Origin of the sequence: Streptomyces sp. NPDC005791, assembly GCF_042871485.1 — a bacterium.
In the GTDB taxonomy this organism is placed as follows: Bacteria; Actinomycetota; Actinomycetes; order Streptomycetales; family Streptomycetaceae; genus Streptomyces.
This window is the reverse complement of record NZ_JBIAIP010000011.1, coordinates 125,190-182,860: the sequence shown is the minus strand read 5'-3', so window position 1 is coordinate 182,860 and position 57,671 is coordinate 125,190. Positions and strand designations below refer to the sequence as shown.

Annotated in this window: 41 protein-coding genes and 2 tRNA genes (1 of these 43 only partly in view); 10 read left to right on the top strand and 33 right to left on the bottom strand. The window is 69.4% G+C overall.

Translation table 11 applies throughout. The features are described from left to right. The 10 genes from leuS to ACFYSH_RS22430 all read right to left on the bottom strand — a co-directional run. On the bottom strand, positions 1 to 2,716 hold the 5' portion of the coding sequence (gene leuS / locus ACFYSH_RS22475; protein WP_359472222.1) for a leucine--tRNA ligase. Its footprint begins 158 nt before the window's first position; only the first 2,716 of its 2,874 coding nucleotides appear in the window; it begins with the start codon at positions 2,714 to 2,716; its stop codon lies off the left edge, out of view. A gap of 357 nt (positions 2,717 to 3,073) precedes the next feature. Further along, positions 3,074 to 3,146: transfer RNA gene (locus ACFYSH_RS22470), tRNA-Ala, on the bottom strand. Positions 3,147 to 3,305: 159 nt separating this feature from the next. Then, on the bottom strand, positions 3,306 to 3,539 hold the full coding sequence (locus ACFYSH_RS22465; RefSeq protein ID WP_033305681.1) for a hypothetical protein: 234 nt from the start codon (positions 3,537 to 3,539) through the stop codon (positions 3,306 to 3,308). A 405-nt stretch (positions 3,540 to 3,944) separates the two neighbouring features. Next, positions 3,945 to 4,017: transfer RNA gene (locus ACFYSH_RS22460), tRNA-Ala, on the bottom strand. Between the two features lie 116 nt (positions 4,018 to 4,133). Next, positions 4,134 to 4,787: a histidine phosphatase family protein gene (locus ACFYSH_RS22455; protein WP_359472237.1), complete on the bottom strand. Its 654-nt coding sequence runs from the start codon at positions 4,785 to 4,787 to the stop codon at positions 4,134 to 4,136. Further along, on the bottom strand, positions 4,784 to 5,215 hold the full coding sequence (gene rsfS / locus ACFYSH_RS22450) for a ribosome silencing factor (protein ID WP_359472220.1): 432 nt from the start codon (positions 5,213 to 5,215) through the stop codon (positions 4,784 to 4,786). Before rsfS ends, ACFYSH_RS22455 begins: the two co-directional genes overlap by 4 nt. A gap of 66 nt (positions 5,216 to 5,281) precedes the next feature. Continuing rightward, the gene (locus ACFYSH_RS22445; RefSeq protein WP_359472217.1) at positions 5,282 to 7,024 is read right to left on the bottom strand and encodes an LCP family protein; all 1,743 of its coding nucleotides are present in this window, start codon (positions 7,022 to 7,024) and stop codon (positions 5,282 to 5,284) included. A 19-nt stretch (positions 7,025 to 7,043) separates the two neighbouring features. Further along, positions 7,044 to 7,661 (bottom strand): nicotinate-nucleotide adenylyltransferase, encoded by a 618-nt coding sequence (nadD, locus tag ACFYSH_RS22440; RefSeq protein ID WP_351276953.1) that lies wholly within the window; start codon positions 7,659 to 7,661, stop codon positions 7,044 to 7,046. 64 nt (positions 7,662 to 7,725) lie between these two features. Beyond that, positions 7,726 to 7,887, bottom strand: a complete 162-nt coding sequence (locus ACFYSH_RS22435) for a hypothetical protein (protein WP_359472215.1) — start codon at positions 7,885 to 7,887, stop codon at positions 7,726 to 7,728. 84 nt (positions 7,888 to 7,971) lie between these two features. Beyond that, positions 7,972 to 8,124, bottom strand: a complete 153-nt coding sequence (locus ACFYSH_RS22430; protein WP_203186199.1) for a hypothetical protein — start codon at positions 8,122 to 8,124, stop codon at positions 7,972 to 7,974. Positions 8,125 to 8,235: 111 nt separating this feature from the next. Between ACFYSH_RS22430 and ACFYSH_RS22425 the strand changes: the two genes are divergently transcribed. Further along, positions 8,236 to 9,393 carry a M48 family metallopeptidase gene (locus ACFYSH_RS22425; protein ID WP_388754685.1) on the top strand — a complete coding sequence of 386 codons (1,158 nt, stop codon included), beginning with the start codon at positions 8,236 to 8,238 and terminating at the stop codon, positions 9,391 to 9,393. On the opposite strand, the gene ACFYSH_RS22420 is transcribed toward ACFYSH_RS22425, so the two are convergent. The 5 genes from ACFYSH_RS22420 to proB all read right to left on the bottom strand — a co-directional run bounded on the left by ACFYSH_RS22420 (position 9,326) and on the right by proB (position 14,617). Then, positions 9,326 to 10,447 (bottom strand): hypothetical protein, encoded by a 1,122-nt coding sequence (locus tag ACFYSH_RS22420; RefSeq protein ID WP_388754683.1) that lies wholly within the window; start codon positions 10,445 to 10,447, stop codon positions 9,326 to 9,328. The genes ACFYSH_RS22425 and ACFYSH_RS22420 overlap by 68 nt on opposite strands. A 298-nt stretch (positions 10,448 to 10,745) precedes the next feature. Next, positions 10,746 to 11,345 (bottom strand): hypothetical protein, encoded by a 600-nt coding sequence (locus ACFYSH_RS22415; protein WP_359472208.1) that lies wholly within the window; start codon positions 11,343 to 11,345, stop codon positions 10,746 to 10,748. 135 nt (positions 11,346 to 11,480) lie between these two features. Beyond that, entirely contained in the window at positions 11,481 to 12,764 is a 1,284-nt protein-coding gene (locus ACFYSH_RS22410) for a glutamate-5-semialdehyde dehydrogenase (RefSeq protein ID WP_359472206.1), read from the bottom strand. A gap of 119 nt (positions 12,765 to 12,883) precedes the next feature. Continuing rightward, positions 12,884 to 13,369, bottom strand: coding sequence for a hypothetical protein (locus ACFYSH_RS22405; RefSeq protein WP_359472204.1), 486 nt, complete (start codon positions 13,367 to 13,369; stop codon positions 12,884 to 12,886). Positions 13,370 to 13,498: 129 nt separating this feature from the next. Continuing rightward, positions 13,499 to 14,617 carry a glutamate 5-kinase gene (gene proB / locus ACFYSH_RS22400; protein WP_388754679.1) on the bottom strand — a complete coding sequence of 373 codons (1,119 nt, stop codon included), beginning with the start codon at positions 14,615 to 14,617 and terminating at the stop codon, positions 13,499 to 13,501. 302 nt (positions 14,618 to 14,919) lie between these two features. On the opposite strand from proB, the gene ACFYSH_RS22395 reads away from it, so the two are divergent. Beyond that, a complete protein-coding gene (locus tag ACFYSH_RS22395; RefSeq protein WP_359472200.1) occupies positions 14,920 to 16,341 on the top strand; it encodes a polysaccharide pyruvyl transferase family protein in 1,422 nt (473 codons plus the stop codon). Between the two features lie 31 nt (positions 16,342 to 16,372). Here ACFYSH_RS22395 and ACFYSH_RS22390 read toward each other — a convergent pair whose 3' ends face one another. From ACFYSH_RS22390 to ACFYSH_RS22350, 9 genes are all read right to left on the bottom strand, one after another. Further along, positions 16,373 to 17,602 (bottom strand): glycosyltransferase family 2 protein, encoded by a 1,230-nt coding sequence (locus ACFYSH_RS22390; RefSeq protein WP_359472198.1) that lies wholly within the window; start codon positions 17,600 to 17,602, stop codon positions 16,373 to 16,375. Positions 17,603 to 17,885: 283 nt separating this feature from the next. Beyond that, positions 17,886 to 20,069, bottom strand: coding sequence for a hypothetical protein (locus ACFYSH_RS22385; protein ID WP_388754676.1), 2,184 nt, complete (start codon positions 20,067 to 20,069; stop codon positions 17,886 to 17,888). A 136-nt stretch (positions 20,070 to 20,205) separates the two neighbouring features. Continuing rightward, positions 20,206 to 21,705 (bottom strand): bifunctional cytidylyltransferase/SDR family oxidoreductase, encoded by a 1,500-nt coding sequence (locus tag ACFYSH_RS22380; protein WP_359472194.1) that lies wholly within the window; start codon positions 21,703 to 21,705, stop codon positions 20,206 to 20,208. A gap of 332 nt (positions 21,706 to 22,037) precedes the next feature. After that, positions 22,038 to 23,474 carry a GTPase ObgE gene (obgE, locus tag ACFYSH_RS22375; protein ID WP_388754673.1) on the bottom strand — a complete coding sequence of 479 codons (1,437 nt, stop codon included), beginning with the start codon at positions 23,472 to 23,474 and terminating at the stop codon, positions 22,038 to 22,040. A gap of 140 nt (positions 23,475 to 23,614) precedes the next feature. After that, positions 23,615 to 23,872 (bottom strand): 50S ribosomal protein L27, encoded by a 258-nt coding sequence (gene rpmA, locus ACFYSH_RS22370; protein WP_014045902.1) that lies wholly within the window; start codon positions 23,870 to 23,872, stop codon positions 23,615 to 23,617. 14 nt (positions 23,873 to 23,886) lie between these two features. Beyond that, the gene (rplU, locus tag ACFYSH_RS22365; protein ID WP_015577124.1) at positions 23,887 to 24,207 is read right to left on the bottom strand and encodes a 50S ribosomal protein L21; all 321 of its coding nucleotides are present in this window, start codon (positions 24,205 to 24,207) and stop codon (positions 23,887 to 23,889) included. 329 nt (positions 24,208 to 24,536) lie between these two features. Next, positions 24,537 to 25,178, bottom strand: a complete 642-nt coding sequence (locus tag ACFYSH_RS22360) for a DUF6461 domain-containing protein (RefSeq protein WP_359472190.1) — start codon at positions 25,176 to 25,178, stop codon at positions 24,537 to 24,539. A 150-nt stretch (positions 25,179 to 25,328) separates the two neighbouring features. Next, positions 25,329 to 26,714: a hypothetical protein gene (locus ACFYSH_RS22355; RefSeq protein WP_388754669.1), complete on the bottom strand. Its 1,386-nt coding sequence runs from the start codon at positions 26,712 to 26,714 to the stop codon at positions 25,329 to 25,331. A 145-nt stretch (positions 26,715 to 26,859) separates the two neighbouring features. Beyond that, positions 26,860 to 30,228 (bottom strand): ALF repeat-containing protein, encoded by a 3,369-nt coding sequence (locus ACFYSH_RS22350; RefSeq protein WP_359472186.1) that lies wholly within the window; start codon positions 30,226 to 30,228, stop codon positions 26,860 to 26,862. Positions 30,229 to 30,742: 514 nt separating this feature from the next. On the opposite strand from ACFYSH_RS22350, the gene ACFYSH_RS22345 reads away from it, so the two are divergent. From ACFYSH_RS22345 to ACFYSH_RS22315, 7 genes are all read left to right on the top strand, one after another. Next, on the top strand, positions 30,743 to 31,291 hold the full coding sequence (locus ACFYSH_RS22345) for a hypothetical protein (protein WP_359472184.1): 549 nt from the start codon (positions 30,743 to 30,745) through the stop codon (positions 31,289 to 31,291). A gap of 536 nt (positions 31,292 to 31,827) precedes the next feature. Continuing rightward, on the top strand, positions 31,828 to 33,675 hold the full coding sequence (locus ACFYSH_RS22340; protein ID WP_388754666.1) for an FG-GAP-like repeat-containing protein: 1,848 nt from the start codon (positions 31,828 to 31,830) through the stop codon (positions 33,673 to 33,675). A gap of 111 nt (positions 33,676 to 33,786) precedes the next feature. Then, positions 33,787 to 35,448 (top strand): trypsin-like serine protease, encoded by a 1,662-nt coding sequence (locus tag ACFYSH_RS22335; protein WP_388754663.1) that lies wholly within the window; start codon positions 33,787 to 33,789, stop codon positions 35,446 to 35,448. 55 nt (positions 35,449 to 35,503) lie between these two features. Then, positions 35,504 to 37,636 (top strand): FG-GAP-like repeat-containing protein, encoded by a 2,133-nt coding sequence (locus ACFYSH_RS22330; RefSeq protein ID WP_388754660.1) that lies wholly within the window; start codon positions 35,504 to 35,506, stop codon positions 37,634 to 37,636. A 372-nt stretch (positions 37,637 to 38,008) separates the two neighbouring features. Next, positions 38,009 to 39,196 (top strand): acyltransferase, encoded by a 1,188-nt coding sequence (locus ACFYSH_RS22325; RefSeq protein WP_359472175.1) that lies wholly within the window; start codon positions 38,009 to 38,011, stop codon positions 39,194 to 39,196. Between the two features lie 152 nt (positions 39,197 to 39,348). Next, positions 39,349 to 39,951, top strand: coding sequence for an acyltransferase (locus ACFYSH_RS22320; protein ID WP_359472173.1), 603 nt, complete (start codon positions 39,349 to 39,351; stop codon positions 39,949 to 39,951). A 359-nt stretch (positions 39,952 to 40,310) separates the two neighbouring features. Further along, positions 40,311 to 42,590 carry a glycosyltransferase family 4 protein gene (locus ACFYSH_RS22315; protein ID WP_388754656.1) on the top strand — a complete coding sequence of 760 codons (2,280 nt, stop codon included), beginning with the start codon at positions 40,311 to 40,313 and terminating at the stop codon, positions 42,588 to 42,590. Positions 42,591 to 42,728: 138 nt separating this feature from the next. Here ACFYSH_RS22315 and ACFYSH_RS22310 read toward each other — a convergent pair whose 3' ends face one another. The 3 genes from ACFYSH_RS22310 to ACFYSH_RS22300 are packed head-to-tail and all read right to left on the bottom strand — an operon-like array spanning position 42,729 to position 45,936. Continuing rightward, the gene (locus tag ACFYSH_RS22310) at positions 42,729 to 44,111 is read right to left on the bottom strand and encodes a glycosyltransferase (protein ID WP_359472169.1); all 1,383 of its coding nucleotides are present in this window, start codon (positions 44,109 to 44,111) and stop codon (positions 42,729 to 42,731) included. Then, positions 44,098 to 44,682 (bottom strand): hypothetical protein, encoded by a 585-nt coding sequence (locus ACFYSH_RS22305; RefSeq protein ID WP_359472167.1) that lies wholly within the window; start codon positions 44,680 to 44,682, stop codon positions 44,098 to 44,100. The genes ACFYSH_RS22310 and ACFYSH_RS22305 overlap by 14 nt, the downstream gene beginning before the upstream one ends. A gap of 9 nt (positions 44,683 to 44,691) precedes the next feature. After that, complete coding sequence (locus ACFYSH_RS22300) at positions 44,692 to 45,936, bottom strand: glycosyltransferase family 4 protein (protein WP_359472165.1); 1,245 nt, start codon at positions 45,934 to 45,936, stop codon at positions 44,692 to 44,694. Positions 45,937 to 46,088: 152 nt separating this feature from the next. Here ACFYSH_RS22300 and wecB point away from each other — a divergent pair, with 152 nt between their 5' ends. Next, entirely contained in the window at positions 46,089 to 47,177 is a 1,089-nt protein-coding gene (gene wecB / locus ACFYSH_RS22295) for a non-hydrolyzing UDP-N-acetylglucosamine 2-epimerase (protein ID WP_359472163.1), read from the top strand. Positions 47,178 to 47,254: 77 nt separating this feature from the next. On the opposite strand, the gene galU is transcribed toward wecB, so the two are convergent. The 6 genes from galU to ACFYSH_RS22265 all read right to left on the bottom strand — a co-directional run. Then, positions 47,255 to 48,148 (bottom strand): UTP--glucose-1-phosphate uridylyltransferase GalU, encoded by an 894-nt coding sequence (gene galU / locus ACFYSH_RS22290; RefSeq protein WP_388754651.1) that lies wholly within the window; start codon positions 48,146 to 48,148, stop codon positions 47,255 to 47,257. Between the two features lie 81 nt (positions 48,149 to 48,229). Next, positions 48,230 to 49,513, bottom strand: coding sequence for a nucleotide sugar dehydrogenase (locus ACFYSH_RS22285; RefSeq protein WP_359472159.1), 1,284 nt, complete (start codon positions 49,511 to 49,513; stop codon positions 48,230 to 48,232). After that, positions 49,510 to 51,138 (bottom strand): glycosyltransferase family 2 protein, encoded by a 1,629-nt coding sequence (locus ACFYSH_RS22280; RefSeq protein ID WP_388754648.1) that lies wholly within the window; start codon positions 51,136 to 51,138, stop codon positions 49,510 to 49,512. Before ACFYSH_RS22280 ends, ACFYSH_RS22285 begins: the two co-directional genes overlap by 4 nt. Continuing rightward, entirely contained in the window at positions 51,135 to 52,157 is a 1,023-nt protein-coding gene (locus ACFYSH_RS22275; RefSeq protein ID WP_359472155.1) for a Gfo/Idh/MocA family oxidoreductase, read from the bottom strand. Before ACFYSH_RS22275 ends, ACFYSH_RS22280 begins: the two co-directional genes overlap by 4 nt. After that, a complete protein-coding gene (locus ACFYSH_RS22270) occupies positions 52,154 to 53,272 on the bottom strand; it encodes a DegT/DnrJ/EryC1/StrS family aminotransferase (protein ID WP_388754645.1) in 1,119 nt (372 codons plus the stop codon). Before ACFYSH_RS22270 ends, ACFYSH_RS22275 begins: the two co-directional genes overlap by 4 nt. 330 nt (positions 53,273 to 53,602) lie before the next feature. Further along, positions 53,603 to 57,671 (bottom strand): Rne/Rng family ribonuclease (locus ACFYSH_RS22265; protein WP_388754642.1); only part of this gene is annotated, 4,069 nt, incomplete at its 5' end.

The following is a 57,671-nucleotide window of genomic DNA, read 5'->3' as shown; positions in this document are numbered from 1 at the left end:
TGCCCTTGATCTGCACCACGCAGGTCACGGTCTCGTCCACGACGTACGCCGGGTCGGCGACCGGGAAGTCCTGGTGCACGACCGACTCGGTGTGGCCCAGTCGGCGCCACAGCTCCTCCGCCACGTGCGGCGCCAGCGGTGCGACCAGCAGCACCAGTCGCTCGGCGACCGACCGCGACAGCGGGCCGCCCGCCTTCGTCAGGTGGTTGTTCAGCTCGGTGACCTTGGCGATGGCGGTGTTGAACCGCATTCCGGCCATGTCCTGGCCGATCCCGTCGATGGCCTTGTGCAGCGCCCGCAGCGTGTCCTCACCGGGCTCCGTGTCCACGACGGTGACCTCCCCGGTCTCCTCGTCGACGATGTTGCGCCACAGTCGCTGCAGCAGCCGGTACTGGCCGACCACGGCCCGGGTGTCCCACGGACGCGAGACGTCCAGCGGGCCCATGGCCATCTCGTACAGCCGCAGGGTGTCGGCCCCGTACTCGCCGCAGATCTCGTCGGGCGTGACGGCGTTCTTCAGGGACTTGCCCATCTTGCCCAGGACGCGGCTGACCTTTTCGCCGGCGTGGTAGAACGCCCCGTCGCGCTCCTCGACCTCGGCGGCCGGGACCGCGATGCCGCGGCTGTCCCGGTAGACGAAGGCCTGGATCATGCCCTGGTTGTACAGCTTGTGGAACGGCTCGGCGGACGAGATGTGCCCGAGGTCGTACAGCACCTTCGACCAGAAGCGGGCGTACAGCAGGTGCAGCACCGCGTGCTCGGCCCCGCCGACGTACAGGTCGACGCCGCCGGTCGGCTGCCCCTCACGCGGCCCCATCCAGTACTGCTCGATCGCCGGGTCGACCAGCCGCTGATCGTTGTGCGGATCCAGGTAGCGCAGCTCGTACCAGCAGGAACCCGCCCAGTTGGGCATGGTGTTGGTCTCGCGTCGGTAACTGCGCGGACCAGCGCCGTCGCCGAGGTCCAGGGTGACGTGGACCCAGTCGGCGTTCCGGGACAGCGGCGTCTCGGGCTGCGTGTCGGCGTCCTCCGGGTCGAAGGTGCGCGGGGAGTAGTCCTCGACCTCGGGGAGTTCCAGCGGCAGCATCGACTCCGGCAGCGCGTGGGCGATGCCCTCCTCGTCGTACACGATCGGGAAGGGCTCACCCCAGTAGCGCTGGCGGCTGAACAGCCAGTCCCTGAGACGGAAGTTGACGGTGCCCTCACCGACGCCCCGAGCCTGCATCCATGCGGTGATCCTCGCCTTGGCCTCGACGACACCCAGGCCGTCCAGCGAGATCTCCTCGTTGGCAGAATTGACCAGCTTCGCCTCGTACGAGCCGAACGCGTCCTCCCACGTCGACGGGTCCAGGCCGCGGCCGTCCGACGGCTCGACGACGCAGCGCATCGGCAGCTCGAAGGCGCGCGCGAAAGCGAAGTCGCGCGTGTCGTGCGCCGGTACGGCCATGATCGCGCCGGTCCCGTAGCCCATCAGGACGTAGTCGGCGATGAAGACGGGGACCTTCTCGCCGCTGACCGGGTTGGTCGCGTAGGCACCCGTGAAGACGCCGGTCTTGTCCTTGGCCTCCGCCTGCCGTTCCACGTCGGACTTGGCGGCGGCCTGCTTGCGGTACGCGGTGACGGCCTCGGCCGGGCTTGTGTGGCCGCCGGTCCACACCGGGTGGGTGCCCTCGGGCCAGGCGGCGGGGATGATCCGCTCGACCAGCTCGTGTTCCGGTGCCAGCACCATGTAGGTGGCACCGAACAGGGTGTCCTGGCGGGTGGTGAAGACGGTGATGTCACCTGCGCCGTCGACCGGGAAGTCGACGCGCGCGCCCTCGGAACGGCCGATCCAGTTGCGCTGCTGCAGCTTGATGGCCTCCGGCCAGTCCAGCCCGTCCAGGTCGTTCAGCAGCCGGTCCGCGTAGGCCGTGATGCGCATGTTCCACTGGCGGAGCTTGGCCTTGAAGACCGGGAAGTTACCGCGCTCGGAACGACCGTCGGCCGTCACCTCTTCGTTGGCCAGTACGGTGCCCAGTCCGGGCGCCCAGTTCACGGGCGCGTCCGAGGCGTACGCCAGGCGGTACTGCCCCAGGAGGTCTGCGCGGTCGGCGGCGCTCAGCGCATCCCACTCGCGGCCGTCGGGGACCGGGCGCTCACCGTTCTCGAACTGGGCGACCAGTTCGGCGATGGGCCGGGCCCGGTCGGCCTCGGAGTCGTACCAGGAGTTGAAGATCTGCAGGAAGATCCACTGGGTCCACTTGTAGTAGTCCGCGTCGATCGTCGCGAAGGAGCGGCGCTTGTCGTGGCCCAGGCCCAGCCGGCGCAGCTGGACCTTCATGTTCTCCATGTTGGCCTCGGTGGACACCCGCGGGTGCGTGCCCGTCTGCACGGCGTACTGCTCGGCAGGCAGGCCGAAGGCGTCGAAGCCCAGGGTGTGCAGGACGTTGTGCCCGGTCATCCGCTGGTGCCGGGCGTAGACGTCGGTGGCGATGTAGCCCAGCGGGTGCCCGACGTGCAGACCGGACCCCGAGGGGTACGGGAACATGTCCATGATGAACTTCTTGGGCTTGGCGGCCCTCTCCGCGTCACCCGCCAGATCACCGGTCGGGTTCGGTGCCTCGTACGTCCCCTCGGCGTCCCAGAAGTCCTGCCAGCGTGCCTCGATGTCGGCGGCCATCGCTGCCGTATAGCGGTGCGGCGCGGCCACCTCGGCCGCGGTGTTCGTCTCGCTCATGATCCTCAAAGCTCCATCGATCGTCATCTGCCGGCGCCCACGTCTACGGACACACGTCTACGGAAACGAAAAATCCCCTCGCACAGGAGGGGACGCCGCGCCGAGTCCGACCAGGCATTCTCACCGGTCGGGAATGATCAGCGCGGCTCGCTAAGCAGAAGGCGTACGGCACGCATGGCGTCAGGGTACCGCACGGACCCGGCGCCCGGCCCGGAAGATGTCCGGCCGCGAAGCGGCACGCCCCCCGTCACCGACGAGCCGCCGGCACGCCGCCGCCAAGGCGGCGGACACGACTGCCCCGGGTGGCGGACACAAAAGAAGCGGGCCATCCGATCCGGATGACCCGCTTCTTCACTGTGGAGCTAAGGAGAATTGAACTCCTGACCTCCTGCATGCCATGCAGGCGCTCTACCAACTGAGCTATAGCCCCGTGTTGTTTGCCGCCCGGTTTCCCTGGCGACATCGAGAACATTACACGGTCCCCCCTGCCCATCAAAAATCGTTTGCGGTCCGTCCCGGTATGACCGGTGCGCAACGCCCTGACCAGCGGCTGGTCCGATCATGAGCAGGCCGGGTGGGAGGCACCGCTTCAGGCGGTGGCGAACGAGTAGAACCGCTTGAGGGTGCAGTGCTCCTCCAGGAGCCGGCCGTAGATCGGCTCTCCCTCGAGCTCTCGGTACGTCTCGATGGGGTCGCCTTTTATGATCAGCGCCCGCGCGCACTCCTCGCACCAGTACTGGAACTCCGCATTGACGGGGTCCATGTCCCTGACGATGGGTGTACCACTGCCACACCAGTCACACTTCCGCCTGTGCGCACCCATCCGCTCAGCTCCGGGGGCGGCCGCAGGCCGTGCGCGCGAAGGAACCCTCTTGCGAGGAACAGGGAGAGCGGGACGCCGTGGGGGTAAGGAGCGGGCCCGGGGCCCGTACGCGGCTCGCAGGCATCGCGCTCCCTCCCGATCGGTCCGTCGCCCCCTCCGGCGGTCCGATTCTGCCATGGCGCCGCACGGAGGTCAGCCCGAAGACCGCCCCGCTGCCCGCCTTTGCCGTCGGGGGAGGGCACCGGTCCGGTCGGCTCACCTGCGAGGATGACACCGGAACACCCCGTCGCCCCTTGTCCCGCACGGGCCGGGGCAGTTGAGGCCCTGAGAGCGAGGACCACCGCGCCGGGCCCACACCACCGGCAAAAAAGATCCCGCCCCCTGCCGGGGACGGGATCTTGACTGTGGAGCTAAGGAGAATTGAACTCCTGACCTCCTGCATGCCATGCAGGCGCTCTACCAACTGAGCTATAGCCCCGCTGTTCGCTGTGTTTCCCTGCGTTTCCGCGCTGCGAACAAGAAGAACTTTAGCCTGCGACGGGCCGGAAAGTGAAATCCGGCCCCCGCTGCCCGGAGGGGCCCTCCGGGCGCCCTCTAATCGTCGTCCCCGAGCACCGGTTCGGGAAGCGTCCCGGCGTTGTGCTCGAGCAGACGCCAGCCGCGCGCGCCTTCGCCGAGCACGGACCAGCAGCAGTTGGAAAGCCCTCCGAGCCCTTCCCAGTGGTGGGCTTCGAGCCCGAGCAGACGGCCGATGGTCGTCCGGATCGTGCCGCCATGACTCACGACCACGAGCGTCCCCGCGTCGGGCAGCTTGTCGGCATGCTCCAGGACGACGGGGGCGGCGCGGTCGGCCACCTCGGTCTCCAGCTCGCCACCGCCCCTGCGGATCGGCTCACCGCGCTTCCACGCGGCGTACTGCTCGCCGTACTGCCCGACGATCTCCTCATGCGTGAGGCCCTGCCAGGCACCCGCATACGTCTCGCGCAGCGCGGAGTCGTGTGCGACGGCCAGGCCGGTGACCGAGACGAGCTCGGCGGCCGTGGCCGCCGCCCGCCGCAGGTCGGACGCCACGATCGCGTCCGGCCGCAGCGAGGCGAGCAGCCGGGCGGCGCGGCGCGCCTGGCCCACGCCGGTCTCGGTCAGCTCGATGTCCGTGGTGCCCTGGAAACGGCGTTCCAGATTCCACGCCGTCTGGCCGTGCCGCCAGAGAACGATCTTGCGGCCCCTGCCGCTCCTGCTGCCGTTCAGCTCTCGTCACCTTCCGTGCCGCCGTTGAGCTGGGCGTGCTCCTCGGCCTTGCCCCGGGTCTTGAGCGCGTCCTCGGGGAGGGCGATCTCGGGGCAGTCCTTCCACAGGCGTTCGAGCGCGTAGAACACACGCTCCTCGCTGTGCTGGACGTGGATCACGATGTCGACGTAGTCGAGAAGGATCCAGCGGGCGTCGCGGTCGCCCTCGCGGCGCACCGGCTTGGCGCCGAGTTCCTTCTGCAGCCGCTCCTCGATCTCGTCGACGATCGACTTGACCTGGCGGTCGTTGGGGGCCGAGGCCAGCAGGAAGGCGTCGGTGATCGACAGCACGTCGCTGACGTCGTAGGCGATGATGTCGTGCGCGAGCCGGTCGGCCGCGGCCTGGGCGGCGGCGGTGATGAGCTCGATGGAGCGGTCCGTGGCGGTCACATGCAGGCTTTCGTCGGCGGTCAGATCAACCTCTAGGGTCTCACGGACCGCCGACAGCCCTTACTGCTACTGCTCAGGGATCTTGTAGTCCTGCCCGATGGTGACGGACACGTCGGCGTTCGCGGCGGGCCGGCCCTTCTGCACCGAGGTCTCCGGCAGGCCCAGGGTCTTGGCGACCTCGACCGCCTTCGCCTTGTCCTCCGCGGCCCCGTAGACCACCTGGGACGACGCCGCGGTGTCCGCCCCCCCACCGTCGACGAAGGCGTAGCCGCCGTTGACGAGCTGGATCCTGGCGTGCTCCGTACCGTTGGTGTCCCCCGTGGCGTTCCTGATGCCGACGCGTACAGCCGCGCCCTGCTCCGGGGCCTTCACCTTGCCGCCCAGGACGTCCTTGACCACGCTCTCGGTGGCTTTCTCCGTGAGGGTCCCGTCGCTCTGGACGGGGAGCAGTTCGGTCTTGTAGTCGCCCACCTTGGCGTGCCCGGCGAGCTTCGCCAGCGAGGCGCCCAGGTCCTGCTCCGGCAGGGACGGGTCCAGGATCTGCGCGAGGGTCTCGATGGTGACCGTCGCCGCCTTGGGGTCCTCGGACAGCTTGCGCAGCACGCTGCGCATCACCTGCCCGAAGCGCATCAGCTGCTTTGCCTCCTGCTCACCCTCGCCCAGGTAGGTGGCGTAGGCGACGGCCATCGGGCCGCTCAGCGTCTGCGCCTCTCCCTTGTTGACGAGCGGCGAGGCGCCCTTCTTGGAATCGGGCACGTCCGTGTCGGTGTCGACCTCGATGTTGCCCACGAGTTCCACGAGGTTCTCGAGGTAGGGGGTGTCGAGCCGCCAGGTGCCACTGATGCTGGTCCCGAGCAGGGTGTCGATCGACTCACGGGTGCCGGTGGACCCGTCGTCGTCCACGGACTTGCCGAGCGTGGTGGTGGACCCGTCGTCCGCGGCCACCGCCAACGAGTTGGGGAGCAGGACGGTGGTGCCCTGCTCGGTGGTGACGTTGTCGACGAGCAGCGCCGTGGAGGTGCCGCCCTTCTTGGTGTTGTGCAGATGGACGACGATGACGTCACGCTTCTGCGGGCCCGTGGCCGTGGCGTTCTGCTCGTCCGTGCCGGCGACTCCTGGGATCTTTCCCGCGAACCAGAGGTAACCCGCGCCGCCGACGACCACGAGAGCCACGACGACTATGAGCGCGACCATCCGGTTGTGCCCCCGCCGGCGCGCTTCCTCACGCCGCTCGCTCCGGCTCTCGGTGAATTTCAGCCAGTCGATGACATCTTCGGAGTCCTCGTCGGGCTCCTCGATGAAGGAGAACTGCTCGGTGCCGTAGTCGCGGTCGGCACGGCGCTGTCCGGGAACCGCGGCCTCGGTTTCCGGTTCGGGCTCGTGCCGCTGCTCGGGAATCTGCGGTGGCGGTGCGGTCGCCGGTGCGGCGGGGGCATGGGGTGCTTGCCACTGCTCGGTGGACTGGCGGGGGGAGTCGTCCACCGCGGGATGCCGGCCCGTGTCGTAGCCGTACGCGTCGTAGCCGCCGTCGTTGTAGCCGCCCTCGCCGTAGCCGTACGCCTGATCCGTCGGCTGGGCCTGCTGCTGGGTGTGCTGGGCCGCGTACGGGTCGTACTGCTGCTGTGACTGCTGGGCATACGGGTCGTAGCCGTAGCCCTGCTGCTGTCCGTCCTGCTGCTGCGGCTGCTGGGCGTACGAGTCGTACTGCTGCTGCCCCTGCTGCTGATAGACCGGCTGCCCGTACGCGTCGTAGCCGATGATCTGCGGCTGCTCCTGGTACGGGTCGTACGGGTTCTGTCGGTCGTTCACAGGTGCCCCTCTGCGTGGCTCATTCGCCGCGGTACAGCTGGCGCTTGTCGATGTAGCGGACGACACCGTCCGGCACCAGATACCACACCGGCTCCCCCTGCGCGACCCTGGCACGGCAGTCCGTGGACGAGATCGCCAGTGCGGGCACCTCCACCAGCGAGACGCCGCCCTCGGGCAGCCCGTCGTCCGTCAGCACGTGACCCGGCCGGGTCACACCGATGAAGTGGGAGAGCGAGAACAGTTCCTCGGCGTCCCGCCACGTCAGGATCTGCGACAGGGCGTCGGCACCGGTGATGAAGAAGAGGTCGGCGTCGCCATGGACCGTGCGCAGGTCCCGCAGCGTATCGATCGTGTACGTCGGCCCGCCGCGGTCGATGTCGCTGCGGCTGACCGAGAACTGCGGGTTGGACGCCGTCGCGATGACCGTCATCAGATAGCGGTCCTCGGCCGGGGAGACCTGCTTGTGGCTCTTCTGCCACGGCTGCCCGGTCGGGACGAAGATGACCTCGTCGAGGTGGAAGTGGGCGGCCACTTCACTGGCCGCCACCAGATGTCCGTGGTGGATCGGGTCAAAAGTTCCGCCCATCACGCCGAGTCGGCGCTTGCCGCGGCCGGTAGGCACTTCCTGCTCTCCCATGCGTGCAGACCCTACTGGTACGGCTGTTCGCCTCTGTCTCAGCGGTCGCGGTCGAAACGAGTACTCAGCGGTCGCGGTTGAAACGAGTGGTGATCCACAGCAGGAGCATCAGGGCGACGAACGCGCCGATGCCGGTGAGGTACGGGCTGAGGCTTTCGTGGTTGCCACCCTGCTCTCCTTCGGAGGCGAGGGTGACCAACTGGTGCGCGGTGCTCGAGAGGCTCATCTTCTGCGGGACCTATCCATCGGGAATCAGGAGGGAGACGTCGCGCACATCGTATGCGGGAGCCGCGGGCACGCTCACGCCGACTCAGTCGTTGTTGTCGTCGTTGCGGTATCCGCGCAGCAGGAACCAGGCGAGCAGGGCGGCTCCGACGAGCGCCACGAGCAGCACGACGCGGAGCGTGTCGCCCGGCCCCTGGTCCTCGGACACGGCGGCGAGCATGACGGCGGTGTGTGGCATTCCGGGCGCTCCTCAAAGTTATCCACAGCCCCCCGCACACCGTAGCTCCAGCACATACGCTGGCTTTTGCCAGGGGGACGAGCAACGTCTCGTACGAACAGGGGGCCACCCATGACCGACACCAGTCACGAAAGCGTGCCGAGCAGGCAGCGCAAGCGATTCCCGGACATCTCCTCGCGGGCCTACGAACACCCGGCGGACCGCTCGGCCCTCGTGGCCCTGCGCAAGCTGAGCGGCTTCGACACCGTGTTCAAGGCGCTGAGCGGCCTGCTGCCCGAGCGCAGTCTGCGGCTGCTCTTCCTTTCGGACTCCGTCCGGGTGAGCGATGCCCAGTTCACCCACCTCAACGACATGCTGCGGGACGCCTGTTACATCCTGGACCTGAAGAAGGTCCCACCGATGTACGTGAACCAGGACCCGCAGCCCAACGCCATGTGTATCGGCCTCGACGAGCCGATCATCGTGGTGACGACCGGGCTGGTGGAGCTGCTGGACGAGGAGGAGATGCGGGCCGTCGTCGGCCACGAGGTGGGCCATGCCCTCTCCGGTCACGCGGTGTACCGCACGATATTGCTCTTCCTCACCAATCTCGCGCTCAAGGTGGCGTGGATCCCGCTCGGCAACGTCGCGATCATGGCGATAGTGACCGCGCTGCGTGAGTGGTTCCGCAAGTCGGAGCTGTCCGCCGACCGGGCCGGGCTGCTGGTGGGGCAGGATCTGCGCGCATCGATGCGCGGGCTGATGAAGATCGCCGGAGGTAATCACCTCCACGAGATGAATGTCGACGCCTTCCTCGCCCAGGCCGACGAGTACGAGAAGGGTGGCGACCTCCGCGACTCCGTGCTCAAGATCCTGAATGTGCTGCCCCGGACGCATCCGTTCACCACGGTCCGGGCGGCCGAGCTGAAGAAGTGGTCGGAGACCCGGGACTTCCAGCGCATCATGGACGGCCACTACCCCAAGCGTGGCGAGGACAAGGACACGTCGGTGACGGACTCCTTCCGTGAGTCCGCCGCGCACTACGCGGACACGGTGCGCACCAGCAAGGACCCGCTGATGAAGCTCGTCGGTGACATCGCGGGTGGGGCCGGCGACCTGGGAGGCAAGCTCCGGGACAAATTCACCGGCGGGAGCGGCGGGAGCGGCGGGAGCGCCGGTGGTGGTGGCGCCGCGGGCAAGGGCGGCGCACCGGCCTCGGACGCTACGGACGGGCCGGAAGGGACCTGGCGGCGTCCTGGCCCTGAGGAGGGCCCTGAGTCGGCGAGCTGACGCCCAGCGTGCCGCAGAGGGCAGCGGAGGGCACACCCGTGGCATACGGGTCGGTGCCTGCGGGCCCCCGGTCGTCCGCCTGCTCACCTGCGAGCAGCGGGCGCAGAGCCGCCGTCGTCCCGGCCGCGCACGACTGCGGACCGGCCTGGACGTACGCACTGCGGACCTCCAGCCGGTGCAGCCGGATGTCTTCCCGGTCGAGCAGGAAATGCAGGACGCGGCGCACGGTGAACAGTGAGGCTCCGTCGACCCGGTGGGGGCCGGACACGGCGGGCCGCAGCGCGTAGGTGAACGTGTGGTCGGACACCACCTCCAAGGTGTCCGCCCCCGCGTCCGTGTAGGAGAGGGTGCCGTGGACCCTGATGTCGGGATCGGCGATTGCCACCTCGGCCGGGTCGAAGCGCACCAGCCACCCGGTCGCACTGTGCTCACCGTCCCCGGCCGGCGCGTCCATGCTCCGGTCGAACTGCGCCGTCTGGTCCGGGTCGAGCAGCCGCCCTACCGGCCGGACGACCCCGCCGGTGAGCACGTCGGGATCGAGGGAGGAGCCCACCAGATAGTCCTTGACCGTGGTCAGGGCGATGGTCACCTGGCTGTCCGAGAAGTTCTTCGTCCGCCGGACCGATGGCAGGTTGATGCCCGACGCGCCGGTGCGGTGCTCCGCGGCCGGGCCGTCGGCGAGGAGCGAGTCGGCGGTCCCTCCGGGTACGCGGCCTTGAGGGGCGAGCGGGACCACCGTGGTCCGGAGCGGTTCGGCACGCCGGCCGACCGGGGCGGGGTAGGGGTTGCGGAAGCCGATGTACACGGCGGTGGCGAATGCCAGAGCGATCAGCAGGACGAGGGCGATACCGGCCCTGGAGCGGTGCCGACGGACGCCGCGGCCGGGGAGGGAGCGTACGGCGCGCGCGTGTGCACCCATGCGCTCCTGGGCGGAGAACTCCTGCAGCCGGGCAGCACGGACGAACGATTCGTCGAAGACGAGTGAGCGGTACTCGTCCTCCCCGCCCGAGGGGTTGTCGGGCGGCCCTTCCGGCGGTTTACCACGGCCTGTCATGACCTCTCCCGATCCTCCGCGCCACCGGCGGGGGCTGGCACTGGGATCCGTCTCAGCCCCTTGGCTGCAGGCGGACCGGTCCGTCACGGGTTCGACGTACTCCACACATTCGGCGCATGTACAAGTGGCCGGCCCTCTCCCCGGGGACGGGGGCGGCGACGGGCGGGGTCACAGGGTCATACCTTCAGATTGGGTCGATCGTCATCAAGGTAAACGCGCCGCAGGTGGAACCGCAGGCGGAGCGCGGCCGGGCGGGCGGCGCGGGAAGCCGGGAGCCCGCCTCGTCCCGGCGGCGGGCTCAAGGGGTGCGGGGAACGGCGGACACCGCAGGGCGGGAGTAGTCCGCCGAGGCGGAGGGCGCCGCGCCCGGCTTGTCGACTCCGCTGGTCACCGGTGGCGGTACCTGGTCCTGTCGGTTGCTCGCACCACCGCGGTACACGGCGCTGAAGGCGAGGGCCACCATGCCGATGCCCATCAGCAGGGCAAGGAGCCAGGCGACCGGCCGGTGCCAGCGAGCTGCCCCCCGGTACGGGCGCAGGGAGCCGCCATGCCGCCCGTAGGGGCCGTCGTCGCCCTCGTGGAGGCCGTCGGCGCCGTCAGGGTCGTACAGGTCGCCGAAGGCCCTCTCGCGGCCGTACACGCCGCCCGGGCCGTAGCCGTCGTCGTAGAGGTCGTCGTCCAGGGCGCCGCCACCCGAACGCGCCCTGCTCGCCTCGGCTTCGGCGCGGGCCTGTGCGGCGGCCAGCAGACGCTCGACCGCAGTGGGTTCGTGGATCTCGGCGGACCGGATGAAGTCCTCGTCGAACACCACGGAGGCGAAGTCCTCGTCCGCGCCCCCGCGGTCGTCGTCGGGCTCCCAGCCGTCCGGGAACGGCCTGCCCCCCACGTCGTCCGGCACAGCTTCAGCGTATCCCCGGCGGGGCGTTTTGGGCAGGGAGCCCGCAAAGTCGCCCGCCCGCAGTCCGACCGGCCCGCCGCCCGCCGCCAGGCCGGACCACCGGCCCTGCCGCCCGCCACCCTGCCGTGGCATCCGCTAACGGATGTGGCCGTCCCCGGTGACGATGTACTTCGTCGAGGTCAGCTCCGGCAGCCCCATCGGCCCCCGGGCGTGCAGCTTCTGCGTCGAGATGCCGATCTCCGCGCCGAATCCGAACTGACCGCCGTCCGTGAAGCGGGTGGAAGCATTCACGGCCACCGTCGTGGAATCCACCAACTGGGTGAACCGGCGGGCCGCCGCCTGCGAGGTGGTGACGATCGCCTCGGTGTGGCCGGAGGACCAGAGCCGGATGTGCGCCACGGCGGACTCCAGCGACTCCACGACCGCGGCCGCGATGTCGTACGAGAGGTATTCGGTCTCCCAGTCCTCCGGCGTGGCTGCCACGACGGTGGCCTTGGAACCCTCGGCATACGTGAGCACCCGCTCGTCACCGTGCACCGTCACCCCGGCGGCGGCCAGCGCGTCCAGGGCCAGGGGCAGGAAGTCCGCTGCGACGTCCTTGTGGACCAGGAGGGTCTCGGCGGCGTTGCACACGCTCGGGCGCTGAGCCTTGGAGTTGACCAGGATCTCGACGGCCATGCCGAGGTCGGTCTGCGCGTCGACGTACACGTGGCAGTTGCCGGTTCCGGTCTCGATGACGGGGACCGTCGACTCCTCGACGACCGTACGGATCAGAGAGGCACCGCCGCGCGGGATCAGTACGTCGACGAGACCGCGGGCCCTCATCAGTTCGCGCACCGAATCGCGGTTCTCGCCCGGGACGAGCTGCACGGCGTCCGCCGGCAGACCGGACCCGCCCACCGCGTCACGGAGCACCCGCACAAGGGCGGTGTTCGAGGCGTACGCCGACGAGGACCCCCGCAGCAGCACCGCGTTCCCCGACTTCAGGCAGAGTGCGGCCGCGTCGACCGTCACGTTGGGCCGGGCCTCGTAGATGATGCCGACCACACCGAGCGGCACGCGCACCTGGCGCAGATCGATGCCGTTGGGGAGGGCGGAGCCCCGGACCACTTCGCCGACCGGGTCGGGCAGCGCCGCCACGTCCCGCGTATCCGCGGCGATCGCACGGATCCGCTCCGGGGTGAGCGTGAGCCGGTCGACGATCGACTCGCTCGTCCCGGCCTCCCTGGCCTTCGCGACGTCCTCGGCGTTGGCCTCGACGATCTCACCGGCGCGCACCTCGAGCGCGTCCGCGATGGCCAGCAAGGCGTCGTCCTTCGCCGCACGGGGGAGTGGCGCGATGTCGTCGGCGGCGGCGCGTGCCCGGTAGGCGGCCTGGGCGACCGGGGACATGTTGTCGTACGGCGAAAGCGTGGTCATGCCCGCAGGGTAGTGCGCACACTGCGGGCATCCGTCACGTATCCCGTCATGCGAGACAGGCCTATCGGTATCCGTCCACCGGGTCTCGCACGCCTGTGAACCGCGTGCCACACACCCGGTCAGTACGGATGCACCCCGACGGGGGCAGCCGGTGGCGGGCCGTAGCCCTCGGCGATACGCAGGTGGTACGTCTCCCGGTCGATGACCTCCAGTCCGACGATCTCCCAGGGAGGGAGCTTCGCGCTGGAGCGGTGCTCACCCCACAGCCGGAGGGCGACCGCGGCGGCGTCGTGAAGGTCCCGGGCCTCTTCCCAGTACCGGATCTCCGCGTGGTCGTTGGCATACCGACTGGTCAGCAGGAACGGGTGATCGTGCGCCAGCTGCTCCAGCCCGCGCCTGACCTCCTTCAGCGGCGTCTCGGTTCCGGAGACGCTGAGGGTGATGTGCCAGAGTTTGGAGCACGTCAGTTCCTCGTCCGTCACCACCGGTTCCTGCTCGAGGGTCGGGTCGGTGGGCATACCGACGAAGTCGGCTCCCGCTCCGACACTGGTCAGAGCTCGGATGCCCGTTCCGCGGGGCGGCGCCCCCGGGCGCGCTCGTCTCACCGGCGGCCTCCTGTGAATGCGTAACTGTGCTGACCCCTCGTGTCCCCGAGACAAAGTTGAGCAGCCCGGAGCCGGGTGTGGGGCGGTTTTCGTGAAGGTCTCCGCCCGAAGGCTGGACTTTCAGCCGTTTCAGGGGGCCGGGCGGGGCGTGAGGACGACGAGATCGTCCCTGTGTACGACTTCCCGCTCGTACGCGGGGCCCAGTTCTCGCGCGAGGTCGCGGGTGGACCGGCCGAGCAGCTGGGGGATCTCCTTGGCGTCGAAGTTGACGAGCCCGCGGGCGACCGCCCGGCCGGCGGGGTCCCGCAGCTCGACCGGGTCGCCGGCGGAGAACTCGCCCTCGACCCCGGAGATTCCGGCGGGCAGCAAGGACGTGCGGCGCTCGACGACGGCGCGCACGGCCCCGTCGTCGAGCGTGAGGGCACCCTGCGGGGTCGAGGCGTGGGCCAGCCAGAGCAGCCGGTCCGCCGAGCGGCGCCCGGTGCGGTGGAAGTACGTGCCGGTGTCACGCCCCGCGAGGGCGTCAGCGACACGGCTCGCCGAGGTGAGGACGACCGGGATCCCGGCGGCGGTGGCGATCCGTGCCGCCTCGACCTTGGTGACCATGCCCCCGGTGCCGACGCCCGCCTTCCCCGCGCTGCCGATGGTGACGCCTTCCAGATCGGCCGGCCCGCTCACCTCGGCGATGCGGGAGGTACCCGGCATGCTCGGGTCACCGTCGTAGAGACCGTCGACGTCGGACAGGAGTACCAGGAGGTCGGCATGGACCAGATGGGCGACGAGCGCCGCGAGCCGGTCGTTGTCCCCGAACCGGATCTCGTCGGTGGCCACCGTGTCGTTCTCGTTGACGACGGGGAACGCGCCCATCTCCAGGAGCTGGTCGAGCGTGCTGTAGGCGTTGCGGTAGTGAGCGCGCCGACTGGTGTCGTCGGAGGTCAGGAGCACCTGCCCGACCCGTACTCCGTACCGGGCGAAGGACGCGGTGTACCGGGCGACCAGCAGTCCCTGGCCGACGCTGGCCGCTGCCTGCTGGCGGGCCAGGTCCTTGGGCCTGCGGACGAGCCCGAGAGGGGCGAGCCCGGCCGCGATGGCGCCGCTGGAGACGAGGACGATCTCGCGTTCCCCGCCGCTCCTCACCTTCGCCAGCGTGTCGACGAGCGCGTCCACCCGATCGGCGTCGAGCCCTCCTGCCGCGGTGGTGAGCGAGGAGGACCCGACCTTGACGACGATCCTTCGGGCGTCGGTCACACCCGGCCTCCGCCCCCTCCGCCCCGCGCCGCCGGAGAGTGCGCGGAGCGCGCCCTCGGACCCCCCTGCCGCACCTTCGGATTCCCTTGCCCCTGACACGTACGCCCGTCCCCATCACGTCGGCCTGCTCGGTTCGCCTCAATCTACGCGAGGGGGCGGGTCGGCACCGCGCCGTCTCAGCTGTTGTCACCGCACAGGGCGTACTACAGGGGAAGACCACTTCAGGTCACGTTTCGACATGCCCCCGAATGGAGTCATTTACGTAATCTCTACCCGCCATTCATAGGGCTACCCTCTAATGCGTGACAGATGAACCCACCCGCCAGAGGCGCATTCTTCTCAGATCGGGCAAAAGCCCCTTCGATGTGGCTTCGCTCGAGCAGTCCCTCGACAGAGATGTCTTCGCGACCAACGCGGGCAACCTGATCTTCAGCGACGCGGCGCACAAGATTCTGACGACTCCGCGGGCCGAGGTCTTCTCCAACGGCATCCGCACGGATCCCGCGGCGGCCGAGCGCATCAACGAGGAGTTCGACGTCTTCGTCGTGCCCCTGGCGAACGCGTTCCGCCCGACCTTCGAGCGGCCCCTGAAGCGGATGACGCAGCTGATCAAGAAGCTGCGCATCCCGGTCGTCGTCCTGGGTGTCGGCGCGCAGGCCGACCTCAAGTACGACGCGGCCCGGCTGAAGCCGATGGAGCCGACCGTCAGGGAATTCGTCACCGAGGTCCTCAACCGCAGCGCGTCCATCGGCGTGCGGGGCGAGTTCACCGAGCAGTACCTGAAGGGCATGGGCTTCCGGGACGTCGAGGTCATCGGCTGCCCCTCCATGTTCATGAACGGCGAGACGTTCACGCTGGAGAAGACGTCCGAATCGCTCACCGCGGAATCCCGCATCTCGGTGAACGGCTCGCACAGCGCCGTACGGTCGCAAGGCCTCGACGCCATCATCCGTCAGGCCCACGAGCGTTATCCGCACCTGCGGTTCGTCGGCCAGAATCTGCTCGAGGCCCAGCTGCTCCACTGGCGGGAGACGTCGAACCCGATCGGCGCCCAGACCTCGATGCCGACCCACCCGTCCCACCCGATGTACCGCGAGGGCAAGGTCAGGCTCTACGTCGACCCGGCCACCTGGATCGACGAACTGCGCGCGTTCGACTTCTCCTTCGGCTCGCGCATCCACGGCAACATCGCGGCACTGCTGGCCGGCGTCCCGAGCACCGTGCTCTGTGGCGACTCGCGGACCCTCGAGCTCTGCCGGTACTTCGGCATCCCGCACCGCAAGATCTCCGAGACCCCCAGGAACATCGACCCCGCCGAGCTGTACGAGGCGGCGGACTTCGGCGAGCTGGTGGACGGCCACAAGGAACGGTTCCTCCGCTTCACCGGCTTCATGGAGCGGAACGGCCTGGAGAACACCTTCCACCACGGTGACGGCGGCAAGGCGTTCGACGCCCGGATGTCCAAGCTCGCTCTTCCGCCGGCCGTCCGCCCGTGGACCGCGACCGATCCCGAATCGCTGAGCAGCCGTTTCAGCTTCATGCAGAGCCGGGTGGACGAACTGACCGCGCAGAACGCCCAGTTGCGCAGCCAGCTCAAGAAGAAGACCGGCCCGGTCAGCATCAAGGTGCAGGCGGGCGGGACGGCCACGTGGCCGTCCGCCTACCGGCGTGCCCGGCGTGTGGTGGGACGCCCGGTCCGGCGGCTGCTGCGCCCCGAGCAGTAGGGAACACGCCCACTGCCGCACCGTGCCCGCCTCATACCTTGTGGGCTCGGTGCGGCCTGTGCAGGCCGGCGGACCGGGCTGTTCTGCGGGCCTTGCCTGCCAGCCGCCGCAGGAAGGCCGCAGTGGACTGCCGCCCCGGCACCTCGAGCCGCTTCCCGCCGACCCACTCGGTCACGGTCAGCTCGTACGCCGAAAGGGGCAGACCCGCACCCTCACCGAAGTGCGGGTAGACCAGATACAGCCGGCCTCGGAGCCCCTTGCGGACCGCACGGGGCTCCTTCTTGTCCTTCATGAACCGCAGGATGTCCAGGAGCAGGTCGAGCCTGCCCTGTGAGACGCATATCAGCCGGAGCCGTTCATGGACCTTGAGGCGGCGGGCCACCCCCGGTGACCAGTACTTCTCGAGCAGCGGCGCGGCCAGCTCCATCTTCCTCTCCCGCACGTCGCCGGACTGCCGCAGCAGAGCGGGCCCGAACTGCGGGAGCAGTGTGATGACGAACGGCCGGACCATCAGGACGTCCCGTTTCGGCCCCGGCGGGACGTGAGTGGCGATGAGGCCCATCAGCGCCCGGGCGGAATCGAAGCGGAGCAGGTAACTGCCGCTCTTCGTCACGTGCTTGCCGTCGTCCCGGCCCACCAGGTAGTAGCAGGTGTAGTCCGCCACGACGGAAACACCGCTGCCCCGCAGATACGCCTCCATGGTGAAGAGCGCGTCCTCACCCGTCTTGAGTTCCTCGTCGAACCTCATCCCGAGTCGCACCAGGAGGTCCCGTCGGAACAGCTTCTGGGCGCTCAGCGTGAATTTGATGTTGGAGGAGTAGAGATCGGCCCGCTCGACCGTCTGCTTCCACATCGACTTCGCAGCACCGCGGTTGACGCCGACGACCTTTCCGAGCACCACGTCCGTTCCGGCCCGGTCACCCATCGCGACCATCCGCTCCAGGGCCTCCTCGCCGAAGTAGTCGTCCGCGTCGAGGAAGAAGACGTATCTGCCACGGGCGAGACCGAGCCCGACGTTACGCGGGCCGCTGGGGCCGCCGGAGTTCTCCTGGCGCACGACACGCATGTCGATGGCGGTCCGGGCGGCGAACTCCTCCAGGTACTCCCCCGTGCCGTCGGTGGACCCGTCGTCGACGGCCACGATCTCCATGCGCCCGGCCGGAAGCGTCTGCGCTTCTACGGACTCCAGGCAACGGATCAGGTAGGGCATCGCTTCGTAGGCGCCGATGATGACGGTCACATCTGGTGTGCTGGTGCTCATCTCTCCCCGGTTCACGCATAAACATACAAAGCAGGAGAAAAGCTGGAAGGACGGCTCCTGTTCCGTTCTCACCACGGACATGTCGAACGGCCCGTACGTTCCTTTCCCGAGGGAAAGACGGACAGGCCGTTGGGTAGGTTGCGTCGCGAATCGGACGCATTTCGAACAACTGGATGTCAGCCGGATGACACCGGCCTGTCACGTCCGGTCCCGGCCGGCGGCGTCACTTCCCGCCGCCGACCGGTCACGCTGCGGGCAGCTGATCGATGTCGGAGGATCACCGTCAGCGGAGCGCCGAAGGGCCCGTGCCGATTTCCACGTCGGGGGACGGCATGTCCGGGTCGACTGCGGCCTCGGCCTCGGCGACGAGTTCCGCCGCCCCGTCCCCGGCACCGCTGGACGCGGCCTCGGGGTCGGGCAGCGGGGCGGGCTGCTGTCCGCCGATGCGCTGTGCGACGCCCGCGTTGCGGGCTTCGGCCTTGGCCGCGAGCTCCTGCACGGCGGCGTTGAACTGGTCCATGGAGGTCGGCTCGTCCGGGCCCAGCAGGTAGGTCTTCAGCTCGCGACGGGCTCCGGCCAGCGGGTCCGCCGACGGATCCGCGACGGCGCGCAGCAGACCGTCGATCTCCGCCGCGTCGTTGGAGAGGATGACGGCCGCCCGTACAGCGGTGTTCTGGCGCTTGAACTCGTCCGCGCCGAGCTCCGCCGAGTCCGTGACCGCGTACGGCTTACCGCTCGCGATGAAGTCGGACACCACACTGGAGATGTCCGAGACCATGGCGTCGGCCTGGTTGAAACAGTCGTACAGCTTCGGCTGCGGGCCGGTCACCGTCCTGTGCTCCCACCAGCCGAAGGAACGCCAGTAGGCGTCGTTCCACTCGGCCCGCAGGGTGGCGATCTCGGCCTGGCGGGCCGGGTCGGCGAGCGCGACCCGTGACTCCTCCGACTCGTCGCCCCCGGAGCGGCCGGGCATCGCCAGCGCGGCCAGACGGGCTTGGACGCGCGTCAGTTCGGCCTTGGCCGCACGCTGTCCCTCGGCAGCCGCCGAGGCTTCCTTCACCCAGCGCGGATCGGCGGCGCGCTTCTGCGCGGCCGTGGCGACCAGTGCCTTGATCCGTGCGTCGACGGCCTTGGCCTTCGCACTGCGGATGCCGGTGAAGGGGTGCGGCTTGTAGACGACCCGGACCGGGCTGTCCGCGTTCAGCAGCCTGCGCACGATGTTCTCACCGGCCAGCAGCAGCGAGGTGTTGCCGGGATTGTCGTCCCAGCCCTCCCAGGTGGGGGCGTACAGCACGGTCGGGATGGCGTTCTTCGTGGTGCCGGTCCAGCTCTCGATGGGCGCCAGCTGCGGCCGCCCGACCTCGACGATGTCCTCGTCACGGATACCGACGTCGGCCAGGGCGTACCGGTCACGGCCGGCGCGGCCGGCGGTCCACACCTCGTCGTACACCTTGGAGAACGGGTTGACGCTGGCCAGCTTGTCGCTGTCCCCGTGACCGATGAACACGTGCTTCATGGTCGGCACGCGCAGCATGTGGATGTTCTTGCCGACGTTGGCCGGATACAGGCACACGCGGACGGTGGAGAGGTTCAGGTTCATCAGGTGGGTGCCGGCGGGCACGCAGACCACGGGTACGGAGGTGTCGGCGAGCTGTGCGACCAGGTTGCGCTCGCGCATCACGATCAGCGGGCGCCCCTCGACCGCGGCCATGGTGTCGAGCCACATGTTGCACTGGTAGGCGGACTCGGTGGAGCCGGAGAAGTAGAGCACGACGGTCGGCTGGTACTCGCCCAGCCAGGTGTCCAGGGCCTTCAGCGCCGCGGGGGCCGACGGCGCCCTCCGGCTCCGGCGCAGATACGGGACGAGCAGCGCGTTGTAACCGACGGCCAGCACCAGCGTCACAGAGGCGCCGATGTACCCGATGACGTCCTCGCCCGTGCCGGCGGCGATCAGGACGCCCGCCACCGCGGGAAGGTCGAGGTGGAGCATCTTCTCGCTGGAACGGTGCAGCAGTGCGCGCGGCGGGGCGTCCGGGATGCGGACGGCGTGCAGGTCCACGTTACGGGTGACGATCGGCAGGCTACGGCGCAACCGGATCAGCGTGGTCAGCGCGCCGTGCGGGGCCTGCAGCCCGTAGAAGAGGAGGAAGCACGCGACCGCCGCGTAGAAGACCGGCTCCTCGGCGAGGTCCAGCCGGGCCAGCAGCAGGATGATCATCAGCTGGCGGAGGAGGAAGCGGATGGACAGCCCCACCCGCACCTTGCCGAGCCGGTTGATCAGATAACTGCCGCGCTGGTGCAGATACCAGTCCGCGACGTACGTGACAGCCGTGGCCGCCGCGAAGAACCAGATGTCCGGAAGAAGAGCGGCGACCATGACGCAGGGGTAGCCCAGCACCATCAGTACGGCTGCCAACAGTTCTGCCCGACTGCCCACACGGGCCAGGCGAATGGCTGTCGAAATCACGAAGAACCTGCTCCAGGGGGTGCCGGTTGTTTCACGTATAGAGGGAAATGTGAAGATGCGGCTTCACGCACTCGGGCCTCCGGATTCACCGGCAAGTGAATTCGAAGGCCCGTATAAGTACATTTGTCAAGAATTATTACACATCTTCTTGACGGTCCAGAACCGAGGCCAACGCCTGCTCGAAGCCCGAGGCTTCGGTGACATCGCGGGTCGGGTCCTGCTGTCGTACGTCGATGACGTGCCCCGTCATCGCGGAAAGCAGGACGTCCAGCGAGGTGCGCGCCACGGCCTCCGAGGAGAGCAGCGATCCCTCCGGCTCCTGGCCGAACGCCTTGGTCCGCATCGGGGTCGCGGTGCGCTCCGGGTTCACACAGTTCACCCTGACGCCCTCACCCGCCCACTCGTCGGCCAGCGCCTGGGTGAGGTTCACCATCGCGGCCTTTGTGGAGGAGTAGAGGCTGTACTCGGCACGGCCCCGGGTGTAGCTGCTGGAGGTGTACAGCAGCAACTGGCCCTGGGTCTCCGCCAGGTACTTGTACGAGGCGCGGGCGATCTGCACGGGCGCCAGGTAGTTGACGTTCAGCGCTTCCTGGATGGTGGCGGTGTCCGTCTCCGCCAGCTTGCCGATGCGCAGCACGCCCGCGGTGTTGATCACGTAGTCGATGCGGCCGGTCTCGGCGTACGCCTTGGACAGCGCCTCGTCGATGTGCTCCGGGTTCTCGACGTGCGTGCCGGTGGTGGAGCGGCCCAGCGCGTACACGCTGGCGCCGTACTGCTCGGCCAGGGTGGCGATGTCCGCGCCGATGCCGTACGAACCGCCGAAGACGACCAGGGTCTTGCCCGAGAGCAGCTCGCGGTAGGCGCCCTCGTCCGCCTGACGGGGGGCCGCGGTGGAGGCCAGCTGGAAGAGCTTGTCGGTGATGAAGACGTCGACCGGCTGGGTCACCTTCATGTTGTACTCGTCGCCCGCGACCACGTAGATCGGCACGTCGGGGAGGTACCGCAGGACGACCGAGCAGTCGTCGGTGGCCTGGAAGTTCGGGTCGCCGGCCGCGACCTCGTACGCCTTGCGGATCGTGGACAGCTTGAACGCCTGCGGGGTCTGGCCGCGGCGCAGCCGGGACCGGTCCGGGACGTCGGTGATGAATTCGCCGTCCTCGCCGTGGGTGCGGGTCACGATGATCGTGTCCGCGGACGGGATGGCGACGTCCACCGCCTGGTAGCGGTCGAGGGCGTCGACGCAGTCCTTGATCACGCGCTGTGACAGAAGCGGACGGACCGCGTCATGGAAGAGGACGTTACGGTCCTCGCCCTCGGCGAGCCCTTCACCGAGGGCCGCGATGGCACGCTCGGTGGTCTCGTTCCGGGTGTTTCCACCCTCGATGATCTTGATGACCTTGGTCAGGCCGGCCTTGGCGACGATCTTCTCGACGTCGGGCACGAAGCCGGGCGCCATCAGCACGATGACATCGTCGATGCCCTCGGCGTTCTCGAAGATGGTCAGCGTGTGCTCGATGACTGCCTTGCCGGCGATCTTCAGCAGCTGCTTGGGGATCGACAGTCCCACACGCTGGCCGGTCCCACCGGCGAGCACGACCGCTGTGGTCCGGGGCTTGGCTTCATGCGGCACAGACACAGACGACCTACCTTGCGATGACAGGGGGGAACAGTGTGATGGTCGCACTCTCCGTGACCGTCTCGCAAGGTGGACGTTTACCGGTGCTCGCCTATGGGAAACCCGCAGTTCACCGCCTGGCCAGGCAGATCGGGCCCTCGGAGGCCCGTACCGGAGTGACGGACTCCACAGACGTGTTACGCAATCCGCACATCACCGGCCGCGAAACCCCGCCCTACCTGGCAGTTCCCTGTGAATCCGGGCGGGATCCCGCCCGGCTCCCGCCCGGCTCCCGCCCGGCTCCCGCCCGGATCCGGGTGCCTCCGCCGCGCGGGGGCACCCGGCGCGAGGGCTTAGAAGGGGTCGAACTCGTCGTACTCGCGCTGCGCGACATCGCGCTCGGACTCGCGCTCCTTGCGTCGCTGTGCGGCGGGGCGCGGCGCCTCCATGCGGTGGTCCTCGCCACGGCGGCCCAGCATCTCGGCACCGGCGGCCATCGTCGGCTCCCAGTCGAAGACGACCGCGTTGTCCTCGGCACCGATGGCCACGCCGTCGCCGGCCTGGGCACCCGCCTTGCGGAGCGCGTCCTCGACACCGAGCCGGTTGAGCCGGTCCGCGAGGTAGCCGACGGCCTCGTCGTTGTTGAAGTCGGTCTGGCGGATCCAGCGCTCGGGCTTCTCGCCACGCACGCGGTAGATGCCGTCGTCCTCGACGGTCACGGTGAAGCCGGCGTCGTCGACGGCCTTGGGGCGGATGACGACCCGGGTCGACTCCTCCTTCGGCTTGCTGGCACGCGCCTCGGCGATGATTCCGGCGAGGGCGTACGAGAGCTCGTTGAGGCCCTTGTGCGCGATGGCCGAGACCTCGAAGACGCGATAGCCGCGCGCCTCCAGATCCGGGCGGATCATGTCCGCGAGGTCCTGGCCGTCCGGGATGTCGACCTTGTTCAGGGCGACGATGCGCGGGCGGTTCTCGAGGCCGCCGTACAGCCGCAGTTCCTCCTCGATCATGTCGAGGTCCGAGACGGGGTCGCGGTCCGACTCCAGCGTCGCGGTGTCCAGGACGTGCACGAGGACTGAGCAGCGCTCGACGTGCCGCAGGAATTCCAGGCCGAGGCCCTTGCCCTGGCTGGCGCCCGGGATGAGCCCCGGGACGTCGGCGATGGTGTAGACGGTCGAACCCGCCGTGACGACGCCCAGGTTGGGCACGAGGGTCGTGAACGGGTAGTCGGCGATCTTCGGCTTGGCCGCGGAGAGCACCGAGATCAGCGAGGACTTGCCCGCGCTCGGGTAACCCACGAGAGCGACGTCGGCAACGGTCTTGAGCTCCAGGACGATGTCCCGGCTCTCCCCCGGCTCGCCGAGCAGTGCGAAGCCGGGCGCCTTGCGGCGCGCGGAGGCCAGCGCGGCGTTGCCGAGGCCGCCGCGGCCGCCCTGACCGGCGACGAAGGTGGTGCCCTGACCGACCAGGTCGGCCAGGACGTTGCCCGCCTTGTCGAGGACGACGGTGCCGTCGGGAACGGGCAGCACGAGGTCCTGGCCGTCCTTGCCGGAACGGTTGTCACCGGCGCCGGGCTGGCCGTTCGTGGCCTTGCGGTGGGGGCGGTGGTGGTAGTCCAGCAGCGTGGTGACGGCCTGCTCGACGACGAGGATCACATCGCCGCCGCGCCCGCCGTTGCCCCCGTCGGGACCGCCCAGCGGCTTGAACTTCTCACGGTGTACGGAGGCCACGCCGTGGCCTCCGTTACCCGCGGCGGCATGCAGCTCGACGCGGTCCACGAAGGTGGTCATGGTGGGTGCCTCCAGGTACAGCGGAAAAGTAAGGGAATGTCTCTTGACGTAACGCGCCGAGGGCGGACCCGCTTCCCCGATTACCGGGAAAGCTGAGATCCGCCCTCGGAAGGTGCTGTGTCGCTCAGCCGTTGCCTGACTCAGGCAGCGACGGGAACGATGTTCACGACCTTGCGGCCACGGTGTGTACCGAACTCCACCGCACCGGCGGTCAGCGCGAACAGCGTGTCGTCGCCGCCACGGCCGACGCCCGTGCCCGGGTGGAAGTGGGTGCCACGCTGGCGGACCAGGATCTCACCGGCGTTGACGGCCTGACCGCCGAAGCGCTTCACGCCGAGCCGCTGAGCATTGGAATCGCGCCCGTTCCGAGTGGACGATGCGCCCTTCTTGTGTGCCATGTCTCCTCAGTCCCTTACTTCGCAGCCGCGGGGATACCGGTGACCTTGATCGCCGTGTACTGCTGGCGGTGACCCTGGCGACGGCGGTAACCCGTCTTGTTCTTGTAGCGAAGGATGTCGATCTTCGCGCCCTTGTGGTGGTCCACGATCTCGGCCTGGACCTTGATGCCGTCCAGCACCCAGGGGTCGCTGGTCACGGCGTCGCCGTCGACAACGAGCAGGGTCGAGAGCTCGACCGTGTCGCCAACCTTGGCGGTGGAAATCTTGTCAACCTCAACGATGTCGCCGACAGCAACCTTGTGCTGGCGACCACCGCTGCGCACGATGGCGTACACGCGGATCTCTCTCTCACTCGGAACGGATCCCCTGATGCCAGCCGCCCGCGCGGGCCGGGGCCCACGACAGTCCGGAAGGATGAGCGGCCTCCCCCGGGGACGGATCACCGGGAGGGATGTGCTCAGGGGTAGGCGCACAGAAACACGCCGAGGGTCAAGATTACGGGGCGGGGTGCGGGGGGTCAAACCAGGCTGCCGCGAGCTCGACTCCGTCGCGGATCTCGAATGGCCGGACTCAGCTACAGGGGGGCGCGCCAGGGCTTCGGCCTGACGGCACAGGTTGGCCGCGGCGTGGGTTAGCGCCCACGCCGCGGCTGTCCGCACCGTGCTCAGCCCGCGGGCGGCTGCTGGGGCGGAACCGGCCCCTCTCCCGCGTAGGTGTCACCCCGCGGTGCCGACGGCGCGTTGTCCTCGGCCAGTGTCAGACTGAGCCAGGGGCCGGCGAGGACGGCGTCATCAAGGGTTATGCCCAGGTGGTCGAGTACGAGGGCCACCACGGGCGCCATCCCCGCGGCTTCGCCCTCGTGCGCGGCGAGCACCGCTTCCACCCGGTTCCACCATGATCCGGGCCGAGCGGGCCGAGTGTGCTCCATACCCGGTTCGAAATTCTCGACGCACTCGCCGTCGCGCCAGTACTGGAAGACGTCGAGCCCTTCGGTGGTCAGCACGCTGTACGTCTCGGTGCCCCGGGACAGCTTCGCGAGGGGTTCGGCCCAGGAACCGATGACACCGTCCTCCTCGACACAGAAGGCCCAGGCGCCGATCCGGCCCGACCGCAACAGGGAAACCGCTCCGTCGGCGAGGTCGCCCGAGACCAGCTCCGATGCCTCGTCCGCGTCAAGGAGACGTGCCCGGGACGGATCGGCCCCGTACCGGGCGAGTACTTCCTCGGCGGCCAGGCCCCGGGTGAAGGTGACGCACATCCAGGCCGTCGCCCAGTCGGGCACAGGTGCGTCCGCGCCTGCTTCCATGTTCTGCCTCCGTTGTTCATGCCCCGTACCGCATGCCAGTCGAGTCATGCGGGATCCCCGCAGCCGACGAAGTGCGGTGCGGGGTCCCCGGCTCATGATGCCTGGATCAGCCAGCGGATCCGGTACCGGGTGCAACGCCCGGTGGGGTCCTCACGCAGTGAACTCGATACGGAAGGGGTCGTCCGTCACGAGGCGCTGGTACTTGCGGAGCGAGCCGAGCACTCCACCCGCCGAACTGTTGGCCCGCTGGGTGATGTGGAGTCGCAGGCAGGTCTCCGTGCCCGTGGCCGGACGGCTCGCCCAGGTCGCCGGGGCGGACCAGACACCGTTCACGACCTGCGGAGTCAACTCGGCGCACGCGTTACCGTCCTGGCCGCCTTCCCTCGTGCTGGCCATCGGGAACTCGTCGCAGCTGTCCGCCCCACGCGTCCCCGGGAACAGGTTGGTGAAGGGCGTGCAGGTCGCCGCGCGGTTGGTGTCCGCCTGAGCCTGATCGACCGCGTGAAGGATGTCGGTGCCCCGGCGCTTCATGATCTGCTCGTAGATGGGAACGACGATTCCGTACTTCTCGTGCGACCGGGAGTAGCTGAGCACCGGAAGGTCGTCGGTCGGAATGACGCAGCCGCGCAGCCTGGGCTGTTCCTTGTCGCAGCGGATCTTGCCGGCGGCGGGGCTCGACCAGGAGGCGCTGGTGTCGATCGCAGTGGCGCCCGGCATCGTCACGTACAGCTTGTAGCCGGTCTGGAACGAGGAACGGGTGGTGTTCGCCGCGAAGGCGTCCCCGGTGTACTTGGTGCTCCCGCTGTTCTCCTGGCCGACTGTGAGGGGGGTGTTGCTGTACCACGGCTGCTTCAGCAGAGTCGTACACCCGGCACCGCAGCTCACCTGCATCTTCAACAGGAGACTCTTCACGTCTCCGGTGACCTTGACCAGCTTGGCGGTGATCGTCTCCTTGAGCTCCAGCGACTTGTAGGAGGTGGCGAGTGTGGAGTTGACCTCTATGAGGCCGGTGCCGATGGGCTTGCCGTTCGCGTCGTAGAGCGTGTAGGTGACCTCTGCGCCGCGCAGACACATGCCGCCGGTGCGGCTCCAAGCCCAGTGCCCCGGCTCGGACAGCACGCACGAGGGCGGTGGCGGCTCGGCATCGTCGGCGTCCGGTTCGAACTCCGTGCTGGTGCCGTCACCGGCCGCATCGTCGGCAGAGAGGGCGGCGGCAGTCGCCTTGACGGCCGGGGCGGACAGGGCAGCCGTCTTGGCGGCCGCCGCACCCGCCTCACCCGGAGCGTCGTCGACGCTCACACACGCGGTGACGGCTTTCGCCGCCCCGCGGGCTCCGGCTGGAAGTGGGGAGCAGGAGTCCTCGGCTGTGAAAGCGGTACTTTGCAAGGCCGCTGCGACAACGGCGCCCGCAGTCTCGTTCACGGCCCCCGTGGATGTCGTACGGGCCGGTGCCGCCTGGCCGACGGTGGTGCCGGTCGCGGTAAGGGCCACCGCGAGGAGGGTGGGCAGGGCCCATTTGATGCGCAGTGAGGTCATGGCTTCTCTCTGGTGCAGGTTGGGAGGGGAACAGGGCCCGTCACAGTCCACGAACATGTCGCGCCGGACGGTGTCGGCGAGTGCCCTGCGTCCTGATCGTCAAGGGGCATGCACCATCGGGGATCCTGTGAGTTTCTACTCAGACTCAGAAGATCGACGACAGCGCCTTGGTGACCGGAGACACCAGGTCCTCACCCACGTCAGTGATCTTGTCGACCACGGGCTTGATGACCTTGCCGCCCAGTGCCTTGTCCGCCGCGCCGAGCCACTTGGACTGGCCGAAGGTGACCAGGCTCAGGCCGGTGCCGACGGCGGAACCGATGAACTCGCTGCTCGAGAAGCCGTGTTCGATACCGGTGAAGAGGGTACCGAGAGCGCCTGCACCCATCGAGATCCCGGCCAGGACTCCTGCGGCCGCGGCAGCCGGGGGGAAGACGAAGGCGGCGAGAGCGCAGCCCGCGGCCAGGAACCCGGCGCCGACGCTGATGGCGTTGAAGGCATCGGCGTAGAACTCGGCGTCGTTCCACCACTCGTCGGCGTCGGGGCTGGTGCCGTTGGGGTTGACCTGGTCGTTGGTGCCCTTTCCAGCAGGGTCGGTGTTGGCCTCCCGCTCCTTGCGCGCCTTCTCGGCAGCGGCCGCAGCGGCGGCCCTCCTCTCGGCTTCGCGCTTGGCCGCGACGATCTGCTTCGCCTCATTGGCCGCGGCCGCGGCAGTGTTGGCGTCCTTTCCGGCGGCCAGGGCGGAAGCGCGAGCACTGGCGGCCGAAGCCTGGGCGCTGTACGACGACTTGAGGGCGGAGCGGGCGGAGTCCATCGCCTTGTTCGCCGAGTAGTTCGCCGAGCGGGCGGCGCTGCGGGCGGTCGAGGCCGCGGCGCTCGCCTTGTTCGCGGATGCCTGGGCGGCGGCCGCGGACTTGTCGGCGGCGTCGGCGTTGTCGCGGGCCTGAGCAGCGTAGTCGTCGGCCCTTTCGGCCGCGGCGATGGCTTTGTCCGCCCATTCCTTCGCCTTGTCGGCGGCGTTACGGGCGTCGGCGGCAACCTTCGACGCGAGCGCGGCGTTCTCCTGCGCCTTCTCGGCGATCTTCGCCGCTGCCGCGATGGCTCCGCGGACTGCGGCAACATGCGTGGCGGTGTCGTGGTCGAGCTGTGCCGTCCGGTACTGCACCACGGTGACGAAGTTGCGGCGCATCCAGGTGGGCCCCTCCAGCGCCACCTCGGCGTACGCCTTGGTGTAAGCGCCTCCCGTGGTGAGGAGCGAGGACGTGAGGACTGCGTCGTCCTCCCGAACCGCCCGGGGGTAGTCCTCGTCGAAGAATTTGTTGAGCGACTCGGTGGTGTTCTCGTCGAGCGCCTTGTTGGCCACGACAGTGACCGCCCGGCCGGGCTTCGAAGAGAGGATGACGCTGATCGCCACCCGCAGGTCCTCGTCAGAGGCCCGCTTCATGCCACTGGTGAGGAAGTCGCCCACCGCCTTGGAGTCGGAACTCTCCAGCGCGGCCTGGGCAGCCTCGGCAACCGCAGGACCAGCGATCGTCGCCACGTGGAGTGCGGATTCCCTGTCGTCCTGGGTCTGCGCGAGCAACCGGTCGAGGTCGATCCACGCGTGTACGTCGTTGTCATTGCCGGCGAGCGCGTACTGGGCGGCCTGCCTGGTCCAGGCGCCCCATGAGTCGAGCAAGGCGATCGCCGCCTTACGGCCCAGAGTCGCGGCGGCGTCCATGTTGCCGGAGTACAGAGCCTGCTCCGCATCGGCGATCAGGTCCTTGGTCGCCTGGGCGGTCTGCTGCGCCTGGGTGCGTTTGCCCTGGTACTCGACCAATTCCTCGGCCTCGATCTCCGCGAGCAGCTGGGCCTCCTCCATGGCCTGGAGCTTGTCCTGCTGGAGGCGCTCCGCCTCGGCATTCCGTGCGTTCTGCTCCACGGCCAGGGCGTCCGAGACGGCCTTGGTCGCGGTGTTCGCGGCCTTGACGGCTTCCGCCGCATGCGCGGTCGACTTGTTGGCGAAGTCGACAGCCTGGCCCGCGTACTTCACGGCCTCCTCGGCCGCGGCCGCCGCCTTCTCGGCGTGGCCGGCTGCTGACTCGGCAGCGTCACGGGCCGCACCGGCAGCAGTAGCGGCGGCGTTGGCGAGAGCCTGGGCGGTGGAGGCGGCATTGGTGGCACGGTTCGCGGCGCTGGACGCGATCGCCGCCTGGCGCTTGGCCTCGGCGGCCTCCGCCTGTGCCACCCCGGCGGCGTTCCCGGCCTGGGTCGCGGCGGTGGCCGCAGCGGCCGAGTTGCGCGCGGCACCGGCCGCGGCGGCACCTGCCTGGGCGGCCGCCTTTCCCGCGGTGGCGGCCTGATCGGCGGCCTTCGCCGCGGTACGTGCCTTGGCGGCGGCGTTACGGGCAGCGACTGCGGCGTCCTTGGCAACGCTTGCCTTGGTGGCGTCCTTGGAGGCGCCGATCGCAGCGTGGTAGGCACGAACCGCAGCGTTGCCGGCGTTCGCGGCTGCCTGGGAGGCGCCGGTGGCCGCCCAGGACGCGCGGCGGGACGCTGATACGGCAGCGTTCGAGGCGTTGATGGCGTTACGCGCGGCATCCGCCGCGCCTCGCGCCGCCTCTGCTGCCTTGCGAGCTGCCGCCCCGGACCGCTGCACATCCTCCTTGGCTTCGGCCGCCTCGGACGCGGCCTTCAACGCTGCGCCCATCGCCTTCTCGGCGGCCGTCTCGGCCCGCTTCGAGGCTTCTACGGCCAGATCGGTCTGCCGCTGGGCGCGTTTGCCCTCCTGCTCGACGACAGCGACCAGTTCCTGAATGGTCGTCGACTCCTGGTCACGGGCACGGGCTATGTGCTGGCCGGTCTCGATGAACCACTCCACGTCGGCCGCGGTGCCACTGAGCGCACGATCCGCATACTTCCTCACCTCCGGGCCGGCGCTCGTCAGCATCGAGGAGACCTCGACCTGGGCGTCCTCCAGTCGGGCGCTGTACTGGGTGTCGGTGAGGAAGCCGACCAGAGCCGACTCGTTCGCGATGTCCAGTGCGGCGGTAGCTTCTCGCTTGACCGCCCGGCCGCCGGTGGTCGCCACCGTGGAGGTCGCCACGCTCAGGTCCTCCAGGACAGCGGCCTTGAAGCCGTCCGTGAGGAACGCGGCAATGGCGGCGTCGCCTTCGTCCAGGGCGGAGACCGCCTCGCGACGCAGCCCCTTGCCCGCGCGGTCGAGGCTGCTGGCGATGGCGACGCGGTTGTCCTCGACAGTCAGCCTGGGCAGCTTTTCATTCAGAAAAGCCTGAATCTCGCTGTCAGCGCCGAACAGGGCCTGCCCAGCGGCTGCCTTGACAGCTCTGCCACCGGTCAGCCGAGCCTTGACCACTCTCGCCCGTTCGGTGTCAGGCAGCGGGAAGGGGTCGACCGTCACGCCCTCCGCTGCGGTGGCACGCATCGGAATGAGCGCTGTGGGAGTGACTGCGGCGGCGGTGACAGCCGTCAGCGTGCCGAGCACACGGCGTCGGCTCCAGAACGTTGTCTGCATAGGAAAGTTGCCCTCGCATGAGTAGTGGGTGAGGAATGCCGGATTCCTGCCAACAGGAGACGACTTGAAATTTTTTGGGTTTGCCACCGGACAGCGGCGACCTTATCAACTTCGTTCATACGGAGCCCATATGAGCAATCAAAATTCCTCTCCCATTACAGGAATGGAATCTTGATCAAACTGACACCGCCTCAGGTACAACCTTTCGCGGGTTGGCGGAAGCCACGGCAACTGCGGCCCCATTGCCCTCGTTTGGGCGGGATCATGATGGTGGACCGTGCCCGGGATCCGTGCTGTCATGGCGGCGATGATGTGAACAACCGGTGGTTCGTGTTACCTCGCCCTCGTCCGGCGGGGTGACTGAATCGCCCTCCCGGAGAAGCGGGTTGCACTTTCGGAGGGCCTGATGTGCGGGGGAAGCAGCGACGGGCCGATTTCGCATGTCTTCGCGACCGGTCGGAGACTTCGACCCCGATGGCGGGTCCCCCTAATCGACGATGAACCGAGGGAAGACATGAAGAAATCGAAGAAGGCCACGGTGGCACGCAGGCGCATTTTCACTACGGCACGTACTGCGGGAATCGCTGCCGTAGCCGCCACGGTCTGGCTGACGACGGCATACGGGGGGAGTTCCGGTGCCTCCCCTCAGGGCTCGCCCGACACCGCGCTCGTCGCGGATGAAATGCCCGGCTATGCCGTTGAGGATTTCAACTATCCCCAGGCCGACAAGATCTTGGCGGAGAGAAACATCATCCTGAAGCGCGGGGACGGTCACATCACGCTGGCCGACTGCGTCTCGGGCACCGGTCTCCTGGAGATCATGGCCCGCGACAGGACGGACAAGGTGTGCTTCAAAGTCACGGGTAACTCCGGTTGGTTGACGTTGGAACTGCCTGCGGTCCACACCATCAGGGGCAACGACTACACGACCACCGTGGATATGACGGTCGGCACCGAGGAGAAGTCGTACGACATCGCCAAGAACACCTGGACGTCGGTGGGCGAGTCGGCGGACCCGGATCGCCGCGACCACACGCTCGTGGAAATCAGGACGTCCAAGTAGTTCCAGGTTCGCCCGGTTGAGCCTCTTCCGATCGCAGGTCGTGGCGTGGTGATGGACGAGGACGGCCTTCATGTGTCGGTGATCCGGTAGGTGCCGCGCGGAGTTCCCGTGGCGGCACCGGCCCTTCAGGGCGGCATGGCCTGCCGGACGAGGCCCTGGACCCCGGCCTGGGTGCCTTGGTACGCGGCCTCGCGTCCGTGGCGGGAGGCCGTCGCGATTTTGATACCGAGCCCGCGGTGAGCCGGGAATACGTAGGTGGGCCGAGGTCGGCAGGGCCTGACGGTGTGCCGGCCGGCGACGCCACCGCGCCCGAAGCCTTGCCGTCTGGCAGCGAGTTTGTGGCGCAGGCAGCGCATGGGGTGACTGGCCGGAAAGCGCTCACTGTCGACTACACGGAAGTAGGGGCCTTCATTGCCCAGGGACACGCGCGGCCCCGTATGTGACATGGCCGACGAACAAGGTGCGTTCACACGCTCGTAATGCCGCCCCGCCCTCTACATGGTCAATTCCCCCTAGCAGGAAGTCGAACGAACAACGTGCACATCAGACCTCCCCACCGAGCCCGGGCCGTAGCGTTGCTGGCAGCCACGGCCGCGGCCGGTGCACTCACCCTCACCACCCCGGCGCAGGCCGTCATCGGTGACGCGGTCGCCGACGGCACCTACGCCTTCACCGCGCAGATCCAGATCGGCGCAGGCGAGACCAGCCGTGCCTGCACCGGCTCCCTCGTCGACGCACAGTACGTCCTCACCGCCAGCAGCTGCTTCGCGGCCGCCGGGCAGCCCGCCTTCCCGGTACCCGCCGGCGCACCGGCCGAGAAGGCCACGGCGACCATCGGGCATACGGACCTGACCGGCACCGCCGGCAAGGTCGTCGAGATCACCGAGCTGGTGCCCCGGGCGGACCGCGACCTGGTGATGGCCAAGCTCGCCACCCCGGTCACCGACATCGCCCCGGTCCTCCTGGCCGCCACCCCGCCCACAGCCGGTGAGACGCTGCAGGCCGTGGGCTACGGCCGCACCAAGGACACCTGGGTGCCCGACCGTCTGCACGCCGGCGCCTTCACCGTGACGCAGGCCGATGCCACCACCGTCGCCCTCACCCGGGACGGCGGCAGCATCTGCAAGGGCGACGCCGGCGGTCCCGCGCTGCGCGAGACCGGCGACAAGGTCGAACTCGTCGCCGTACACAGCGCGTCCTGGCAGGCCGGCTGCCTCGGCTCCGAGGAGACCCGCACCGGCGCGGTGGAAACCCGCCTCGACGACATCACCACCTGGGTCCAGCAGGTCCGCGCCCTCCCCGACGAGTCCCAGGTGGCCTCAGGTGACTTCAACGCGGACGGCAAGGAGGACATCGCCGCGTTCTACGACAACGGCACCTCCCCGGAGGGCAAGAACCGGTCCTCGCTGTTCGCCTTCTACAGCACCGGCACCGGCTTCGCCGCCCCCAAGAACGTATGGAGCACGCCCGGCGGCTTCACCTGGAGCAAGAGCAAGCTGACCGCGGGTGACTACGACGGTGACGGCAAGGACGACGTCGCCGTCTTCTACGACACCGGATCCTCCGACACCGGCGCCATCTCCTCGCTCTACACCTTCACCAGCACCGGCACCGGCTTCAAGGCCCCGCGCAAGACGTGGACCACCACCGGCGGCTTCAACTGGGACGTCAGCAAGGTGACCTCCGGGGACTACAACGGTGACGGCAAGGACGACGTCGCCGTCTTCTACGACAACGGGTCCTCCGACACCGGCAGGGTCTCCTCGCTCTACACCTTCACCAGCGACGGCACCAACTTCACTGCCCGCAGGACCTGGACCACCCCGGGCGGCTTCACCTGGTCCGCCGGCCAGGTCACATCGGGCGACTACAACAAGGACGGCAAGGACGACGTCGCCGTCCTCTACAACGGAGGCAAGTCCGCCGACGGCAAGTTCATCTCGTCGCTCTACACCTTCACCAGCGACGGCACGAACTTCACCGGGCCCCGCAAGTCCTGGACCAGCAGCGGATCCTTCAACTGGAACGCCAGCAAGCTGACCTCCGGCGACTACAGCGGAGACGGCCGGGCCGACATCGGCATCCTCTACAACCGCGGCACCACGGCCGAGGGCGTCCACCAGTCCGCGCTCTTCACCCTCACCAGCGACGGCACCGACTTCGCCGCCCCCCGCGAGGCATGGGCGAGCACCGGGTCCTTCAGCTGGGCCGCCAGCCAGCCCGTCACCGGCGACTTCAACAAGGACGGCAAGGACGACATAGGCGCCCTCTACCGCTCCGGCACGACCCCCGACGGCCGCCGCATCGACTCCCTCTTCAGCTTCACCAGCACCGGGACCGATTTCAAGGCACCCGTCAAGCAGTGGGCCGGCAGCGTCATCTGACGCTCTGCACACAGGCCGGTGCCCCGGGCCCGCCACGGGCCCGGGGCACCGACGTGTTCGTCACAAGTGACATCTGACCACCCCTCGCTTGAGGCCCCTCAAGGAGTCAACGTGTCCCTCAGAACCACCCGCGGTGTGCGGGCCGTCTCGCTGCTGGCCGCCACCGCCGCGGTCGGCTCCCTCACCCTCGCCTCCCCGGCCCAGGCCCTCATCGGTGACGTGGCCGCCGGCAACACCTACACCTTCACCGCGAAGATCCAGATCGGCGCAGGCGACACCAGCCGTGCCTGCACGGGAACCCTCATCAACAACCAGTGGATGCTCACCGCGGCCAGCTGCTTCGCCGACGATCCGGCCCAGTCGGAGACCGTGACCGCGGGGGCCCCGAGGTTCAAGTCCGTCGCGACCATCGGCCGCACCGACCTCACCACCGCCGCGGGTCAGGTACGGGAGATCACCGAGCTGGTACCCCGCGAGGACCGGGACCTGGTCCTGGCCAGGCTCGCCACCCCCGTCTCCGGCCCCTCCTTCCTGCACCCGGCTGCCACCGCCCCCGCCGCGGGTGAAGTCCTGAAGGGTGCCGGTTACGGCCGGACCGACGACACCTGGGTCCCCGACTCCCTCCACACCGGAGACTTCACCGTCGGCGCGGTGGAAACCACAACCGTCGGCATCGACGGCACCCCTGTCTGCAAGGGCGACACCGGCGCACCGGTCTTCCGTGAGAAGGACGGCCGTCCCGAACTCGTCGCGATCGCCAGCAGGTCCTGGCAGGGCGGCTGCCTCGGGTCGGACGAGACCCGAACCGGTGCCGTGGCCAGCCGGGTGGACGACCTGCGGGCGTGGATCACCGAGAGCACTGCCTCCACGCTGAACGTGTGGAACCTGCAGATGCTCACCAAGACCTCCACCGGGCTGTACCACTCCATGCGTAACAGCAACGGCGACTGGACGTCCTTCGGCAACGTGCAGAACGCCGCCGGCACCATCGAGGACATCCAGTTCGCCGCCGACGCCGCCATCAAGGGCAAGAACTACGTCTTCGCCGTGGGCGGCAACGGACATCTCTACCAGGCCAACCGGCGCGTGACCGGCGGCTGGGCCGCCTTCCGCGACCTGACGGCCGAACTCGGCGACAAGCCCGGGCTCACCCGCATCGCTGTGACGTCCACCGGCACCGGTCTCGCCCTGATCGGCCTCGCCGACGGGCGCGTGTACCACGCCACCCAGGACGCCAGTGAAGTCTGGTCCAAGTGGGGTGATGTCACCGCCAAGCTCGGGGTCCTCGGCAATGCCACTCAGGTCACCGTCGCGCACACCTCCGGCGGCCAGACCCAGGTCGGCGTGGCCGCTGACGGCAAGGCCTACCACGGCATCCGCGAATCCGACGGGACGTGGAGCGACCGCTGGCGCGCTGTCAGCGCACTGGAGACCAAGCTGACCTCGGCGGTCAACGGCATGTCCTTCGCCGGTGTCGCGGGCGACCTCCAGATCGTGCTCACCAGTGTCACCGGCGAGAAGAAGCACGCCATCCGTAAGGCCGACGGGACCTGGAGCGGGTTCGGCGATCTCGGCGACGAACTCGGGCGGGACACGATCGTCGGTGTGGACGCCACCGCGGTCGACGGGGAACTCCAGGCAGCGGTCGTCACCACGGACGGGAAGATCAAGCACACCGTGCGCCACGCCGACGGCAAGTGGGACGCCACCGAAGTGGTCGTCGGTTACCCCGGCACCCCCGAAACCGTCGCGCTGACCGGCAGCACCAAGTAACCGCAGCGGTAGCTGCGTACCCGGTCCGGCTTCTGACGCAAGTCGAGGAACACACATGAACTCCAGACACTTCCGCACGGTGCGTGCCCTGGCGCTGCTGTCCGCCACAGCGGCAGCAGGCACGCTCACCCTCACCTCTCCCGCTCAGGCAGTCATCGGGGACCCGGTGACCAGCAACACCTACGCCTTCACCGCCGAAGTCGCGATCGGTGCCGGCGACGACAAGGAGCGCGCCTGCACGGGTGCTCTCGTCGCCCCCCGATGGATCCTCACCGCCGGCAGTTGCTTCACCGACGGCACCACCGGTCCCGTCGCGGGCAAGCCCACGGTGAAGAGCGTCGCCACCATCGGGCGCAACGACCGCACCTCCGGTGGGGGTCACGTCAGTGAGATCGTCGACCTGGTGCCACGGCCCGGGCGTGACCTGGTCATGGCCCGCCTCGCCACCCCCGCCGCCGGCATCACCCCCGTCACCATCGCCACCGAACCGGTGTCCACCGGCGAAACACTCACGGTTCCCGGCTACGGCCGCACCGCGACCGAATGGGTGCCCGACAAACTGCACACCTTCTCGTTCATCGTCGACGGCGCGACCGACACCGACCTGAACATCACCGGTGAGTCCGCCGAGGACGCGATCTGCAAGGGCGACGCCGGCGCGCCACTCCTCCGCGAGGCCGAAGGAAAGCTGGAACTCGTCGGAGTCAGCAGCCGCTCATGGCAAGGCGGCTGCTTCGGCGAGACCGAGACCCGCAACGGCGCGGTAGCCGCCCGCGCCGACAACACCGTCCTCGGCTCCCGCCTCTCCCCCGGCCGGCGCCTGCTCCCGGGCGACACCCTCGCCTCCGCATCCGCCGAACTCACCATGCAGGCCGACGGCAACCTGGTCATCCGGTCCAACGCGGGCAAGACCCTGTGGTCCACCGGCACCGCCGGCAACGCCGGCGCCACCGCCGTACTCGACACCACCGGAAACCTGACCGTCCGGAACGCCGCCGACACGGAAACCCTGTGGGAGGCGAAGACCTCCGCCCCCGGCGGCTCCGCCGTTCTGTACGACCGCGGCAATCTCGTCGTACTCGACGCGCAGGCGCAGTCCGTGTGGTCGAGCGGCACGGCCATCCGCCACGACTACAACGGCGACGGCCGCAGCGACATGGCCGCCTGGTACAACTACACCGACGGCCGCGACGCCGTCCACAGCTTCCTCGGCGACACCGACGGCGCCATCACCAAGCCCTTCACCTCCTACGATGTCGCGGACGGTGTCTGGGACACGAGGGCGATAAAGTACCTCACCGGCGACTTCGACGGCGACGGCCGCGGTGACATGGCCGTCCTCAAGGGCTACAGCGACACCAGCGTCAAGCTGTGGGTGGCCCTCGGCAGAAGCGACGGCGGCTTCGGCACCCCGTACACCGCCTGGAGTGCTCCGGCCGGCAGCTTCCACATCAGCTACATGACCCCCCAGGCCGGCGACTTCGACGGTGACGGCCGGGACGACATGGCCGTCTGGTACAACTACGCCGACGGAACCACCAGGCTCTGGACGTTCACCAGCACGGCCAAGGGCACTTTCGACGCGCCTTTCAGCTCCTGGTCCGCCCCCTCGGGCAGCTGGCTGCGCGCCCGCACCAAGTTCATCACCGGTGACTTCGACGGCGACGGCCGCGACGACCTGAGCGTCTTCTACGGCCAGGGGGACGACACCGTGAAGGCCTACGTCTTCCCGGCTGCTCCCGACGGCGGCTTCGCCGCTCCCGCCGCGTGGTGGCAGAGCCCGTCCCTGGACTGGAACCGCACCACCCCGCACGCGGGGGACTTCAACGGCGACGGCCGCGACGACGCGCTCGTCTGGTACGACTACACCGACGGCAGCGACAAGACCTCCACCATGCTGTCCGAGAACGTCGGCGGCAAGGACCGGTTCGGGTCCGCCAAGCTCACGCTCAACAGCCCTCCCGGCAACTTGGACGTCAGCCGCATGCAGTTCGTCACGGGCGACTACGACGGTGACGGCCGGGACGACCTCGCCACGCTCAACCACCAGGCTGACGGCACCGTGAAGATGTGGACCTGGACGGCCCGGGCCGACACCCTGTTCAACGGCGGCCTCGCGGGCTGGAGTGCCCCCGCCGGCAGCTGGGCCTTCGCCTCCGCCCGCTTCTTCACCACCTACACCAACTGACACAGAAGTGGCCCTCCGCGGCTGTTCCGGCATCGATCAGCTGCCGGAGCAGCCGCGCAGGCTGTGAACGAGGCGGATGTGCTCCGCCGGTTCGGGACGACGACGTCCCGCGAACACCCCGGGTCGCCGTGTCGCGGGCGAACGGCCGGCAGAAGGTACCCGCAAGCGCCCGAGTGGTCCCGGTGAGGGCGACTGGACGCGCCGGGGCGGCCCGGGGGATCCTCACCTGGCCGCTCGGCGCCCACAGGCCCAGTACTCTGCTCTCCAGATCGTCCGAGGGCGCGGCCGGTACGGCCCACCTCACGAACACGGACGACTCGTCGAGGGCACGTCGGCCCGGACGAACTCCCCGCACGCGAAGATGGTGACCACATGCCGGCCGGCCCGATATCCGCCCGCGACACGCGTGACCGGCTCCCCTCACTGACCGGCCTGCGCTTCTGGGCGGCGCTGGCGGTAGTCCTCTACCACCTGTCGAGGCAGACAGGAAAGCTGCCCTGGATCAGCGACCTGACCTGGTACGGACGCAGCGGGGTGACCTTCTTCTTCGTCCTGTCGGGCTTCGTGCTGGCGTGGACCTACGACGGGAAGTCCGTACCTCCCGCCGTCTTCTTCTGGAGGCGCTTCGCCAGGATCTGGCCCCTGCTGGCAGTGTCCGTCGTCGCCTCCGTCACGGTGTGGCGTCTCATGGGGACCGAGGTCTCCCTCCGGGGCGTCGTCGCCACGCTGGGTCTCGTCAACTCCTGGACGCCCGAGCGTCAGTACCTCGTGGGTGGCAATCCCGCCGCCTGGTCACTCAGTGACGAGGCCTGGTTCTATCTCCTGTTCCCGTTGCTGCTGATGCTGCCGCTGCTGCGCTCGGCCCGCGGAAGAACGTGGTGCGCCCTCGCGCTGTGCGTCGCGTCGGTGGCCGTCTGGGCTTCCGGAGTGCTGTTCGACGATCCGGCCATCCGGCTCTGGGCGCTCGACTACTTCCCTCCGACGCGCACCCTCCAGTTCGTCCTCGGTGTGGTCGTGGGCCTGGCGGTCAAGCGCGGATGGCGGCCACCGGTAGGCCTCCCTGTGGCAGTCGCACTCGTCCTGGCCGGTCATATGGCACTGATTCCCTGGTCGCAGGCGGTCCCGGACGGCTTCTGGTACAGCCCGTACAGTGCCTCGCACCTGCTGTCCGCACCGCTCTTCGCCCTTCTCGTGGCCGCGGCCGCCACGGCCGACCTCCAGGGCCGCAGGACGGGTCTGGGCGGCCCCTGGATGATCCGGCTCGGGCACTGGTCCTTCGCGTGGTACCTGTTCCACGAGATCGTGATCAGAGCGCTCGTCGGTCACCTGGGCCGACCGGACACCCAGGCCGCCACGCTGAAGCTCTGGCTGCTCGCACTGGGTATCAGTCTGGTCGTCGCGGCGATGGCCTACCAGTGGGTGGAGCACCCGCTGGAACGCCTGCTCCGTCGGGCAGGGCCGGGTGGCGGCGCCGCGGCGCCTCCTCGTCCGGGGAGGCCGGAGGCCGGGGCGCTGCAACCCACCGCGCCGAGTCAGGGCCCCTCGGCCTTCGAGAAATAAGTGCGTACGACGAAGGGTCCGGGTGGACACGCGACGTGTCCACCGGCAGGCGGCGTCCGACGGCCTCGTACACGTCACGGGGATCGGGTCCACGGCCTCCGCGCCGCAACTCGTATGCTCTCGACAAGTCCGCTCTTCGGAAGGTATGACACGTGAACTACAGGGTTCAGCCCACCGCACAGGTCGACGACAGCGCCGAGATCGGGGCCGGCAGCAGCGTGTGGGAGCTCGCCCAGATCCGTGAGGGGGCCAGGCTCGGCGAAGGTTGTGTGGTCGGCCGGGGCGCCTATGTGGGTACGGGCGTGCGGATCGGGGACAACGTCAAGCTGCAGAACTACGCCCTGGTGTACGAGCCGGCCGAGCTCGGCGACGGTGTCTTCGTCGGCCCCGCCGTGGTCCTCACCAACGACCACAACCCGCGCTCGGTCGACCCCCAGGGCAAGCAGAAGCGCGGCGGCGACTGGGAGGCCGTCGGGGTGAAGGTCGCGGAAGGCGCTTCTCTGGGCGCCCGCTCCGTCTGTGTCGCTCCCGTGCGGGTCGGACGCTGGGCGATGGTGGCGGCCGGCGCCGTCGTCACGAAGGACGTGCCGGACTTCGCACTGGTCGTCGGCGTACCGGCACGGCAGATCGGCTGGGTCGGCCGCAGCGGACAGCGCCTCACCGAGAAGACGGGCGAACCCGGGGTCTGGGCCTGCCCGCAGAGCGGTGAACTGTACGAGGAGCGGGACGGTGTTCTGACCGAACGCGCGGTCTGACACCCCGGGCGGCCGCCGTCCCCGCTCCTGCGACGAACGGCGGCCCCGGGTGGGCGTGCCTTCCGCCTCTCCCCCGGAGAAGCGTCTCCCCACGCCGCTCAGCGGCTCGGCCGTCCGCTGCCGCTCCTCACGCGTCGCCCTGCGACGCCCCGCCCGGACCACCGCTCGTCCTTCGGCGGAGGACGACTCGGCCGGTCCGGCCGAGCCCGGCGGCACGGGCCCACAGCACATCCGTCAGCATCTCGTCACGGTGCGCCCGCGATAAGCTGACCACCGCTGCGCCGCACGGATGTGCGACCTTCTTGATAACGCCTCTATACGATCATCAGGGCGCAGAGTGAACGTGCGAAGGGATTCAGATGAATAGCCACGTGCTCTATCTCGCACACGGCAGTTACCGAGTGCGAGCGGCACGCGAGCACGTGAAGAGGCTGGCGGGTTCCGGCTCTCGGGTCCTGCTGGTGGTACCGGCCAAGGAGAGCTGGGCGGAGGCCGTCGCGGAGCTCGAGGCCTTCGACAACGTCGAGGTCGTCCAGCTCACCCCGGACAGCAAGGGCTCGGTCCTGAAGGCGGCGAAGAAGTTCGTCCTGGCCAGGACAGGCCCCGTCTCTTCCGTCGACACGGTGGTCGCCGGCGACGCCCAGTCCCTGCCGACGGCCTGGATGCTGACGAAGCAGCGCCCCGACGTCACACTCCGGCTGGAACCGTACGCTCCCGACGGGCGCGTCGCCGAGGCCTCCGACATCGCCGTGGTCACTCCGTGGTACCCCTCGCCGAACAATCCCTATGCGGGCGCCTTCGTGAAGATGGCGACCCGCAGCGTCGCCGACGAGTTCGACCGGGTCTCGATCATCCACACCGAGGACTGGTCCGGCCACGCGGACGCCGCACTGAACGACGCGATCAAGATCACGACCGACCGTCTCCAGGACAACAGGGGCCTGATCCCTGTCCTGGACACCCCCGAAGGCACTCTTCTCCGCGTTCCGGTGCCCCTCGTCCACCGGAAGAACTACAGCCCCTGGGCCACCGCCCAGGAAACGGCGTTGCGCAAGGCACTGCCCGGGGGCCGGATCAAGGCCCCCGTCATCCATGCCCACGCCGGTATCTACGGTGGCGTGCTCGCCATGCGGCTGGCACAGCCCGACGCCCGCATCGTGGTGACGGAACACGCCACCTTCCTGAACAGGATCTTCTCCCAGCCCGCCGCTCGCGCCCTCTACCACGACGTGCTGGTGCGGGCGGATGCCTTCCTCTGCGTCAGCACCTATCTGCGTGACCAGATCGCCGCCGAGTTCCCGGACGTCGCCGACAAGCTGCGGGTGGTCCCGAACGTCGTCGACTTCGACTCCTTCGCCTCCGGCTGCGACTACTCCCAGGACCTGCGCAAGTGGCTGTACGTCGGCCGGCTGGTCAAGCACAAGGGAGTGGGGGAACTGCTGGAGGCCTTCGCGCTGGTCGCGGAGAAGGACCCCCTGGTCACGCTCACCATGGTGGGCAGCGGCGCCCTGGAGGAGGAACTCCTCACCCGCGCCGAGGTGCTGGGAATCGCCGACCGTTTCACCGTTTCCCCCCCGGTCACGCCGGACGAGGTCAACGGGCTGATGCACCAGCACGATCTGCTCGTACACGCCAGCAAGATCGAGACCTTCGGGATGACCATAGTCGAGGCCGTCGCGGCCGGGCTTCCGGTCCTCGTGACCCGGAGTTTCGGGCCGGAGGAAACGCTGTCCGGCATCGAGACCGTGGCCGGTTCACTGATGGAGATCAGCGACGACCCTCAGGTCATCGCCGACGCCTACTGGGACCTGCGTGCCCGTGCGGCCGACCTCGATCTTCCCGCGGCACGCGAAGTCCTCGAGCAGCGGTACGGCGCTCCGGCTGTGGCGCAGCAGCTGATGGACGTGTACCTGGACCGTCCGTCGGCTCCCGTCGCTGTCGATACGCCGGCCTCCCCCGGCGGCGATGCCGCCCTGCCGGCGGACACGCAAGGCGCCCCTGCCCTCGCGGCCGGGGCCGGGGCCCCGGTATCGGAGACCGATGCGGAGCCCTCTGCCGAAGGCGCCGCACAGGTCGGCCGGGCCGTGCTGCTCGCGCTCGCGCCTCCGAAGCCGCGCCGTGTCGCGGACTTCGCGAACCACCTGCTGGAAAGTGGTGTGCACGTCACGGTGGTGACCGCCAACAACGCGGCCTGGCGGCGCACCGGTCTGGACGCACGCGTCACCCTGGTCAGCATCGAGCAGGGTGAGAAGCGGTTGCTGATCCCTCGTGGTGAGCGCTTCGTCGTCTACAAGGCGCCGCGGGCCATTCTCAACCGCGCGCGCAGGATGGCCCGGAAGCGTCGGACGGCCATCGCCTCCGAACTCATGGTCGCCGCCACGCAGCGGGTGCACACGAAGGCGGCCAACGCGTTCCACAAGAACGTCTTCAACCGTGGGTACCGAGAGGTGCGGCCGCAACTGCTCTCCCGCATCGCCCGGCGCAAGGCACTGCCCGAGCTTCGTCTGGACCTGACGGACCACGTGTTCGTGTGCGACATCAACAGCACGGTGACCGGCTGGAAGTGGGCCAAGGCGTACCCGAACCTCACGGTGACGACGAATCTCGACCGGTCGACCTACTCCGCCCAGAAGGCGTGACAGCGGCAGCGCGGGCCGGCACGACGGCCCGCGCTGCTTTCGGTCGACCGCCCTGCTCAGCGCGTGGCGAACAGTGAAACAGCCGAGGCCCGAATCACCATGATTCGGGCCTCGGCTGTGTGACGGACGTCGTCGTGCCTACTCGGCGGCCGGACGGCCCACGATTTCCCTCAGCCGCTCCTCGAACGGAATGAGGACGGCTTCTCGCGTGTAGATGTCGGCGTGCCGCCGCGCCGCTTCGCGCTGCTCCGGGTCGAGGTCCCTGGCGGCCTTTCCGGCTGCCACCATCGATGCCGCCAGAGCATCCACATCGAGACCGTCCGCGTTGAACCACAGCGGATAGCCTTCCAGCACGTCCTGTGCGGCGATCCCCGGCGCGTGGACGGAGACGATGGGGTGCCCGAACGCCATGTACTCGAAGATCTTTCCAGAGGTCACGTACTTGCCGCCGCCTGCCAGGAAGACCAGTACGTCGGCGCTCTCGTAGACGCTTCCGACTTCGGTCTTGGAGACCGGCCCACGGTAGCGGAGCCCCGTGTCCTCCTCTCCCCGTTCCCGGGCCCCCTCATCGAGGCCGAGACGTGCGAGCAGGGGTTGAGGACTGTTCTTGAAGAAGCCCAGGTGGCCGTGTATCTCGAGCTCGGCACCCGCCATCTCGGGATGACGACGGGCGATCCTGAACGCGTCGGCCATCTCCTCCACCGGCTGCTTCGCAGTGAGCGTACCGAGGTAGGCGAAGGTGAGCGGCTTCTGCGTCTTCTCCGGATCGACCAGCTCCTGCGGCTCCGCCGGGGGCGCGCTCTCCGGGATCACGTCCGCGTCCCAGCCGTTCGGCACGACCATCATCCGGTCCGCTACGTCCGGGTAACGCTCCGCGTGCCATCCGCGCAGCGCCTCGTTCACGAACACCGCCGCGGAGGCCCGCTCCAGCGCCTTCTTCTCCCAGTTCCAGGCGATGTGACCGGGGGGGAACGCGGGTTCGTCGGTGAAGAGGTCCAGCGTCCACGAGTCCCGGTAGTCCATGACGTACGGAACACCGGTGAGGCGGTTGAACAGCCACGCGGCTCCGAAGGAGGCGAACGGGTTACCCGTCGCCACCACCACGTCGAACCGCTTCTTCGCGTGCAGCTTCAGGCCACGCGCCACCGAGGCCCAGGCCCAGGAGGCGTAACGCTCGGGGAAGACCTTCTCCTGGCCGAACTCGAACAGACGACGGGCCATCAGGGGAAACGTCCTGCGCAGCGCACTGAAGCTGCGCAGGTCCTGCTGCCAGGAGTACTGGTTCAGCGAAGGCCGCTCCACCCGGATGCGGGGATCGACGGTCTCCGAAAGCCCCTCGTCGACCGATCCGATGACGTCGTAGAGGAAGTTGAGAGGCGCGGCGCACACCGTGACGTCCCAGTCCTTCGCCGCCAGGTGATTCGCCGTCGCCCTGGCGCGGTACACGCCACTGGCACGAGACGGTGGGAAGTAGAAAGCCAGGTAAAGCACCCTGAGCCGTCGGCCACTACGGTTGTTCATCGGTGTCCTTGTCGGAGGCGATCAGCGACCGCTGAGCATTCGGGGGTATGTCGTAGTCGAGGCCGTAGCAGACCCTCGGGGCCGTTCCTTCGGCCGTCCACGCTTCCATGAGCTGCGCCGCACGGGGCACGGAGAGCGCGTCGCTCACGACCAGGAGATCGAGTCCCCCACGTGCCTCGAAGGGCGCACGGACCATCCGGGCCTTGGCGTCGGGCCACACCCGTCGGTGCAACGGCATGAACACCTTACGATGCAGCCTGGCCGCGACACGTCGTTCGTACGTCTTGAGCGCGCGACGGGCCCGGCCGTGCAGCGGCCCACGCCCTACGGCGCGGACGGTGGCACGCGGTGCCCGGTACAGCACCGCGTGCTCCATCCGCCTGGGCAGATGCCGGGCTTCCAGTGCGGCCAGTGTCGTCACGGCGACTCCGGGCGCGAACTGGACGTTTTGCCAGGACTTCTTCTTGTCCACGACCACGAGGACATGGGCGCCGTTCGACACGGCCTCGGCCGACTCGTCCAGCACCGCACGCTTGCGTGACCCACCCAGGGCCAGGAACAGAACCTGCATGTCACTCCATCAATCGAGGGCGCCGGCCCGTTCGGTACCCTCACTCCGGTTCTGCGCAGCCGCGGGGAACCAGAGCCGGTAATGAGCCTGCGCAACAGCCTCGTAGCCGTAACGGCTCGCCAGGACCTCCTGTGCGCGCGTCAGGTCCAGGCCGTGCTCGAAACGGTCGCGCAGTCGCCAGTAGCCGTCACTGATCGACTCCGCGTTCTCCTCGACGTCGATGAGTTCGCCGGCCTCGGTCTCTATCCCGGCGAGCGTCTCCTCCGGACCGCCGCACCGCGTGACCAGGACGGGCATACCGGCGGCCACGGCCTCCACCACGGTCATCCCGAACGTCTCGTAGCGGCTGGGGTGCACGAGGAGATCGTGCTCGCGCATCAACGCGAGTGCCGTCTCCGGCGGAACGGCTCCCAGGAACGAGACCGAGTCGGCCAGCCCCAGCTCGGCCACCCGCTCCGTGAGCTGCGCGCGCAGCTCGCCCTCTCCCACCATGGTGAGCGAGAGCCGAGGGTCCTTGGCGTGGCACTGTGCGAACGCCTCGACGAGCCAGGCCACACCCTTGCGCGGGATCAGTCCGCCGAGGAACAGCCACCGGTTCAGCGCGGTGACGGGGGTGGTTCGCTGTGTCTCGAACGAGATCGGGTTGGGGATCTGCTGGATCTTGTCCGCGTGGTGCGGGAACTCCGCCGTCAGCACGTCCCGGATCGGGTCTCCGACCGCGAAGAAGCCGTCGACCCGGTGCAGCAGTTCGTCGTACAGCTCCCGGGCGTCCGGTTCGGCCAGCACACGGTCCAGGTAGGTGGCGTGCTCGGTGACGAACACCCGGGCGTCAGGGCGGGCGTTCTGCAGAGCGGCCCATCCTCCCGGCAACCCGACGTGGGCGTGGACCACAGGCGCGTCGATCGGCTTGCCGCTCAGCGCCGCGCGCAGCTGGCGCTCGTGGTTCCGAGCCAGCGCTCCGAAGTCCTGACCGCGCGGAGTGGTCACGGCGAGGTGGACGAGCTGCGCACCGCCCACCGTCGGGACGGGGCGCACCGCCAGCGGGGCAAGGGTCCGGTTCGCCGCCTCGACCGCTTCCACGGTGCGCTGGTCCATGCGGGACACCCAGGTGTCACAGTGGTAGACGCGCAGACTGTCGCAGCCCGGAGCGGTGGCGTCGACCATTGCCTGGACGAACGCCCCTCGGAAAGGCAGTTCGCGAGACGGATACCACGGCGTGACAACAGCCGCGTCCCGGGACGCTGCCTCACTCATTGACGACTTCTTCCCTAGCACAACCGGTAGTCGGACACTTTATCATCGGGGCGATTCCGAACGGCAATCACCTCTCACCGCTGACGCGTCGAGCGCCTGTGCGCAAAACACGTAGCCTGCCGGTAACCACATCTGCAAGGAGTACAAACACTGTGAAGGTCCTTAGTGTCGTCGGGGCGCGCCCGCAGTTGGTCAAGCTCGCACCGATTGCTGCCGCATTCGCCGGAACCGGCCATCAGCATGTGATCGTGCACACAGGCCAGCACTACGACGCGGACCTGTCCGATGTCTTCTTCTCCGGTTTGGGCATTCCCGACCCGGATGTCCACCTCGGCATCGGTTCCGGTAGCCACGGCGCTCAGACGGGCGGGGTGCTGACGGCCATGGATCCGGTTCTCGAAGCCGAGCGGCCCGACTGGGTGCTGGTGTACGGGGACACGAACTCGACGCTGGCCGGGGCGCTCTCCGCCGTCAAGATGCACCTGCCTGTGGCCCATCTGGAGGCCGGTCTGCGTTCCTTCAACCGCCGGATGCCGGAGGAGCACAACCGCATCCTCACGGACCACGCGGCCGACCTTCTCCTCGCTCCGACGGAGGAGGCCATGCGCCATCTGGCCACCGAGGGGCTGGCCGGGCGCTCCGTACTGGCCGGTGACGTCATGGTGGACGTCTGCCTCCGCATCAGGGACGCGGTCGCATCCGGTGAGCACCCCAAGCCCGTGCTGCCGGAAGGCATCGACCCGGACGCCCCCTATCTGCTGGCGACGCTCCACCGTCCCGACAACACCGACTCCCCCGAGCGGCTCGCGGCGTTGCTGGACTCCCTGGCGGCTCTCCCCGTACCGGTGGCGCTGCTGGCCCACCCCCGTCTCGTCGCACGCGCCGAGGAGCACGGAATCGACCTGAACCGCGGTTCCCTGCATGCCGGACGGCCTCTCCCCTATGCCGGGCTGGTCGCCGCGGTGATGGGTTCCGCCGGCGTGGTCACGGACTCGGGCGGACTGCAGAAGGAGGCGTTCCTCCTGGACCGTGTGTGCACGACCATTCGCCCGGAGACCGAGTGGGTGGAGACGCTCCAGGGCGGTTGGAACCAGTTGGTTCCCGACCCGCACCAGCTCCAGGCGTCCGCATGGGCGGACATCGCCCTGCGTCCCGCGCCGACCACCGACCGTGGCCTTCCCTACGGCGACGGCAAGGCGGCGAAGCGCGTGGTCGAGCTGCTGGAACTGCACCGCCGCTGACCCGGATCCCGTGACGCGAGTACGCCGTCGTCCGTCTCCGGAACGACTCGCGTCACGGGAACCCGTCAGGGCGCGGGTCAGGCGCCGGGCATCTCCTCCGCGACGAACCGCCGGAGCCATGCCCGGAAGCCGGGCCCCAGGTCCTCGCGTTCGCAGGCGAGCCCCACGATGGCGCGCAGGTAGTCGCCGCGGTCACCTGTGTCGTAACGACGCCCCTTGAAGACGACGCCGTGGACCGGGCCGCCCAGCTCCTCGTCGGCCGCGAGCTCCTGCAAGGCGTCGGTCAGCTGGATCTCGCCCCCTCGGCCGGGTTCCGTCCGGTTCAGCACGCGGAACACCGACGGGTCCAGCACGTACCGTCCGATCACCGCGAGGTTGCTCGGCGCGTCCGCCGGCTCGGGCTTCTCGACGAGCCCGGTGATGCGGACGACATCCGCGTCGGCGGTGGCCTCGGCCGCCGCGCAGCCGTAGAGGTGGACCTGCCCCGGATCCACTTCCATGAGTGCGACGACGCTTCCCCCTTCACGCTCCTGGATCTCGACCATGCGGGCGAGCAGCGGGTCGCGAGGGTCGATCAGGTCGTCGCCGAGAAGCACCGCGAACGCCTCGTCCCCCACATGCGGCTCCGCGCACAGCACGGCGTGCCCCAGCCCCTTCGGGTCTCCCTGGCGCACATAGTGCATCGTGGCCAGTTCGCTGGACTCCTGCACCCTGAGCAGCCGCTCGGTGTCGCCCTTGCGTGAGAGAGCGGACTCCAGCTCGTAGTTGCGGTCGAAGTGGTCCTCGAGCGGGCGCTTGTTGCGCCCGGTGACCATCAGCACGTCGGACAGTCCCGCCGCTGCCGCTTCCTCCACGACGTACTGGATCGCGGGCTTGTCCACGACCGGGAGCATTTCCTTCGGCGTGGCCTTCGTGGCAGGCAGGAAGCGCGTCCCGAGACCTGCGGCGGGAATGACTGCTTTCTTGATCATGTGGTGCCCGATACTCACTTTCCTGGGCAGCGAGAGGCCCCGGCGACCGCCGCCGGGGCCTCTCGAACGGTACGGGTGGGCTCAGCCGCCGATGACGACGCGGCGTACGCCCGTCCAGTTGGCCGGGTCCGTCGTGCGGCGGCCGTCGACCAGGACGCGGACGTCCGGCAGGTCGGCGGCGGCCAGCTCGCGGTACTCCGCGTGGTCGGCCTGGAGGATCGCGGCGGTGACCGTCTGGCCCTCGTGCGGCACGAGGCCGTGCGCGGTCAGCTCGTCGGACGTGTACATCGGGTCCGAGACGAACGGCACCGCGCCGCGCGCCTTCAGCGCCTCGACGACACCGAAGACACCGGAGAACGCGGTCTCCTTGACGCCACCACGGTAGGCGGCGCCCAGCACCAGGACACCGACGCCGTCCAGGTCGCCGTAGGCGGCGGCCAGCAGGTCGACGGAGTACTCCGGCATCGCGGCGTTGGCCTCACGGGCCGAGCGCACGACGGTGGCCTCCGGGTCGTTCCACAGGTACATCCGCGGGTAGATCGGGATGCAGTGGCCGCCGACGGCGATGCCCGGCTGGTGGATGTGGCTGTAGGGCTGGCTGTTGCAGGCCTCGATGACCTTCTTGACGTCGATGTCGTTCTTGTCGGCGAACCGGGCGAACTGGTTGGCCAGACCGATGTTGACGTCGCGGTAGGTGGTCTCGGCGAGCTTGGCGAGCTCGGAGGCCTCCGCCGTGCCGAGGTCCCAGACACCGTTCGGGCGCGGCAGGTCCTCGCGGTCGTCGAAGTCGAGCACGGCCTCGTAGAACTCCACACCGCGCTGCGAGGACGCCTCGTCGATGCCGCCGACGAGCTTGGGGTAGCGGCGCAGGTCGGCGAAGACGCGGCCGGTCAGCACGCGCTCCGGGGAGAAGACGAGGTGGAAGTCCACCCCCGGGGTCAGGCCGGAACCCTCGGCGAGCATGGGTGCCCAGCGGGTACGGGTGGTGCCGACGGGCAGCGTGGTCTCGTAGCTGACGAGGGTGCCCGGCTTGAGGCCTGCGGCGATGGCCTTCGTCGCGGAGTCCATCCAGCCGAAGTCGGGGGTCCCCTCGGCGTCCACGAACAGCGGGACGACGACCACGACGGCGTCGGACGCGGCGACCGCGGCCGTGGTGTCCGTCGTCGCGGACAGGAGGCCCGCGCCCACGGTCTCCTTGAGCTTGGCGTCCAGGTCGTGTTCGCCGGGGAACGGCTCGGTGGCCGCGTTGACCAGCTCGACGACCTTCTCGTTGACGTCCGCGCCAATGACCGTGTGGCCCTTGGCAGCGAACTGCACGGCGAGCGGAAGGCCGATCTTGCCGAGCGCGACTACACAGATGTTCATCGGGATACTTTCCTCTTCAGCCTGGACAGCATGTGGCGCAGCCGCTGGCCCGCACCGGGTTTGATCTCCCACAGGGGCGCCGTCGTGATGACGAGCCGGCCCTTGGGGTTCTGGTTCGCCGACACCCTGTACGGGACGGCCTGCCGCCAGCGGCGGGCCAGGGGCAGCGGCTTCCCTTTGGTCTTCACCGGGATCTCGTACGTCGAGCCCGCCACGTCCACGTACACCCGGACGCCGAGCTTCGCTTTCACGGCGTGGACCGGAACCCGTGTCCGCACCGTGGTCGCCCTGCCGTCTTCGGCCACGCCGACGGTGCACTCCCCTCCGTCGGAGGGGAGCTGGTGGTTGGACGGCAGTCGGCGCGCGCCGGGCTTGTCCGCGGCCTTGGGCATGGCGCCCTTGGCGAGGCGCACGGTCGTGGAGCCGGTGTCGCCCAGGACACCGATCCGGACCGTGAGCACGACGGCCAGGTCGTCACCGGTCTGGTCCCATTCGGCCGCGATCAGCTCGGTCCCCTGCGCCAGCCGCCCGGGCACTGCCTCGCCGACCAGTTCGTAGACGCGGTCGGGAATGCCGAGGGCATCGTCGCGGAAGCCGGGGTACATCGCGAAGGCCCGGCCGTCCTCGAGGTGGAAGGGCGGGGCCCCGTGGTCCGCCTCCTCGGTGACGGCGCGCACCAGTGCGTCCACGGCTCCCGCCTGCGCGAGGCAGATCCGCACCCGGCGCTTGACGTCCAGGGAGTCCCTGAGCTCGTCGGTGAGGTACTCGTCCGCGAGGGCGGCGACGCCCTCGCAGACCTCCTGCCGGGTCGCGGTGTCGAGCGCGAGGAAGTCGTCCTGGATGAGCTTGGCGATCTCCCAGGTGAAGTGCCGCTTGAAGAGCGCGTCCCGGTCGGGTCCCGCTTCCACCAGCGTGGCGGCGTGTTCCATGATCCTGGCCGTGCAGCGCAGCCGGGACAGGTGATTGGCCCGGTAGGTGATGTTGCTGGCGTCGCCGCGCTTCACCGCGTAGTAGAAGGTGTAGTCCGAGAGGACCGAGATCTTCCGGGCCCGGACGCACGCCTCGATGGTGAACGGCTGGTCGCTCCCCACCGGCAGGTCCTCGGGGAAACGCAGACCGTGCTTCTCCACCAGCTCGCGGCGGAAGAGCTTGGTGTTCGCCAGCGTGAAGGGCAGGGCCGAACGGAAGAGACTGACGTCCGGATCGCTCTTCTTGTAGAGCGCTTGGTGCACGTACCGGCCGTTGGTTCCGACCATCTTGCCGACGACCACGTCGGAGTCGTGCTCGTCGGCGCAGCCCACCAGGCGGGCGAGGGCTTCCTCGCCCAGGTAGTCGTCGGAGCCGATGAAGTACACGTACCGCCCGGTGGCCATCTCCAGGGCACGGTTGCTGGGTGCCGCCGGTCCGCCGGAGTTCTCCTGGTGGATCACCTTGACGGTGCCGGGGTACTTCGCCGCGAAGCGGTCCAGTTCAGCGCCGCTCTCGTCCGTGGACCCGTCGTCCACGGCGATGACCTCGAGCCGGTCGACACCGATGCTCTGTCCCACGAGCGAGTTCAGGCACTCGGTGAGGTACGGCATCGTGTTGTAGACGGCCACGACCACGGAAACATCGGGTGTGGTCAATTGGCCACGCCCTCGGTCTCTCTCCCGTCCAGCCGCACGGAGCGCCTGGTCGCCGCGGACTCCAGGACCGCCGCCGCGACCTCGACGGTACGCAGCCCCTGCCGCAAGGTGCAGATGTCGGCCGACTCGCCCCGTACCGCGTCCCTGAAGAGCTCGTGCTCGACCAGCAGCGGCTCCCGCTTCGGGATCGCGTAGCGGATCATGTCGCCCTCGGAGACACCGCGGAACGCGCGCAGCGCCTCCCATTCGGTGGCCACCGCGGCGTTCGAGTGGAACGTGAGGTCGGCGGTGAGGGTGTCGGCGATGTAGCAGCCGCGCTCACCGGTGACCGACGTGAAGCGTTCCTTGAGCGGGCTCAGCCAGTTGACCAGGTGGTTGACCATGGTGCCGTCGGAGAGCTGCCCCACCGCGGAGACCATGTCCTCGTGGGGGCGGCCGGACTTGGAGACGGTGTGCGCCGCGATCGAGGCGTACGTCCGGCCGGTCACCCAGCCCGTCAGGTCGATGTCGTGCGTGGCCAGGTCCTTGACCACGCCGACGTCCGCGATGCGGTGGGGGAAGGGCCCCTGGCGGCGGGTGACGACCTGGAAGACCTCGCCGAGCTCGCCGGCCTCCAGGCGGCTGCGCAACGAGCGCAGGGCCGGGTTGCAGCGCTCGATGTGGCCGACGCCGGCCACGAGGCCGCGTGACTCGAAGGCCTCGACGAGGCGGCGGGCGCCCTCGACGGTGTCGGCCAGCGGCTTCTCGATCAGGGCGCAGACGCCCGCGTCGGCCAACTGGAGGCCGACTTCTTCGTGCAGGGCGGTCGGGCAGGCCACGACCGCGTAGTCGATGCCGAGCGCGATGAGCTCCTCGACGGTGGACAGGACGGGGGCGCCTTGCGCCCAGCCGTTCTTGTCGCCCATCGGGTCGACGACACCGACGAGTTCGACGCCCTCGAGGCCGGCGAGTACCCGGGCGTGGTGGCGTCCCATGGAGCCGAGGCCGACGAGGCCGGCCTTCAGTACGGCGGCGGTCACAGGCTCTCCCCCAGTGCGTTCACTGCGTTCACGATGCGCTCGAGGTCGCCCTCGCCGAGCGACGGGTGGACGGGGAGCGAGACGACCTCGGCGGCGGCCCGCTCCGTCTCGGGCAGGTCCCAGTCGCGGCCGGCCTTCTGGTCCGGCTCCCAGTACGGCTTCAGCCGGTGGATCGGGGTCGGGTAGTAGACGGCGTTGCCGATGCCCGCCTCGGTGAGCTTGGCCATCACGGCCTCGCGGTCGCCCTGCACCCGGATCGTGTACTGGTGGTAGACGTGACGGGCGCCCTCGGCGACCGGCGGCGTCGTCACGTTCGGGGCGGTGATGTGCGCGTCGAGGTACGCGGCGTTGGCGCGGCGCTGCTCGGTCCAGCCACCGACCTTGGTGAGCTGGACGCGGCCGACGGCGGCGGCCACGTCCGTCATGCGCATGTTGGCGCCGACGATCTCGTTGGCGTACCGCTGCTCCATGCCCTGGTTACGCAGGAGGCGGAGCGTGCGGGCGAGTTCGGCGTCGGCCGTGGTCACCATGCCGCCCTCGAGCGCGTGCATGTTCTTCGTCGGGTAGAAGCTGAACGTTCCGCCTTCGCCGAACGCACCGACGGGGGTGCCGTTCAGGGCCGCGGCGTGTGCCTGGCACGCGTCTTCGACGACGGCGAGCTTGTGCTTCCGCGCGAGGGGCATGAGCTTGTCCATGGCCGCCGGGTGACCGTAGAGGTGCACCGGCATGATGGCGGCCGTGCGCGGTGTGACGGCTGCCTCGACGGCGGCCGGGTCCAGGCCGTAGCTGCCGGCCTCGATGTCGGCGAACACCACGTCGGCACCGACCAGCCGGACGGCGTTGGCGGAGGCGGCGAAGGAGAAGGAAGGAACGATCACCTCGTCGCCGGGGCCGATACCGAGGGCGAGCAGGAGCATGTGCAGCGCGGAGGTACCGGAGTTGACGGCGACACAGTGACGGCCGTCGACCAGCTCGGAGAAGCCCTCTTCGAAGGCCGCGACCTCGGGGCCCTGTACGACGCGACCGCTGCGCAGCACGCGTACGGCGGCCTCGATCTCCTCTTCACCGATCACCGGGCGGGCAGCAGGAATCGGCTGCTCGTTGATGCTCGTCATGGACGTCCTCCTTGAACACCGCAAGAGCTCTTCACAGGCAGAGATCCGGGGTGCGGGACGTCTCACGAGGCCGCGCATCACCCCACCGGCAGATTGCCGACGCCCTGCCGAGGAAACAGGACCCGGCCGGTCCTGAACCGGGTCGGTCACCGACCGTAGTCCCCTCGCAGGAACTTCACAGGCAGCGACCGTCGTCACATTATCAGGGATTTCTTGGGTCATTTCAGGCCCGTTAACCGGCTTACGCATCAGTTTTGAAACAAAGCACGTGTCCCGCCCCGAAAGCTTAGGAGCGGGACACGGATAGATGAACAACCGGTTACGAATTAATCAGTCGGCGGTCGGTCCCGAATCGGCGGAGGAAGCCGAAGCCGTCACGGAAGGCGACGACTGCTCGGCGGCGACGGTCTTCTTCGCCGCCGCCTTCTTCGTCGTCGTCTTCTTCGCGGCCGTCTTCTTGGCCGCCGTCTTGGCAGCCGTCTTCTTGGTGGCCGCCTTCTTCGCCGTTGCCTTCTTCGCGGTCTTCCGCGCCGCGGTCTTCTTCACCGGAGTTTCCGGAGTTTCCGATTCCGCTTCCACTGCTCCGGTGCCAGGGGCATCGAGCGTGTCGGAGCCGGTGGCGGTGACCACGACGGCCGCCGCCTCCTCCGTGCCGGCCGGTGATCCCGCCGGAGAGGTGACCTTGCGGGTCGCCCGGCGACGGGCGCGCGGCGGGGCAGCCGCAGCGGGCTCCTCGGCACCTGCCGGAGTCGCAGGCGCCTGAGCCTCCTCCGAAGGAGCGGGCGCCGGGGCCGCAGGGGCCTCGACCACCGGGTCCTCGACCGCGACGGGCTCCGCCGCGGGCTCGGCCGGATGCACCGGCGGCGTCACGTCGGCCTGCCTGGGCGAGCCCGCCGGAGCGGTCGCCTTCCGGGTCGCCCTGCGCCGCGTACGGGCCGGAGGCGCTGCCTCCGGGGTCACGGCCTCGGGAACCGCGGCCTCCGCCTCGGGGGTGGCGGCAGGCGCCACCGGGGTCTCGGCTGCCTGCTCGGGCTGCGGCTCCGCCTCGGCCGCCGGAGCGGTCTCGGCCACACGGGCGGGTGCGCCGGCCGGAGCCGTGACCTTGCGGGTGGCCCGCCGGCGGCCACGACCGCGCGACGCCGCCGCCTCCGCCTCGGCCGGACTGCTGTACAGCTCCTCGTCGGCGACGAACTCCGGCTCGGGCAGCGCCACCGGGGCGGCGACCTCGGCGGCCACCTCGGCCTCGGTCTCGGCCGGCTGCTCGACGTGCTCATGGTCCTGGCCGTGCTCGTGCTCGTGCCCGGCACCGCCGCGGCCGCGCTTCTTGGAGCGCTTGCCACCGCCGCCGCCGACGGCCGTGGGCTGCTCCATGTGAACGATCACGCCGCGCCCGTTGCAGTGGACGCAGGTCTCGGAGAAGGACTCCAGCAGGCCCTGGCCCACCCGCTTGCGCGTCATCTGGACAAGGCCCAGCGACGTGACCTCGGCGACCTGGTGCTTCGTACGGTCGCGGCCCAGGCACTCCAGCAGTCGCCGCAGCACCAGGTCCCGGTTGGACTCCAGCACCATGTCGATGAAGTCGACGACGACGATGCCACCGAGGTCGCGCAGCCGCAGCTGGCGCACGATCTCCTCGGCCGCCTCCAGGTTGTTCTTGGTGACGGTCTCCTCGAGGTTTCCGCCCTGCCCGGTGAACTTGCCGGTGTTGACGTCGACGACGACCATCGCCTCGGTCTTGTCGATCACCAGCGAACCGCCGCTCGGCAGGTAGACCTTGCGGTCCAGCGCCTTCATCAGCTGCTCGTCGATGCGGTACGTCGCGAAGACGTCGACCTCGGAGGTCCAGCGCGACAGCCGGTCCGTCAGGTCCGGTGCCACGTGCGAGACATAGCCGTGGATGGTCTCCCAGGCGTCGTCACCGCTGACGATCACCTTCGAGAAGTCCTCGTTGAAGATGTCCCGGACGACCCGGACGGTCATGTCCGGCTCGCCGTAGAGCAGCGTCGGCGCGTTGGAGCTGCTGGTGTTCTTCGACTTCTTCTGGATCTCTTCCCACTGGCCCTGCAGCCGCTCGACGTCACGGCGCAGCTCGTCCTCGCTCGCGCCCTCGGCGGCGGTGCGCACGATGACGCCCGCGTCCTCGGGAACGATCTTCTTGAGGATGGTCTTCAGCCGGGCGCGCTCGGTGTCGGGCAGCTTGCGGCTGATGCCGGTCATCGAGCCCTCGGGCACGTAGACCAGGTAGCGGCCGGGCAGCGAGACCTGGCTGGTGAGTCGGGCGCCCTTGTGGCCGATCGGGTCCTTCGTCACCTGGACGAGGACGGACTGGCCGGACTTCAGGGCGGTCTCGATGCGGCGCGGCCCGTGAGCCATGCCCAGCGCCTCGAAGTTGACCTCACCGGCGTACAGGACGGCGTTGCGGCCCTTGCCGATGTCGACGAACGCGGCCTCCATGGACGGCAGTACGTTCTGCACCTTGCCCAGGTAGACGTTGCCGACGTAGCTGGTGGCCTGCTCCTTGTTGACGTAGTGCTCGACGAGCACGTTGTCCTCGAGGACGCCGATCTGGGTGCGCTCGCCGCTCTGGCGGACGACCATGACGCGCTCGACGGCCTCACGGCGGGCCAGGAACTCGGCCTCGGTGATGATCGGGACGCGGCGGCGGCCCTGCTCGCGTCCTTCGCGGCGGCGCTGCTTCTTGGCCTCCATGCGGGTCGAGCCCTTGATGGACTGGACCTCGTCGAAGCCGGTGCCGAGCTCACGCTCGGCCGCTTCCCTGCGCCGTTCACGCGGCTCGCGGACCTTGACGACCGTACGCTCCGGGTCGTCGGCGCCCGTGACCGTCTCCTCGCCCGACGGCTCCCCGCTACGGCGGCGACGACGGCGACGACGACGGCTGCTGCTGGACCCGGCGGCGGACTCGAGGTCCTCGTCGTCCTCGTCCTCCTGGACCTGCCGCGCGTCCTCGGAGTCGTCCGCGGAGGCGTCGTCCTGCTGCTCCGCGTCGTCCGTGTCGTTGGCCTCACCGCGACGACGACGGCGGCCACCGCGGCGGCGGCGGCGCGAGGGCCGGTCCCCGTACTCGTCCGACTCGTCGCCCTCGTGCTCGGCGTCCGTCTCGTCCGCCTCGTGCTCGTCCTCGACGGAGGCGGCGGGAGCAGCGGCGGGCTGCTCGGCCGGAAGCGTGACCGGGGTCGCGGCCGGCTCGGTCTCGACGGCCTCGCCACGGCGGCGACGGCGACGGCGCGAACCACCCTGAGGCGCGGCCTCGGCGGCCTCAGCGGCCTCGGCAGGGGCGGCGGCCTCAGCGGCCTGCCCGGCCTCGGCCTTGCGCGGCTCGCGGTCCGAGCGGTCCGCCCGGACTGCGGGCTTCTGCTCCTCGTGGTCGTCGCTCTCGTCGTACGCCGGGACCGGACCAGCGGCGGCGGCCGCGGCAGCCGCGGTCTCCGGGGTCTGGAACATCGGCTCGGCGAAGACCGGGGCCTGGAACACGGCCACGGCGGGGCGCGTCGCGCGGCGGCCCTTACGGGCCGGCTCCTCGGTCCTGGCGGTGAACTCGGGGCGACCCGCGGCCGAGGTGGCCCGGCGGCGCTGGCGGCCTCGCGGCGCGGCCTCCTCGACCTGCTCGGTCTCGGACGCCAACTCCTGCGCCACCTCGGCGGGCAGGCTCTCGCTCTTCTCGGCGGCCGCCTCGGCGACCTCCTCGACGGGCTGCGGGGAGCCGGCCGGGGCGCTCGCCTTACGGGATGCGCGACGGCGGGGGCGCGACGGGGGTGCGGCGTCGGCAGCGGGTGCCTCGGTGACCTCCTCGGTCCGGGCGGGCTCGGCGGCCGGTTCCTCCACGACGGGCTCGGCGACGACAGCGGCCGGGGCTTCCGTGCCCTGCGTGCCCTGCGGGGCGCCGGCCGGAGCCGACGCACGGCGGCGGGCACGGCCTCGCGGCGCGGCGGCGGGCTCGGCCTGCTCAGCGGGCGCCGGTGCGGCTTCGGCGACGGGCTCGGGGGACTTCACCGGCTCCGCCACGACGGTCTCCTGCGTGACGGCCTCGGCGGGCTGGGGGGCACCTGCCGGAGCAGTGGCCTTACGGGTGGCGCGGCGACGGCCACGGGGGGCCTCGACGACCGGGGCGTCGACGGTCTGCGCTGCCTCCTCGTCGGCCGGTGCGGTCTCGGCGACGGGCTCCACGACCTCGGGGGCCTGCGGCGCACCCGCCGGAGCGGTCGCCTTACGGACCGCACGGCGACGCGCACGCACCGGCGGCGCGGCCTCGACGGCGGGCTCGACCGCTTCCTCCGCCTCGGGTTCGGCCGGTGCGGTCTCGGCGACGGGCTCCACGACCTCGGGGGCCTGCGGCGCACCCGCCGGAGCGGTCGCCTTACGGACCGCACGGCGACGCGCA

What these genes read in the sequence shown, in the direction of transcription:
- ACFYSH_RS22465 (WP_033305681.1), bottom strand. Translation starts at nt 3,539, where the DNA reads ATGGGTGCGCACAGGCGGAAGTGTGACTGGTGTGGCAGTGGTACACCC.
- nadD (WP_351276953.1), bottom strand. Translation starts at nt 7,661, where the DNA reads ATGGGAGAGCAGGAAGTGCCTACCGGCCGCGGCAAGCGCCGACTCGGC.
- ACFYSH_RS22435 (WP_359472215.1), bottom strand. Translation starts at nt 7,887, where the DNA reads ATGAGCCTCTCGAGCACCGCGCACCAGTTGGTCACCCTCGCCTCCGAA.
- ACFYSH_RS22430 (WP_203186199.1), bottom strand. Translation starts at nt 8,124, where the DNA reads ATGCCACACACCGCCGTCATGCTCGCCGCCGTGTCCGAGGACCAGGGG.
- ACFYSH_RS22425 (WP_388754685.1), top strand. Translation starts at nt 8,236, where the DNA reads ATGACCGACACCAGTCACGAAAGCGTGCCGAGCAGGCAGCGCAAGCGA.
- ACFYSH_RS22420 (WP_388754683.1), bottom strand. Translation starts at nt 10,447, where the DNA reads ATGACAGGCCGTGGTAAACCGCCGGAAGGGCCGCCCGACAACCCCTCG.
- ACFYSH_RS22410 (WP_359472206.1), bottom strand. Translation starts at nt 12,764, where the DNA reads ATGACCACGCTTTCGCCGTACGACAACATGTCCCCGGTCGCCCAGGCC.
- ACFYSH_RS22390 (WP_359472198.1), bottom strand. Translation starts at nt 17,602, where the DNA reads ATGAGCACCAGCACACCAGATGTGACCGTCATCATCGGCGCCTACGAA.
- obgE (WP_388754673.1), bottom strand. Translation starts at nt 23,474, where the DNA reads ATGACCACCTTCGTGGACCGCGTCGAGCTGCATGCCGCCGCGGGTAAC.
- rpmA (WP_014045902.1), bottom strand. Translation starts at nt 23,872, where the DNA reads ATGGCACACAAGAAGGGCGCATCGTCCACTCGGAACGGGCGCGATTCC.
- ACFYSH_RS22360 (WP_359472190.1), bottom strand. Translation starts at nt 25,178, where the DNA reads ATGGAAGCAGGCGCGGACGCACCTGTGCCCGACTGGGCGACGGCCTGG.
- ACFYSH_RS22355 (WP_388754669.1), bottom strand. Translation starts at nt 26,714, where the DNA reads ATGACCTCACTGCGCATCAAATGGGCCCTGCCCACCCTCCTCGCGGTG.
- ACFYSH_RS22350 (WP_359472186.1), bottom strand. Translation starts at nt 30,228, where the DNA reads ATGCAGACAACGTTCTGGAGCCGACGCCGTGTGCTCGGCACGCTGACG.
- ACFYSH_RS22345 (WP_359472184.1), top strand. Translation starts at nt 30,743, where the DNA reads ATGAAGAAATCGAAGAAGGCCACGGTGGCACGCAGGCGCATTTTCACT.
- ACFYSH_RS22330 (WP_388754660.1), top strand. Translation starts at nt 35,504, where the DNA reads ATGAACTCCAGACACTTCCGCACGGTGCGTGCCCTGGCGCTGCTGTCC.
- ACFYSH_RS22325 (WP_359472175.1), top strand. Translation starts at nt 38,009, where the DNA reads ATGCCGGCCGGCCCGATATCCGCCCGCGACACGCGTGACCGGCTCCCC.
- ACFYSH_RS22315 (WP_388754656.1), top strand. Translation starts at nt 40,311, where the DNA reads ATGAATAGCCACGTGCTCTATCTCGCACACGGCAGTTACCGAGTGCGA.
- ACFYSH_RS22310 (WP_359472169.1), bottom strand. Translation starts at nt 44,111, where the DNA reads ATGAACAACCGTAGTGGCCGACGGCTCAGGGTGCTTTACCTGGCTTTC.
- ACFYSH_RS22305 (WP_359472167.1), bottom strand. Translation starts at nt 44,682, where the DNA reads ATGCAGGTTCTGTTCCTGGCCCTGGGTGGGTCACGCAAGCGTGCGGTG.
- ACFYSH_RS22300 (WP_359472165.1), bottom strand. Translation starts at nt 45,936, where the DNA reads ATGAGTGAGGCAGCGTCCCGGGACGCGGCTGTTGTCACGCCGTGGTAT.
- galU (WP_388754651.1), bottom strand. Translation starts at nt 48,148, where the DNA reads ATGATCAAGAAAGCAGTCATTCCCGCCGCAGGTCTCGGGACGCGCTTC.
- ACFYSH_RS22285 (WP_359472159.1), bottom strand. Translation starts at nt 49,513, where the DNA reads ATGAACATCTGTGTAGTCGCGCTCGGCAAGATCGGCCTTCCGCTCGCC.
- ACFYSH_RS22270 (WP_388754645.1), bottom strand. Translation starts at nt 53,272, where the DNA reads ATGACGAGCATCAACGAGCAGCCGATTCCTGCTGCCCGCCCGGTGATC.